The 55210-nt window shown below is 67.2% G+C and carries 55 protein-coding genes, 1 tRNA gene and 1 pseudogene; 19 read left to right on the forward strand and 38 right to left on the reverse strand.

Annotated elements, in window-relative coordinates; all coding sequences use genetic code 11:
- Positions 1–178, reverse strand: a 178-nt coding sequence (locus GD429_RS23585; protein ID WP_193727177.1) for a cytochrome b/b6 domain-containing protein, incomplete at its 3' end; no start/stop codon positions are given.
- The gene (locus GD429_RS23590) at positions 178–1245 is read right to left on the reverse strand and encodes a catalase family peroxidase (RefSeq protein ID WP_152860419.1); all 1068 of its coding nucleotides are present in this window, start codon (positions 1243–1245) and stop codon (positions 178–180) included. The genes GD429_RS23585 and GD429_RS23590, both read right to left, overlap by 1 nt.
- A gap of 157 nt (positions 1246–1402) precedes the next feature.
- On the opposite strand from GD429_RS23590, the gene GD429_RS23595 reads away from it, so the two are divergent.
- The 3 genes from GD429_RS23595 (at position 1403) to GD429_RS23605 (ending at position 3413) form a co-directional block, all read left to right on the forward strand.
- A complete protein-coding gene (locus GD429_RS23595; protein WP_034183763.1) occupies positions 1403–1924 on the forward strand; it encodes a sigma-70 family RNA polymerase sigma factor in 522 nt (173 codons plus the stop codon).
- A complete protein-coding gene (locus GD429_RS23600; RefSeq protein WP_152860421.1) occupies positions 1921–2679 on the forward strand; it encodes an anti-sigma factor family protein in 759 nt (252 codons plus the stop codon). Before GD429_RS23595 ends, GD429_RS23600 begins: the two co-directional genes overlap by 4 nt.
- 230 nt (positions 2680–2909) lie before the next feature.
- Positions 2910–3413, forward strand: a complete 504-nt coding sequence (locus GD429_RS23605; RefSeq protein ID WP_152860423.1) for a hypothetical protein — start codon at positions 2910–2912, stop codon at positions 3411–3413.
- Between the two features lie 22 nt (positions 3414–3435).
- Here GD429_RS23605 and GD429_RS23610 read toward each other — a convergent pair whose 3' ends face one another.
- The gene (locus GD429_RS23610; RefSeq protein WP_227791734.1) at positions 3436–3651 is read right to left on the reverse strand and encodes a hypothetical protein; all 216 of its coding nucleotides are present in this window, start codon (positions 3649–3651) and stop codon (positions 3436–3438) included.
- Positions 3632–3913, reverse strand: a complete 282-nt coding sequence (locus GD429_RS23615; RefSeq protein WP_152860425.1) for a hypothetical protein — start codon at positions 3911–3913, stop codon at positions 3632–3634. The genes GD429_RS23610 and GD429_RS23615 overlap by 20 nt, the downstream gene beginning before the upstream one ends.
- 566 nt (positions 3914–4479) lie before the next feature.
- On the opposite strand from GD429_RS23615, the gene GD429_RS23620 reads away from it, so the two are divergent.
- Both GD429_RS23620 and GD429_RS23625 read left to right on the forward strand, forming a co-directional pair.
- Positions 4480–4556: transfer RNA gene (locus tag GD429_RS23620), tRNA-Val, on the forward strand.
- A 307-nt stretch (positions 4557–4863) separates the two neighbouring features.
- A complete protein-coding gene (locus GD429_RS23625; RefSeq protein WP_152860427.1) occupies positions 4864–5379 on the forward strand; it encodes a DUF2628 domain-containing protein in 516 nt (171 codons plus the stop codon).
- 115 nt (positions 5380–5494) lie between these two features.
- Here the strand turns inward: GD429_RS23625 and GD429_RS23630 are convergent, their stop codons facing one another.
- Positions 5495–6376 carry a sigma-70 family RNA polymerase sigma factor gene (locus GD429_RS23630; RefSeq protein ID WP_152860429.1) on the reverse strand — a complete coding sequence of 294 codons (882 nt, stop codon included), beginning with the start codon at positions 6374–6376 and terminating at the stop codon, positions 5495–5497.
- A complete protein-coding gene (locus GD429_RS23635; RefSeq protein ID WP_111015745.1) occupies positions 6376–6852 on the reverse strand; it encodes a carboxymuconolactone decarboxylase family protein in 477 nt (158 codons plus the stop codon). The genes GD429_RS23630 and GD429_RS23635 overlap by 1 nt, the downstream gene beginning before the upstream one ends.
- Before the next feature lie 613 nt (positions 6853–7465).
- On the opposite strand from GD429_RS23635, the gene egtB reads away from it, so the two are divergent.
- The 5 genes from egtB (at position 7466) to GD429_RS23660 (ending at position 11170) form a co-directional block, all read left to right on the forward strand.
- Positions 7466–8698, forward strand: coding sequence for an ergothioneine biosynthesis protein EgtB (egtB, locus tag GD429_RS23640; RefSeq protein ID WP_152860431.1), 1233 nt, complete (start codon positions 7466–7468; stop codon positions 8696–8698).
- Positions 8682–9695 (forward strand): L-histidine N(alpha)-methyltransferase, encoded by a 1014-nt coding sequence (egtD, locus tag GD429_RS23645; protein ID WP_152860433.1) that lies wholly within the window; start codon positions 8682–8684, stop codon positions 9693–9695. The genes egtB and egtD overlap by 17 nt, the downstream gene beginning before the upstream one ends.
- Positions 9696–9979: 284 nt before the next feature.
- Entirely contained in the window at positions 9980–10285 is a 306-nt protein-coding gene (locus tag GD429_RS23650; RefSeq protein ID WP_152860435.1) for a hypothetical protein, read from the forward strand.
- Positions 10286–10335: 50 nt separating this feature from the next.
- The gene (locus GD429_RS23655) at positions 10336–10590 is read left to right on the forward strand and encodes a hypothetical protein (protein WP_152860437.1); all 255 of its coding nucleotides are present in this window, start codon (positions 10336–10338) and stop codon (positions 10588–10590) included.
- Between the two features lie 205 nt (positions 10591–10795).
- Complete coding sequence (locus GD429_RS23660; protein ID WP_152860439.1) at positions 10796–11170, forward strand: hypothetical protein; 375 nt, start codon at positions 10796–10798, stop codon at positions 11168–11170.
- Between the two features lie 381 nt (positions 11171–11551).
- Here the strand turns inward: GD429_RS23660 and GD429_RS23665 are convergent, their stop codons facing one another.
- The 17 genes from GD429_RS23665 to GD429_RS23745 all read right to left on the reverse strand — a co-directional run bounded on the left by GD429_RS23665 (position 11552) and on the right by GD429_RS23745 (position 29366).
- Positions 11552–14578 carry a type III restriction-modification system endonuclease gene (locus tag GD429_RS23665; protein WP_152860441.1) on the reverse strand — a complete coding sequence of 1009 codons (3027 nt, stop codon included), beginning with the start codon at positions 14576–14578 and terminating at the stop codon, positions 11552–11554.
- On the reverse strand, positions 14578–16596 hold the full coding sequence (locus tag GD429_RS23670; RefSeq protein ID WP_152860443.1) for a site-specific DNA-methyltransferase: 2019 nt from the start codon (positions 16594–16596) through the stop codon (positions 14578–14580). The genes GD429_RS23665 and GD429_RS23670 overlap by 1 nt, the downstream gene beginning before the upstream one ends.
- Positions 16597–16951: 355 nt before the next feature.
- Positions 16952–18082: a porin gene (locus GD429_RS23675; protein ID WP_152860445.1), complete on the reverse strand. Its 1131-nt coding sequence runs from the start codon at positions 18080–18082 to the stop codon at positions 16952–16954.
- Positions 18083–18353: 271 nt separating this feature from the next.
- A complete protein-coding gene (locus GD429_RS23680) occupies positions 18354–19031 on the reverse strand; it encodes a response regulator (protein WP_152860447.1) in 678 nt (225 codons plus the stop codon).
- Between the two features lie 12 nt (positions 19032–19043).
- Positions 19044–20411: a sensor histidine kinase gene (locus GD429_RS23685; RefSeq protein ID WP_152860581.1), complete on the reverse strand. Its 1368-nt coding sequence runs from the start codon at positions 20409–20411 to the stop codon at positions 19044–19046.
- An 88-nt stretch (positions 20412–20499) separates the two neighbouring features.
- Complete coding sequence (locus tag GD429_RS23690) at positions 20500–21357, reverse strand: ABC transporter permease (protein WP_152860449.1); 858 nt, start codon at positions 21355–21357, stop codon at positions 20500–20502.
- 38 nt (positions 21358–21395) lie between these two features.
- Positions 21396–22193 (reverse strand): ABC transporter ATP-binding protein, encoded by a 798-nt coding sequence (locus GD429_RS23695; protein ID WP_152860451.1) that lies wholly within the window; start codon positions 22191–22193, stop codon positions 21396–21398.
- Between the two features lie 108 nt (positions 22194–22301).
- Positions 22302–23306 (reverse strand): ABC transporter substrate-binding protein, encoded by a 1005-nt coding sequence (locus tag GD429_RS23700; RefSeq protein WP_152860453.1) that lies wholly within the window; start codon positions 23304–23306, stop codon positions 22302–22304.
- Positions 23307–23470: 164 nt separating this feature from the next.
- Positions 23471–24253: a flagellar biosynthetic protein FliR gene (gene fliR, locus GD429_RS23705; protein ID WP_152860454.1), complete on the reverse strand. Its 783-nt coding sequence runs from the start codon at positions 24251–24253 to the stop codon at positions 23471–23473.
- 23 nt (positions 24254–24276) lie between these two features.
- Positions 24277–24549, reverse strand: a complete 273-nt coding sequence (gene fliQ, locus GD429_RS23710) for a flagellar biosynthesis protein FliQ (protein ID WP_006401718.1) — start codon at positions 24547–24549, stop codon at positions 24277–24279.
- Between the two features lie 19 nt (positions 24550–24568).
- Complete coding sequence (fliP, locus tag GD429_RS23715) at positions 24569–25330, reverse strand: flagellar type III secretion system pore protein FliP (protein WP_152860456.1); 762 nt, start codon at positions 25328–25330, stop codon at positions 24569–24571.
- Positions 25331–25366: 36 nt separating this feature from the next.
- Positions 25367–25939, reverse strand: coding sequence for a flagellar biosynthetic protein FliO (gene fliO, locus GD429_RS23720; RefSeq protein WP_152860458.1), 573 nt, complete (start codon positions 25937–25939; stop codon positions 25367–25369).
- On the reverse strand, positions 25936–26427 hold the full coding sequence (fliN, locus tag GD429_RS23725) for a flagellar motor switch protein FliN (RefSeq protein ID WP_152860460.1): 492 nt from the start codon (positions 26425–26427) through the stop codon (positions 25936–25938). The genes fliO and fliN overlap by 4 nt, the downstream gene beginning before the upstream one ends.
- Positions 26420–27418, reverse strand: a complete 999-nt coding sequence (gene fliM, locus GD429_RS23730) for a flagellar motor switch protein FliM (protein ID WP_152860462.1) — start codon at positions 27416–27418, stop codon at positions 26420–26422. Before fliM ends, fliN begins: the two co-directional genes overlap by 8 nt.
- Positions 27419–27440: 22 nt before the next feature.
- Positions 27441–27977: a flagellar basal body-associated protein FliL gene (gene fliL, locus GD429_RS23735; RefSeq protein WP_152860464.1), complete on the reverse strand. Its 537-nt coding sequence runs from the start codon at positions 27975–27977 to the stop codon at positions 27441–27443.
- Positions 27978–28156: 179 nt separating this feature from the next.
- Positions 28157–28879, reverse strand: coding sequence for an LrgB family protein (locus tag GD429_RS23740; RefSeq protein WP_152860466.1), 723 nt, complete (start codon positions 28877–28879; stop codon positions 28157–28159).
- Positions 28880–28892: 13 nt separating this feature from the next.
- Positions 28893–29366 carry a CidA/LrgA family protein gene (locus GD429_RS23745; RefSeq protein ID WP_152860468.1) on the reverse strand — a complete coding sequence of 158 codons (474 nt, stop codon included), beginning with the start codon at positions 29364–29366 and terminating at the stop codon, positions 28893–28895.
- Between the two features lie 140 nt (positions 29367–29506).
- On the opposite strand from GD429_RS23745, the gene GD429_RS23750 reads away from it, so the two are divergent.
- On the forward strand, positions 29507–30433 hold the full coding sequence (locus GD429_RS23750; protein WP_152860470.1) for a LysR family transcriptional regulator: 927 nt from the start codon (positions 29507–29509) through the stop codon (positions 30431–30433).
- A 63-nt stretch (positions 30434–30496) separates the two neighbouring features.
- Here the strand turns inward: GD429_RS23750 and GD429_RS23755 are convergent, their stop codons facing one another.
- The 3 genes from GD429_RS23755 to GD429_RS23765 all read right to left on the reverse strand — a co-directional run bounded on the left by GD429_RS23755 (position 30497) and on the right by GD429_RS23765 (position 33087).
- Positions 30497–30745, reverse strand: coding sequence for a type II toxin-antitoxin system Phd/YefM family antitoxin (locus GD429_RS23755; RefSeq protein WP_152860472.1), 249 nt, complete (start codon positions 30743–30745; stop codon positions 30497–30499).
- A gap of 113 nt (positions 30746–30858) precedes the next feature.
- Complete coding sequence (locus tag GD429_RS23760; protein WP_152860474.1) at positions 30859–32421, reverse strand: DHA2 family efflux MFS transporter permease subunit; 1563 nt, start codon at positions 32419–32421, stop codon at positions 30859–30861.
- Between the two features lie 177 nt (positions 32422–32598).
- A complete protein-coding gene (locus GD429_RS23765) occupies positions 32599–33087 on the reverse strand; it encodes a MarR family winged helix-turn-helix transcriptional regulator (RefSeq protein WP_152860476.1) in 489 nt (162 codons plus the stop codon).
- Between the two features lie 174 nt (positions 33088–33261).
- Here GD429_RS23765 and GD429_RS23770 point away from each other — a divergent pair, with 174 nt between their 5' ends.
- The gene (locus GD429_RS23770) at positions 33262–33543 is read left to right on the forward strand and encodes a multidrug ABC transporter ATPase (protein ID WP_152860478.1); all 282 of its coding nucleotides are present in this window, start codon (positions 33262–33264) and stop codon (positions 33541–33543) included.
- Between the two features lie 265 nt (positions 33544–33808).
- Entirely contained in the window at positions 33809–35371 is a 1563-nt protein-coding gene (locus GD429_RS23775; RefSeq protein ID WP_152860480.1) for an efflux transporter outer membrane subunit, read from the forward strand.
- Between the two features lie 24 nt (positions 35372–35395).
- On the opposite strand, the gene GD429_RS23780 is transcribed toward GD429_RS23775, so the two are convergent.
- The 8 genes and pseudogenes from GD429_RS23780 to gspG all read right to left on the reverse strand — a co-directional run bounded on the left by GD429_RS23780 (position 35396) and on the right by gspG (position 41477).
- The gene (locus GD429_RS23780) at positions 35396–36184 is read right to left on the reverse strand and encodes a type II secretion system protein N (protein WP_152860482.1); all 789 of its coding nucleotides are present in this window, start codon (positions 36182–36184) and stop codon (positions 35396–35398) included.
- 31 nt (positions 36185–36215) lie between these two features.
- Positions 36216–36722 (reverse strand): type II secretion system protein GspM, encoded by a 507-nt coding sequence (gene gspM / locus GD429_RS23785; protein WP_034183975.1) that lies wholly within the window; start codon positions 36720–36722, stop codon positions 36216–36218.
- Positions 36719–38089: a type II secretion system protein GspL gene (gspL, locus tag GD429_RS23790; RefSeq protein ID WP_321574818.1), complete on the reverse strand. Its 1371-nt coding sequence runs from the start codon at positions 38087–38089 to the stop codon at positions 36719–36721. Before gspL ends, gspM begins: the two co-directional genes overlap by 4 nt.
- Before the next feature lie 26 nt (positions 38090–38115).
- Positions 38116–39240, reverse strand: a complete 1125-nt coding sequence (gene gspK / locus GD429_RS23795; protein WP_152860484.1) for a type II secretion system minor pseudopilin GspK — start codon at positions 39238–39240, stop codon at positions 38116–38118.
- A gap of 2 nt (positions 39241–39242) precedes the next feature.
- Positions 39243–39932, reverse strand: coding sequence for a type II secretion system protein J (locus GD429_RS23800; protein ID WP_152860486.1), 690 nt, complete (start codon positions 39930–39932; stop codon positions 39243–39245).
- Positions 39910–40305: pseudogene (gspI, locus tag GD429_RS23805) on the reverse strand (type II secretion system minor pseudopilin GspI); the annotation flags it as partial. The pseudogene gspI and the gene GD429_RS23800, both read right to left, overlap by 23 nt.
- A gap of 116 nt (positions 40306–40421) precedes the next feature.
- Positions 40422–40985, reverse strand: coding sequence for a GspH/FimT family pseudopilin (locus GD429_RS23810; RefSeq protein ID WP_152860490.1), 564 nt, complete (start codon positions 40983–40985; stop codon positions 40422–40424).
- Between the two features lie 39 nt (positions 40986–41024).
- On the reverse strand, positions 41025–41477 hold the full coding sequence (gene gspG, locus GD429_RS23815) for a type II secretion system major pseudopilin GspG (RefSeq protein ID WP_006751354.1): 453 nt from the start codon (positions 41475–41477) through the stop codon (positions 41025–41027).
- A 175-nt stretch (positions 41478–41652) separates the two neighbouring features.
- Here gspG and GD429_RS23820 point away from each other — a divergent pair, with 175 nt between their 5' ends.
- Entirely contained in the window at positions 41653–42063 is a 411-nt protein-coding gene (locus GD429_RS23820) for a type II secretion system protein N (protein ID WP_152860492.1), read from the forward strand.
- Between the two features lie 36 nt (positions 42064–42099).
- On the opposite strand, the gene gspF is transcribed toward GD429_RS23820, so the two are convergent.
- The 3 genes from gspF to gspD are packed head-to-tail and all read right to left on the reverse strand — an operon-like array spanning position 42100 to position 47142.
- Positions 42100–43317 carry a type II secretion system inner membrane protein GspF gene (gene gspF, locus GD429_RS23825; RefSeq protein ID WP_152860494.1) on the reverse strand — a complete coding sequence of 406 codons (1218 nt, stop codon included), beginning with the start codon at positions 43315–43317 and terminating at the stop codon, positions 42100–42102.
- Between the two features lie 4 nt (positions 43318–43321).
- Positions 43322–44812 (reverse strand): type II secretion system ATPase GspE, encoded by a 1491-nt coding sequence (gene gspE / locus GD429_RS23830; protein ID WP_321574827.1) that lies wholly within the window; start codon positions 44810–44812, stop codon positions 43322–43324.
- Between the two features lie 5 nt (positions 44813–44817).
- Positions 44818–47142 carry a type II secretion system secretin GspD gene (gene gspD / locus GD429_RS23835; protein WP_152860496.1) on the reverse strand — a complete coding sequence of 775 codons (2325 nt, stop codon included), beginning with the start codon at positions 47140–47142 and terminating at the stop codon, positions 44818–44820.
- A 366-nt stretch (positions 47143–47508) separates the two neighbouring features.
- On the opposite strand from gspD, the gene GD429_RS23840 reads away from it, so the two are divergent.
- Positions 47509–47958, forward strand: coding sequence for a lytic transglycosylase domain-containing protein (locus GD429_RS23840; RefSeq protein WP_152860498.1), 450 nt, complete (start codon positions 47509–47511; stop codon positions 47956–47958).
- A 145-nt stretch (positions 47959–48103) separates the two neighbouring features.
- Complete coding sequence (locus GD429_RS23845; protein WP_321574829.1) at positions 48104–49417, forward strand: GTP-binding protein; 1314 nt, start codon at positions 48104–48106, stop codon at positions 49415–49417.
- Between the two features lie 129 nt (positions 49418–49546).
- On the opposite strand, the gene GD429_RS23850 is transcribed toward GD429_RS23845, so the two are convergent.
- Positions 49547–49825, reverse strand: coding sequence for an HU family DNA-binding protein (locus GD429_RS23850; RefSeq protein ID WP_006401505.1), 279 nt, complete (start codon positions 49823–49825; stop codon positions 49547–49549).
- A 388-nt stretch (positions 49826–50213) separates the two neighbouring features.
- Here GD429_RS23850 and mnmC point away from each other — a divergent pair, with 388 nt between their 5' ends.
- The 3 genes from mnmC to GD429_RS23875 all read left to right on the forward strand — a co-directional run bounded on the left by mnmC (position 50214) and on the right by GD429_RS23875 (position 55186).
- Entirely contained in the window at positions 50214–52160 is a 1947-nt protein-coding gene (mnmC, locus tag GD429_RS23855; protein ID WP_152860502.1) for a bifunctional tRNA (5-methylaminomethyl-2-thiouridine)(34)-methyltransferase MnmD/FAD-dependent 5-carboxymethylaminomethyl-2-thiouridine(34) oxidoreductase MnmC, read from the forward strand.
- A gap of 681 nt (positions 52161–52841) precedes the next feature.
- A complete protein-coding gene (locus GD429_RS23870) occupies positions 52842–54056 on the forward strand; it encodes a cation:proton antiporter (protein ID WP_152860504.1) in 1215 nt (404 codons plus the stop codon).
- 14 nt (positions 54057–54070) lie between these two features.
- Positions 54071–55186 (forward strand): YbdK family carboxylate-amine ligase, encoded by a 1116-nt coding sequence (locus tag GD429_RS23875; protein WP_034183814.1) that lies wholly within the window; start codon positions 54071–54073, stop codon positions 55184–55186.
- The last annotated feature ends 24 nt before the right edge of the window (positions 55187–55210 follow it).

Genomic DNA, 55210 nt, shown 5'->3' on the forward strand with positions numbered 1-55210 from the left:
CGCAAACCAGCACCAGCACGGCGACACCCAGCGGCTTATGAATCGCCACCAGAACCGCATGCCGCTCGGAGACGGACGAAACCATCCCCACCCCGATAAACAGCATCGCGACGATCATCGCGGCCATCACCCAATGCAGCACCCTCGCCGGCAGACTAAACGTCGTAGAAATCTTCATCACCGCCCCTCCGAACTCAACTTGGCCACCCCCGCCACGCCAGCCTCTTCGCTGGTCCGCCGCAGATACGAATCCGCATAAGCCGCCGAGCGCGCCGCCAGCAACGGATCCCCCGACACCTGAATCCCCTGCGGCAGCACCGTCGGGTCGTAATTCACGTCGCGGCACGGCCCGCTGTCCTGCGCCTCCACGCGATCGAGCACGAGCGTGCCCGCATCGATCGTCGTCCGCTGCGCGGGCCAGACCTTCGTCGCGTCGTCCACCGGATCGCCGGGCTCCGCCAAGGTGACCAGCAGCTTCCACTTCTGCGCACCCGCCGCGATGCGCTGCGTCACGTCCTGCTGCAACACGTTCGGATCCGCGGCCGTCGCGACGTCCCCGGCGCCGGCCGTCTGCTCCGGCACGACGCGCCACCGCACCGCCTGCCGCTTGCCCGCCGCGTCGACGAAGTAAAACGCGTTCAGCCCGTAATAGCTCTCGGTGACGTAACTCGCGCTCGGTTTCGCACCCTTCACCCACTGCAGGAACGCGGCCGTCTCCGGATGCGCGCCGAAAAACGCCTTCGCCTTCGCCGGATCGGGCCGGGTCGCCACCGTCAGCTGATAAAACACCTGCGGCGTCGCCACCGGAAACACGGGCATCGCGTTCATCCCGGTCCGCCATTGCTCGCCGTCAGGCGCGGTGAGCTTCAGCGCGAGGCTGCGAATCGGCACGCTGCTGTCGGGCGCATACGGATTCCCGCCCGGCAGCGCGAAGCGCCCGACCACCGGCGTGCGCACCGCCTTGAAGAACGGCGCGACCGAATACGCGCTCGCGGCCCCGTTGCCCTCGAAGTAACCGGTCACGCACACGCCCTTCGCGTGATTGCGCCGGTAGCCCGGATGGATGCCGCTGTTGGTCTGCAGCGCGTCGACGAGCCGCTGCGGGGTCAGACGCGCCGGCGCGAACCACCCGCCGGCATACCCGAACGCGACGGCCACGCCGGCCACCGTGCCGCCGATCACGGCCCAGCGCCACCATCCGCGCCCGGGCTCGCGCTGCGGCGAAGAAGAGGAAGATTGCTTCATGGATGCACTCCCGATCGTCAGATCATTGTCGAACCCGCGTAGGACGCCACCCGCGCCGCTTTATTCCACGAAAAATTTTTTCCTATGCTTGATGGAATAATCGACGCGGACCGACGTCCTACGCGGCATCTCGACCCCTTCGGCAACCGGCCCGGCCATGCCCTCCACCGCCCTCGACGACGAAGCGTTGCGCGAACTCCTCCCCAGGCTGCGACGCTTCGCGCTCTGGCTGGCGCGCGACGTCCACGCGGCCGACGATCTCGTCCAGTCGACGCTCGAGCGCGCGCTGTCGCGCTGGACGAGCCGCCGCGACGACGCGTCGCTGCGCAGCTGGCTCTTCACAATCCTTTACCGGCAGTTTCTCGACGGCAAACGCAGCGCGAAGCGCTACGCGTGGCTGCTCGGCCGCATTCGGGACGACGACGAAGCGCACTGGCCGTCCGCCGAACGCGAATTCGCGGCGCGCGCGACGCTCGAAGCGTTCGGCCGCCTCTCCGACGAGCAACGCAGCCTGCTGTTGCTCGTCGCGGTCGAGGGCTTCACCTATCAGGAAGTCGCCGACCTGCTCGACGTGCCGATCGGCACCGTGATGTCGCGGCTCTCCCGCGCGCGCCAGGCGCTGCGCCAGCTCAGCGACGGCGAGCTTCCCGCTCCTTCTCTGCGATTGATGAAGAAATGAACACGCCTCCGAACGAACACGACCTTCAGGCCTATGTCGACGGCCAGCTCGACGACGATGCGCGCGCTACGGTCGAGCGTTATCTCGCGCTGCATCCGGAGCGCGCGGAACAGGTGAAGCAATGGCAGCAGGATGCGCAGCGGTTGCGGGCGGCGCTGGAGAGCGTGCGAATGCCGGCGGACAACCCGGCGCTCGATCCGGCGGCGATTCGCGCACGGCGCGCGGAACGCACGCGGATGCGGTTTGCGATGGCGGCTTCGTTCGTGTTCTGCGTCGGGCTCGGGACGTTCGGCGGGTGGCAGGCGCGCGGGTGGAACGCGGCGCCGGCTGTCGCGCCGATGAGCGATGCGGTCGAGGCCTACAAGATGATGGTGGTCGATCAAACGGCAAAGGTCGATTATCGGCCGACGGGTGCGGGCGATTTGCAGGGGTGGCTCACCCGGCGCGTGGGCGCGTCGGCGAAGCTGCCGGATTTGAGCGCGGCGGGGTTCAGGCCGGTCGGCGGACGGTTGTTCACGACGGACAGTGGAGGCACGGCTGCGATGGTGCTCTATGAGGACGGTGCCGGGCGAACGCTGAGCTTCTATCTCCGGCCAGCGGAATCGGCACATCGGTTGCTGCCGGCCGGGCAACGCGTGGACGGCGCGTTGCTGGCGCGGTATGGGTCGGCGAACGGGCTCAACTATGCGGTGGTCGGGCCGGCTGGGAGTCTCGCGGAGAAAGCGGTCGCGCAGGCGCTCGATCAGCAGACTTGAGTGGTACGATGCGCGCCCTGCCGGCGGTCGTTGGTGGCCGCCGGCGCCTTGAGGCATGCGGCTTTGCCAGCTTGAGCGTGGGCATGCTCACCACTCGAATGCACAGCGTTTCGAGTGACTTTGTTGGCCTGTTGTCCACATCGGAACCGCGCCGGCGCCCTCACCTTTAAAATCATCGGGTTTCGAGTCGTCGTGAAGCGGGATCTCCACATCGATCGAATCGCTCACCTTTGGTCGGCACAGCATTTCGGGTTGTTTTGGGCTTCGATATCCACAACCCTTCCGGTGAAACGAAGGGCCTGCGCCGGGTTCGATTGCTCTCACCGGTTGAGCGCACAGGGTTTCGAGTTCGTTGGTTCCTGGATATCCACAACGCATTCAACCTTGGGGCGTCGCCCGCGAATTCTCCACGTCATCCGATCGATTCGGGCAAAAAGCCCGCCAAACAAGGCATTCGGTGTGATCCTCCTTGTCGAAAACAAGACGCTCACCCATCCAATGCACAGAGATTCGACTGGATTGGCGTGCGGGTTGTCCACATGCCGCCTAGCGACAGCGGCAAGAACGGCGATGGACTTTCAGCGCTCGATTACGTCTTGGAAAACAACGCGATCGACAGTCATTCGAGTTCGCCGGAATCCGAGCCCAGCTTGCAATCCGAACACACGCTCACCAGCCGGGCGCACAGCGTTCCGAATCGTTTCGCGCGCCGGTTATCCACAAACGAAGGCTGAGCACGTTCGCGTCACGAGCACATCATCGGTATTGCCGCGATATGAGCATCGCATCAATGCTGTTCGATGACGTATTGCTCCGGACTGCGCCACGCAATCGAACGGTACCCACGTCGCACGACACTCGAGCGAAGCCCAGCCGCACCAGCGCCTCGACGACGGCCGCCACATCCGTCACGACAACAGCGACATCGCCGGCAATATCCATCACAAGCGTCTCATTGACGGGTGTCTTCATCGATCGCCTCGCCCAGAGTGAGCCATCTGACGATCTCCGCGAAGTCTTCGTCGGACAGTTCGCCGACATGATCGACAAACACCCCGTAGTCGAGATCGAACTTCACGTTGAATCGTTCGCCTTTGTAGCGGCAACACAAGACATCGGCTTCCGGGATCGACACGCGCCGCTCAAACACGATGTCGCCCGGGTGTTGCTGCAACCGGTGTACGACGGCATCGATATCGAGCGCGTCGAGTCGGATCAACGAAGAATCGGCCATGTGCCGTGAGCCCGTGCGCCAGGCCCTCGTATCCTGAATGCCGGCGATTCTACAGATACAGCGGCTCGCGCATCATCCGATGCGCGCCACAGCTTGCAGCTTCGTCTATCCATTCACCGCACGCAGTGCATATCCTGAGCGGATCACAGTCGGCGGACTGTGCTTATCCAAAGGTGTTAACAGGGTTCGTATACATACGTAGTGATAGTTAACAAGCCCTGTGCCTCACAGTGGATAACCTCCGTAACGCACTGAATTTTCAACACGAAGCAGGATGCATAACCATGGGCGTGTCACGTGAACAGCTCCGCGGAGCACAGAACAACTTTTCGTCGATTCACAGCCGCGACGACATATCCTCAATCGCTCCACTGTGAATCCAGAGGCTTGCAGGACGGTTATCCAGAGGGGCGTGTGGATAACCTCGCTGTGCCGACGCGTTTCGCTGTGACACCAGACATCAGGCACGCGCAGCAAGCAGCAAGACCGCACGCCCCACGATTCAAAGAATTTTCACAAAGGGGCTTGTGCTCTGCGAAAACCGTCTCTATAATTCGCGGCTTCTTAGGCTCGTAGCTCAGTTGGTTAGAGCACCACCTTGACATGGTGGGGGTCGTTGGTTCGAATCCAATCGAGCCTACCAACGAACAAAATGAAGGGGTCGGCAGCGCGAATTGCCTACAGGCAATCCGGCTCGCCAAACATACAAACGCCACGCGGCAACTTCGCGTGGCGTTTTTCTTTTTCCGGCCGAGACAACGCATGCTGCCCCGATGCGTTGCACGCGATCCACGGCATCGCATCCTCATCGGCATCCCGACCAGCAATACACACCGAGTAGAATCGTGTGCGCATCGAAGCGCGCTGCACCGCAAGCCGCCCGATTTCCGGCGCACCCAAACCGCATCAAAACAACAACGCGCGATTCGCGCGACTGAGAGCAAACGACCATGTCCGAGGTCACGACCACCGCATCGTCCGCGAGCAACGACGAAATCGCCGCTTATGTCGGCAAGAAAGCCCCGTGGTTCGAACGAAAGTGGGAGATCGCCGCATCGCGCAAGAACCGGCAGTCCTGGAACTGGGCAGCGTGCTTCCTGGGCCCGGTCTGGATGGCGTATCGATGCATGTATTGGCAGGCGGCCGCCGTGCTGGGCGTCACGCTCGGCATCACGCTGGTCGAGTTGCTGTACTTCCCGAAATACTTCGAATCGAGCACGATCGATCCGGTCACCATCGGGATTGCGGTCGCGCTCGGCTGGTGCGGGAACGGCATCTACAAGACGCACGTCGAACGCAACATCGAAAAGCTGCGCCCGAACGCGACGTCGAACCAATCGTTTCTCGCGCTGCTTGAAGCGCAAGGCGGCACGAACTGGCTTGCGGCAACCGGGTTCGCCATCGCGACGCCGCAGCTCGGTTTACTGATGGTCATGATCCACAACGTCATGGTCGCGACGCAGTAACAGCGACAACCGACGATCGGCAAAGCAGGGCGGAGAAGCAGGAAGAGATAGGCGGGAAGCGGGCGGAGGGCAACTTCGCATACGTGCACGACACGCGACGCCCCCCGCGTCACCCTCAATGCAAATGCTTCAACTTGTCAGGATTCCGCACGACATAGATCGCGACGATCTTCCCGTCCTCGATCTCGAGCGCCGTCGTCTGCAGCTCGCCATCCGATTCCAGCGTAACGAAACCCGGCAACCCGTTGATGAACCCCGCGCGCACGAGCTTCGACGCATGCGTGGCGAACAGTCCGGCCAGGTATTCGTGCACCTTCATCACGTGCTCGAAGCCGAACACCGGCTTGCCCGCGGCCGAGCGCTTGCCGCCGCCGTCCGAATGCAGGCTCACGTCCTCGGCGAGCATCGCGCCGAGCGCGCGCATGTCGCCGCTGCGTGATGCCGCGAAGAACGCCTCGGCCAGCTCGATGCCGCGCTGCTTCTCGACATGAAACCGCGGCCGCGCCTCGCGCACGTGCGTGCGGGCTCGCGCGGCGAGCTGCCGGCACGCGGCCGGGTCGCGCTGGATCGTCGTGGCGACTTCGTCGAACTCGAGGCCGAACACGTCGTGCAGCAGGAACGCCGCGCGTTCGAGCGGCGAGAGCCGTTCGAGCGCGAGCATCAGCGGCAGCGTGACGTCCTCCTGTTCATCTTCCTCGACAACCGGCTCGGGCAGCCACGGGCCGATATAGGTCTCGCGCTGGTGCCGCGCGGACTTCAACTGGTCGAGGCACATGCGCATCACCATGCGGCGCAGGAACGCCTCGGGCACGCGCACGTCGGTACGGTCGACGTCCATCCAGCGGATGAACGCCTCCTGCACCATGTCCTCGGCATCCGCGACGGAACCGAGCATGCGGTACGCGACGCGGATCAGCGTGCGGCGCAGCGGGTCGAAGCTCGCGGCCGCGTCGGCCCGTTCTTCGGCGCTGCCCTTGGCCGGATCGAGGTGCGTCATCAGGCCACCATCTTCGCGGCAGCGGCCTTCGCGTCGGCCGGCTCGATCCACAGCCCGAAGCCGACAGCGAGCCGGTTCCAGCCGTTGATCACGTTGATCATCAGCGTGAGTTTCACCTGTTCCTCCTGGCTGAAGTGGTCGTTCAGCGCCGCATAGGCCGCTTCGTGCGCGGCGTGGCCCTCGGACAGCCGCGTGAGCGCGTCGGTCCAGCCGAGCGCCGCGCGTTCGCGGTCGGTATAGCAGGGCGCTTCACGCCATGCGGAGAGCAGGTAGATGCGCTGCTCGGTCTCGCCTTGCTCACGCGCCTCGGCGGTGTGCATGTTAATGCAGTTCGCGCACGCGTTGATCTGCGATGCGCGGATCTTGACCAGCTCGATCAGCGTCGGCTCGAGGCTCCCGGCGGCGGCGACGGACACGGTCATCCAGTTCTTCATCAGCGCGGGCGCGGCGGCAAACGGATTGAGTTTCGCAGTCATGGTTCCTTCTCCTTTCGTGTGGGTTCCGGTGATATGACGAGCGAGCCCCCCGCAGGTGTGACATCGACACAAAAAATTTTTCCGGAGCGCGTATGGATACGGCTCGCGGGAGAAGGGAGGGGCGGTTTGGACGCGCACCGACGATCAGGAGCAGCCGGCGGCGCCGATCCAGTCCGATAACCGGCAACCGGGGGCGATGACCGCGCAGGTTGCGTTTCTCAGACGAATCCGCTCGTCACCGAGCCATCACGGTCGCCGCGCGGATGTCATGGGCCGTCAGTAGCCGCAACCGCCGGCATGCGCGTTGCGCGCGCCCGCACGGCCGCGTCCCGGCATGCCTCGACGGTCTGTCACGCACGCGACACGCACACGGCCAACACTTTCATTTGTCTTTCGACCGCGTTTCATCGGCATCCCGATTCGCAGCATTCACATTTCTGGACCATACTGTTCTGCACGGGCAGATGAAGTGAAGCCGCATCAGCGGCCCGGCGCGCGCGCCGGCTGTCCGACGACGCAGCAGTAGGTCGCACGTCAGCCGCGCGCATCACGCGCAAGGCTTTCCCTTTTCCGGCAACGCAACGCAGCGAATCGCGACGTGAACGGTAAACCGATGAGCCTCCATGCATCACAGCTTCAATGCCGTTTCCAGGACGTGCGCACCCATAGCGTCGCGTTGACCGCGACGCTATCCGCCGAAGACCAGGCCGTGCAGTCGATGCCCGACGCGAGCCCGACGAAATGGCACCTCGCGCATACGACCTGGTTCTTCGAAACCGTCGTGCTGATGCGCCGCGTGCCCGGCTACGCGCCGTTCAACGACGCCTTCCAGTTCCTGTTCAATTCCTATTACGAAGCGCTCGGCCCGCGCCATCCGAGGCCGCAGCGCGGGCTGCTCACGCGTCCGTCGCTCGACGAGGTGCGCGCGTACCGGCAGCACGTCGACGAGGCGATGCTGCGCGCGCTGGCCGGTGCCGATGCGGCGCTGCTCGAGGTGATCGCGCCCGAGATCGAGCTCGGCCTGCATCACGAGCAGCAGCACCAGGAGCTGATCGTCACGGACATGCTGCATGCGTTCTCGTGCAATCCGCTGAAGCCGGCATTCCGGCCGCGCAACGAGATCGACCGAATCGACGGGGGCGCGATGGCTGCGGGCGATGCCGGTGCGCAGCACTGGCTGCACCAGCCGGGCGGGCTCGTCGAGATCGGCCACGACGGCGATACGTTCTCGTTCGACAACGAACGGCCGCGCCATACGGCGCTGGTGCGGCCATACGAGATCGCGAACCGGCTCGTGACGAATGCGGAATTCGCGGCGTTCGTCGCCGACGGCGGCTACACGCGGCCCGAATTCTGGCTGTCGGACGGCTGGGCGACGGTGCAGCGGGAAGGGTGGCAAGGGCCCGCGTACTGGATGCCCGACGACGACGATGCGGCCGCCACGCGCGTCCGGCGCACGTTCGGCCTGCACGGCGTCGAACCGCTCGCGCCCGACGCACCGGTGTGTCACGTGAGCTTCTACGAAGCGGCCGCGTATGCGGAATGGGCCGGCGCGCGGCTGCCGACCGAGTTCGAATGGGAAGCCGCGTTTGCGGCGGACGGCATCAGGCAGATGCTCGGATACGTGTGGCAGTGGACGCGTTCGTCCTACGAGCCGTATCCGGGCTTTCGGCCGCTCGCGGGTGTCGCGGCCGAATACAACGGCAAGTTCATGGTCGGCCAGCAGGTCCTGCGCGGCAGCAGCATCGCGACGCCGCCCGGGCACGAACGGCCGACGTACCGCAATTTCTTTCCGCCGGCCGCGCGCTGGCAGTTCACGGGGGTGCGACTTGCGCGAGACGTCTGACCAGGCGGCCACGAGCGGTGGCCAGCAACCCGCCCGCGAATCGCGGCCGAGCGCGTTCGAGCGCGACCTGATCGACGGACTGTCGCGCACGCCGCGCAGCATTCCGCCGAAATACTTCTACGATGCGGCCGGCTCCGCGCTGTTCGACCGCATCTGCGAACTGCCCGAGTACTACCCGACACGCACCGAGCTCGGCATCCTGCGCGATCGCGCGGCGGAGATCGTGCGGCGTGTCGGCCCGCATGCGGACATCGTCGAATTCGGTGCGGGCTCGCTCGAGAAGATCCGCGTGCTGCTCGACGCGTTCGCGAGCAACTACGCGAACGCGCCGGCGCGCTACGTGCCGGTCGACATCTCGGCCGACTACCTGCACGGCGCGGCCGCGCGGCTGCGTTCGGCCTATCCGTGGCTCGACGTCGCGCCGATCGCGGCCGACTACACGAAGGCCGAGCAACTGGCCGAGTTGACCGCGACGCCACGGCGGCGCATCGGTTTCTTTCCGGGTTCGACGATCGGCAACTTCTCGCCGGAAGAGGCCGACGCGTTCCTGCGCGATGCCGCGCGGCTGCTGCGCGGTGGCGGCTTGCTGGTCGGCGCCGATCTCGTGAAGGACGAGCGCACGCTGCATCACGCGTACAACGACGCGCAGGGCGTGACCGCGCAGTTCAACCTGAACCTGCTCGCGCGCGCGAACGCCGAGCTCGGCGCGGACTTCGATCTCGATGCGTTCTCGCATTGCGCGTTCTACGACGGCGAGCGGCAGCGCATCGAGATGCATCTCGTCAGCGATATCGCGCAGACCGTGCACGTGCGCGGCCACGCGTTCCGCTTCGAAGCCGGCGAGCGCATCCACACGGAGAACTCGCACAAGTTCACGATCGACGGCTTCCATGCGATCGCGCGCCGCGCAGGATTCGAGCCCGATACCGTGTGGACCGACGCGGACAACCTGTTCAGCGTGCACTGGCTGCGCAGCGTCGACGATATCCGCGCGTAGCGCCCGCTCCGGCGAACCGCTCGCGCACGGTGCGGGCGGTTCGTACCCCGGGCACACCGGCGCGTTCCGATCGCCCGGTTTCGTGCCGAAAATCCCCCTTTACCGGCTCGATGCACCGTTGCAACGGTGCTGGAATGCCGCCTCTCCCTTGTCCCGCAAGGCTTTGCGGATGGCCGTAAACGTCCGTTACCGGTCTCGCATACCGGTTTCACCTGTGTCGGCGCCCCATGCCTAGACTCCGAACCGTATTCACATGACGCACGACACGTGCAGGGAGTCGCGAGATGAGCAAGAAACTTATTCTCGGTGCAGTTCTTGGTGTAGCGGCGCTGGCAACCTCGGGCGTCGCATCGGCCCACGTCGACCTGTCGGTCGGCATCGGCGTGCCGGGCGTCTACGCGGCCCCGGCGCCCGTCTACGTGGCTCCGCCTCCGCCGGTCATGTACGCGCCGGTCGGCTATCGCGATGACGGTTGGCGCGGCGATGGCTGGCGTGAGCGCGAATGGCGCGAACACGAGTGGCGCCGCCGTGAATGGCGCGAGCACGAGTGGCGCGATCGCGGCGGCTGGCGCGGCGGCCGCTGGGATTGAGCGGTGCGAATAAGCGGTTCGAATAATCAATACAAGAGGAGTGTGAACACATGATGCCCATTCGACACATCAGGCTGTGCGCCACTGCCGCCATCGTTGCGCTCGCAACGATCGGCAGCGCGCACGCGGCGGGCTGCATGAAGGGCGCGGTGGTCGGCGGTGTTGCCGGCCACTACGCCGGGCACCACGCCGTCGCCGGTGCGGTCGGCGGCTGTATCGTCGGCCACCACATGGCGAAGAAGCACGCGCAAGAGCAGGCCGCGCAGCATAAGGCCGCCGCGCAGGGCATGCAGCCGGCGCAGTAAGCGCAATCGTCACCGGAGCGGCGCTGCGGCGCCGCGACTGCCTGCTTCGTTGTTCCGACCACGCATGACAGGATTGCGGCGCCATCCGGTTTGATCTGACGAATGGGCGCCGCCCGCATCGTTACGATCATTTACAACGTGGTGTGGCGCGAATCGTGCGCGTTCCTAGAATGCAATCACACAAACGCGCTCCAGGGAGCACAAGATGAAACATCAACGATACCTGTCCGTACTGACCGCCGCGTTGCTCGCGCTCGGCACGGTTTCCGCGTATGCGGCTGCCGGCGGCAATGGCGGCGGCAACGGTGGCGGTCATGGCGCAGGCGGCTCCGGCGGCAACGCGGGCGGGATGTCCGCTGGCCACATGAGCGGCTCGGCGCTGAGCAACTCGAACAGCGTGCACGCGGGCGACCGCGACAAGGGCCTGGCGCGCGCGGCCGACCGCTCCGATACGATCGCCGATCGCGCCGGCACGCAGCCGGGCCACGGTCACACGCACGGGCATATGCATGGCCACACCACGCATGCGTCGACGTCCACGCATCATTCGCATCACAACGCATTCGGCCGCACGCTGTAAGCGCGGCGCGGCATGCGATGGAAGGGCGCTTCGGCGCCCTTTTTCATTGCGGCAACGCAATGCCGCTGTCGCGCAAAAACATCGTGCCGACCCGATTTGCAACCAGCCGTAACCGCGCCGCAAACGCGCAAGAATACAAATCGCTTTCACGCGGATAACCGGCGGGAAATCGACGCCGGGAGCGGGCATCGCACGGGTGCCGGCGCACAGCCCGATCCATGAAAAAACTCGCCTCATAAGCCGTTTGCGCAGCAGATCGATCTGCTCGCTCTGCGCGATCCTGCGACCCGGTCCTGGAAAAACAAAACCCCACGTTCCGAAAAACGTGGGGTTCGTCAGCAGTCTGGGGCGGCTCATCGTCACCCTTCGCCGCCCTTCATTTCAGCGCCCGGCGCTCGCCAGCGGCGCCGCGGGTTCGAACAACGCGTCCGCCTGCCTGACGCGCACGAAGCGCGCCGCGCCGTCGCCGCCCACCAGCGCACGGAAATGCGCTTCGCCGCACGCGAGCTTCGCGCGCTCGTGCTCGCTCGGCACGTTGCCGTCCGCATTCGGCGTATCGACGACGAAGTACAGCCGCTCGCCGCCGTCCTGTTCCGCGAGCACGGCCCAGTCCGGGTGATAGCTGCCGAGCGGCGTCGGCACGCGGAACCACGCCGGCAGCTTCGCGTACAGCTTCACGCCGTCGTGCGCTTCGAGCGCATCGGCGAACGCGCGTTCCGCGTCCGTCTCGCACACGACCGCTTCATGGATCGACTTCCGTGCATCGGGCCGCAGGTTGCGCAGATAGCCAGTCAGCGCCTCGCTCTCGAACGATTCGAGCGCATGCACGTGGCGCTCGCCGAGCTTGCGATACGCGATGCCCGCGACGAGCGCGAGCCGCTTGCAGCGGTTGATCGCATCGGCCGCGACCGCGATGAACTGCTGCGGATTCACGCGGAAATCGTCGAGCCGGCCGCTGTCGGCCAGGATCGTCGCGAGCGAGCGGCGCGTGAGCTGCGTGCGGTCCTGCAGTTCGGTGAGCAGGTCGGGCAGCGGCAGCTCGCCTTCGTCGATCAGCACCGTGCCGGCGCCGGCCACCTCGATCGCCTCGATGCCGGCCTTGCCGATGTCGATCTCGGCCTTGCGCCACTGCAGCCGTGCGCGCGCGATGTCCGGCGCGTCGTGCAACGCGGTCGCGCAGTCGCGCACGAGCTTCGCGTTGTCGAACTCGACGCGGTACACGGTGCGATGGCGGATACGGTCCCACAGCGCGCGGAAATCCTCGCCGAACACGACGGCCTTGCCCGACGCATCGCGCCGCAGCGCGATCGCGCGGCGCTCGTCCGCGTTGCGCACCGCGAAGCGGCCCGACAGCTTGCGCAGCGTCGCGACGATCGGCGCGCGCAGCATCTCGAACGCACCCGGCAGCACGAGCGCGCTCTGGCGCAGCGCATCCTTCAGCCGGTCGAGCACCTTGCCCTGCGCGTCGACGTAGCCCTGTTCGTGCAGATGGTTCCACAGCACGCGCGACAGCTCGATGCCGAGCGCATGCGCGGGCCCGTCGCCTTCCTGAACAGGCAGCGCCGCGAACTGGTGCTCCTCGACGATCCCGAAACGAATGCCCGTATCGGCTTCGATTTCCTTCTGCAGGTTTTCCGCGAACGACTCGTAGCGCTCGGTCGCGATCACGGTCAGCGTGTTCACGCCCGCGTCGCGCACGCGTTCGCCGTCCTGGTCGACGGCGAGGCGCAGCCCGCGGCCGAGCGTCTGGCGGCGCTCGCGTTCGGTCTGGATGTCGCGCAGCGTGCAGATCTGGAACACGTTCGGGTTGTCCCAGCCTTCCTTCAGCGCCGAGTGTGAGAAGATGAACTTCAGCGGCGTGTCGAACGACAGCAGCGCTTCCTTCTCGCGCATGATCAGGCCGTACGCGCGCTCCGCGTTCTCGCGGGCCGCGGCGCTGCTCTCGCTCGTGTCGGTCCAGCCGCCCTTGCGGTCGATCGAGAAGTAGCCGTTGTGCGCGCGCCCGACTTCGAGCGCGACGTCGACGCCGTCGAACAGCGCCCGGTAGGCCGGCACGCGCGCCGCACGCGCATATTCCTCTTCGAAGATCAGCGCGTAGTCGCCCTTCACGGGCATCCCGTTCTCGTCGTAGCGGCGATAGCGTTCGACCGAATCGACGAAGAACAGCGACAGCACCTTCACGCCGCGTTCCGCGAGGCGCAGCTCCTTGTCGAGATGCTCGCGGATCGTGCGACGGATCATCTCGCGCTGCACGGCGAGCGTGTCGATGTCGCCGAATGCCTCGCCGAGCGACAGGAACGCCTCGCCTTCCGGATGGCGCAGCTCGACGTATTCGGCGCCCTTCAGTGCATGCACCTCGCCGATCCGCAGCCCCGCGTACAGCGCGCGCTTGGTCAGGCGTTCGAGATCGTCGCCGTCGGTGGCCGACACGATCTGGCGCTTCACGCCGGCCGCCGTCGCGACGTCGAGCTCGACGCGCGCGCTGATCGCGCCGCGCCGGTTCGACACGCCGACGAGCCGCACGTACGGCTTGTTGTGCGCATCCTCGACGATCGCCGACGCGATCTCGATCTGCTTGACGAGCTTGCGCTCGTACGCGTCGACCGCGTCGAGCCGGTACACCATGTGGTGACGGTCGACGTGCGTCGCCGAATAGCGCAGCGTGCAGAGCGGCGCCATCGCGGCGAGCGCTTCGCGCCCGCGGCCTTCGAGCCCGCCGTCGACGCTCTGCGGCTCGTCGACGATCACGATCGGCCGCGTTGCGCGGATCAGGTCGATCGGCTTCTCGCCGCCGGTCTTCTCGCTGTCCTTGTAGAGGTTGTTGATTTCCTTCTTGTTGATCGCGGCCACCGTCATCACCATGACCTGGATCGCCGCGCTCGCCGCGAAGTGGCGCACCTGGCCGAGCTTCGCGGAGTCGTACAGGAAGTAGTCGTACGGCACGCCCGCGTACAGCGCGCGGAAGTGATCCTCGGTGATCGAGAGCGTCTTGTGCACGCCTTCCTTGATCGCGATCGAAGGCACGACGATCACGAATTTCGTGAAGCCGTAGCGACGGTTCAGCTCGAAGATCGTGCGCAGGTACACGTAGGTCTTGCCGGTGCCGGTCTCCATCTCGACGGTGAAGTCGCGCGAGCCGGGCAGGCCGGACGGCGGCAGCCCGCCGCGCAACTGCACGTCGGCGAGATTGCGCGCGAGCGCGTCGTCGGTCAGCGACAGCCGGTTGCCGACGCCCTGTTCCGATACCGCGAAGCCGAGCGAGCCTTGCGCTGCAGCCGTGGTGCCGGGCGCGGCGTTCGCGAGCACGCTGAAGTCGCCGCGATACGATTCCTGGCCGCGAAACAGGTCGCAGACGGCGTCGATCGCGTCGCGCTGGTAGTCGAGATCCGCTTCGAAATGCAGCCGCATCACAGGCTCCGCACGCGCTTCACGCCGTGCTGTTCGAGCAGCGCGGCGAGATTGAGCTTCGCGACGTCGTCGACGAAGCCGCTGTCGCGGAACAGGCACGTGACGTCATGCGACGCGCCGCTCGCGTCGAGCAGCGCGACGATGCCGTCGGCGAGCGGGCCCGCGTCGTCGCGCGAGATGCGCGCATCGAAGCACGCGACGATCGAGCGGCCGATCAGGTGCACGGTCTTGCCGGCTACCACGTGATGCTCGACCGGCGTGCACAGGTCGAGGCCGAGCTTCAGCGTCAGCTCGGCGAGCAGGTCGTCCTCGGTGCGGCCGGTCTTCACGTGCTCGACGGACGCGAAGAGCGCATGGTCGAAGTCGTCGCGGCGCGGATCCCACTCGATCACGTTGGTCGTGTCGAGCCGGTACACGCGGAAGCCGAGGTCGCCATAACTTTCCGGATAGTCGCGCGCGACCTGCTGCGCGGCGCGGCGCAGACGCTCCTTCGTGACTTCGGCGAGCGTCGCGGGCTTCTTCAGCTTCGCGCAGAAATCGGCCGCGCTCTGCTGCGTCTTGTCGCGGCGGTCGAGCGCTTCGGGCAGTTGCACGAGCACATAGCGGCGCGCGCCGCCGTCGGTCGCGTTCACCTGCATCACCGCGTGGCCGGTCGAGCCGGAGCCCGCGAAGCAGTCGAGCACGATGTCGTCGCCGCGCGTGCACCAGCCGATCACGGCCGCCGCGAAATCGACCGGCTTCGGCAGGTCGAACGGGATCCCGAGCGTCTTCAGCAGCGCGTCGTCGGAGCCGGCGAACGGCAGCACCGACGGCACGTTCTCGTACATGTTCTCGTCGAGGTAGTAGATCCGCTGCGGCTGCGTGCTTTCGTCCGCGCCGAATTCGATCTGGCCGCGCTCGATCAGCGCCTGCATCGTCGCGGGCGGGTTGCGCCAGCCGCGCGCCGGCATCGCGCACGGCTTGCCGGTGACCGGGTGGATCAGCGGCGTGAAATATTCTTCCGGCGCCTTCTTCTTGTTCGGCCATGCCATCGACACGAGGCGGTACACGCGGCCGTCTTCCGACAACCGGTCGTACATCACTTCGCCGCCGGACAGGTTGGTCTGCGCCTTCATCCACGCGCGGTATGCCTTCTGCGCGTCCTTCGCATTGCCGCTGCGGTACACCGCGTCATGCGCGGCATCGAGCATGCGCTGCGCATTGCGCTTCGGGCGCTTGAGCGGCGCCTGTTCGAGCAGCGTCTCGGCGTTGCGCGCGAACAGCACCAGCGATTCGTGCTGGTACGCGACGCCGCGCGCGTCGCCCTTCGGGTTGCGCTTGTCCCACACGGCGACGCCGAGCTCGTTCTCCTCGCCGAAGATCTCGCGCAGCATCAGCACCAGCGCATGCACTTCGTGCTCGTCGATGTGCACGGCGATCAGCCCTTCGTCGGACAACAGCGCGTGCGCGAGTTTCAGGCGCGGATACATCATGTTCAGCCAGTCGGTGTGGAACCGGCCGTTCGCCTCGGTGTTGGTGCTGCGCTTCGCGCCGCCCTGGGTCTGCCCGGTCATCGCCAGGTAGTGGCGGATGCTGTCGCTGAAGTCGTCCGGATAGACGAAATCGCTGCCCGTGTTGTACGGCGGGTCGATGTAGACGAGCTTCACCTTGCCCGCGTAGCTCTTGTGCAGCAGCTTCATCACGTCGAGGTTGTCGCCCTCGATCACGAGATGGCGCGTGTCGTCCCATGCGACGCTGTCGTCGGGGCAGGGGCGCAGCGTGCCCGTCGACGGCGTGAGCGCGGCCTGGCGCGCGCTGCGCTTGCCGTGCCAGTGGAAGCCGTAGCGCTCGTCGGCGTCGCCGACCGTGCGTTCGCCGATCAGCGCCTTCAGCACGTCGACGTCGACCGACGCGCCGTCGGGGCCTTCGGTCACGAGTTCGGGGAACAGCGCCTTCAGGCGCGCGACGTTGTCGGCGGTGAAATCCGTCGACATCGCCTGCGGGCTGGCCGCATCGAGTTTCTGCATCGTCTTTTCCATCGGAGCCCGGCCGCGCGCGCCAGGACGTCGGGCGTGCTCACGGCACCGGCGGCAATGGCCGCCCGGGCAAACCCGAAACGCTAGCGAGTCGGTCGGCGCAGGTCAAGCGCCGATGTGGGCCGAACGTACGTGCATCGGCCGCGATCGCCCGCCGGACGGGCCGCAAGCGGTTTCGGGCCGGTTCTCGCCCGGGCCGGCCGGCAGCCACTTCGCGGGCGTCACGCGGCACCGCGGAAAGGACGAAAAAAAGGGCACGGTCGGCGCAAAGCGCCGGCGTGCCCGCATGGAGAAATCCCGGACGGAGGGTACGGCGGGGGGGCCCGATGGGCCCCGCGCCGGATGGCCGGCCCCGAGATCAGAAACGCGTACGGACGCCCGAAGTCAGCTCGAGCTGGTTCTTCGCGCCGAACGTCGACGCGGCCGTGTAGCCGCCATGCAGCTTCATGTAGTCGCCGGCCAGGTACACCTCGGTGCGCTTGCTCAGGTGATAGAACACCGACCCGTAGATCGTCTCCTTGAAGCCGTTGGCGACGCCGTTGGTCAGGCTGAACGCGCCGAGGTTCGCGTTCGGCGTGAAGCCGTCCGCGTTGTTCGCGGCGTTCTTGATGCGCATCTGCTGGTAGCCGAGCTCGTAGTCGAGCGCGCCCTTCGGCGCGATCTTCATCGACACCGTCCACGAATCGTCGTGGCGCTGGCCGAGCGCGCCCTGGTCGCCGTTGTAGCGGAAGTAGCCGGCGTTCAGGCGCACGATGTCGAACGTGTAGTTGCCGCCGACCGAGAACGTCTGGTTCCTGAAGCCGCCGTGGTTCACGTGGTTGTAGAAGCCCGACACGTTGAACGGGCCGCCGTTGTAGCCGAGCGCGGCCTGGTACGCGGAGCCGGTCGCGAACTGCGTCGAGTTGCTGAACTGGTAGCCGGCGCTCGCGAAGATGCCGTTGCTGAACAGCTTCTTCCACGCGATGCCGTTGTTGTAGCGCGTGCCGGTCGGGCCGGCCGCGTAGAAGATCATCTGCTTGAAGTTGTTCGAGTTGGTCCAGCCGCCTTCCTCGGTCGACAGCTTCGCGGAGCCGTACGGGTCGCCGTAGATCGCCGCCGAGTCGCGCGCGATGGTGTTCTGGAAGCCGGCCGTCAGCTTGCCGAAACGTTCGTCCTCGACACCGACCCACGCGTCGCGGTCGAAGATCTGGCCTTCGTCTTCCATCTGGCCGTTCGCGACCACGAATTCGCTTTCGAGGCGGAAGATGATCTTCGTGCCGCCGCCGATGTCTTCGGCGCCTCGCAGGCCCCAGCGGCTGCCGCTGAACCACGGCTCGCCTTGGTTGCCCATGCCGATCACGTGATTGCCGTTCGCGTCGGCGTGGGTCCGGTAGGTCGGAAAGCTCAGGTCCATCAGGCCGTAGAGCTGCACGCTCGACTGCGCATGCGCCTGGGTGCCGGCGCACAGGCCAGCCGCCGCGATGGAAAGGGCAAGGGTTTTTCGTTTCAAGATCGTCTCCTCCGAGCTGCCGCATTGAAATCTGGTCGTTGGCAGTACGCAATGTATGCCGACTCTTGCCGGCCACAGCGAGAGGGCCGACGCGTAGCATCGTAGAGGGTGCAATCCTTCACGACGCTTTCCCGGACGCAAGAATCGGATCGGTGAAAACACCGAACGCGCAACAATCGCGAATCGGGCAGGCGCGCGGATGCTCGCCTGCCGGGTTTCCGGAGGCGTTTCGTGATACGAATCGATGTAAAGGGCGGAGAAAGAGCGCCCGTCAGTCGTGCGCGCTCTTCGCACGCAGGATGTAACCGAGCCCGCGCAGCGTGATGATCTCGGCCGTACTGCCCGCGAGATGCTTGCGCAGCCGGTGGATGTAGATGTCGATCGCGTCGGCGCTCGGCTCGTCGTCGAGCGCGAACACGCTGTCCATCAGCCGCGCCTTCGACACCGTCTTGTTCTGCTGCAGCATCAGCGTTTCGAGGATCGCGTGCTCGCGGCGGCGCAGCGCGAGCACGGTTTCGCCGCAGCGGAATTCGCGCGTGCCGAACGCATAGACGAGATCGCCGCACACGAGCTGCGCCGTGCCGACGCCGGCCTGCCGGCGGATCAGCGCGCGAATCCGCGCGACCAGCTCGCGCGACTCGAACGGCTTCACGACGTAATCGTCGGCGCCCGCGCCGAAGCAGTCGACCTTGTCGTCGACCGAGCCGTGCGCGGTCAGCATCAGCACCGGCACGTTGTCGTTGCGGCGCCGCAACCGCGCGAGCACTTCCTTGCCGCTGATGCCGGGCAGCCGCATGTCGAGCAGCACCGCGTCGTAGCGTTCGGTCTTCAGCACCGTGTCGGCGCGTTCGCCGTCGCCGACGCTGTCGACTGCGAAATCCTCGCCGCGCAGCAGGTTCACGATCCAGTGCGCGAGTTCGGCGTTGTCTTCGACCAGCAGGAGTTTCATGACGGCATCTCTTCAATCGTAGGCGGGCAGCCGTACGGTCACAACGATACCGCGATTGCCGGGCCCCGGCGCAAGCGACGCGCTGCCGCCGTGCGCCTGCGCGATCTCGCGGACGATCGCGAGCCCGAGGCCCGAGCCCTCGGTGTCGGACGACACGCGGTAGAAGCGCTTGAACACGTGCGGCCGCGCTTCGGCCGGAATGCCGGGGCCGTTGTCGACCACGTCGAGTACGATCGCGTCGCCGTCGCGCCGCGCGGCGACCGTCACGCAGCCGCCCGGCTGCGTGTAGCGCACCGCGTTGTCGACGAGGTTCATCACCAGCGCGGTCAGCAGGCTGTCGCTGCCCGCGACGTCGAGCCGCTCGCCGAGATCGGCGCCGAGGTCGATGTCGCGCCGCTGCGCGAGCACGATCGTTTCCTCCAGCACGCTCGACACCACGGCCGCGAGATCGACGCGATGGGTCAGGAGCGTCGACGGCGTCGCTTCCGCATGCGCGAGCAGCAGCAGCTTGTCGGTCACGTCGGCCATCTTGCGGCTGCTGCGCTGCATGCTGTCGAGCACCGACGCGAGTTCCTCATCGTCGTGGCCGCGCCGCTGCGCGTACTGGATCTGCGTGTCGAGCACCGCGATCGGCGTGCGCAACTGGTGCGCGGCGTCCGCGATGAAGCGGCGCTGCGTGGCCGTATGCGTGTTGAGCCGCGCGATGCACTGGTTGATCGCGTCGACGATCGGCCGCAGCTCGTGCTGGAGCCGCTCGGGGCGGATCGGCTCCAGCTCCATCGGCCCGCGGTCGGCGACATCGTCCTTCAGCTTCATCAGCGGGCGCAGCTCGAAGGTGAGGCCGAGGTAGACGAGCACCACCGCGAGCATCAGCATCAGCGACAGGCGCACGAGCTGCGGCCGCCAGATCGTGGCGACCATCGCGTTGCGCGAGCGCGTCGTCTTCGCGACGACGACCGTGACCGTCTCGATCTGCCCCTCGTCGTAAAGCTGGCGATCGTAGGCCACCGCGCGCAGCCGCACGCCGTCGAGCGACGTGTCGTACAGCGTCGGCTCGACGCCGTGCCGCGCGGGCACGGCGAGCGCCGGCGTGCCGGCCAGCAGGCGGTCGTGGCCGTCGATCACCTTGTAGAACACCGAATCCTGCGACGGCGATTCGAAGATCTCCAGCGCGGCCGGCGGCACATCGGCGACCGGCCGCCCGTTGCGCCATTCGACGTCCTCGCCGATCGTGCGCGCGGACGCGACGAGCGCGCTGTCCTGCACGAGCCCGGCCGTGGTCCGCGCGGTGTCGTACGACATCGCGCCGGCGATCAGCACGAACACCGCGAGCGGCAGCAGCAGCCACCACAGCAGCCGTCCGCGCAGGCTGTGCGCCATCCTGTTGCGCTCCTTCTCCGAAATGCCGAACCGCGCCGGGGTCGCCGGCGCGGTCGGGAGTGTCATGTCAGGCGTCCGGACGCCGCGTTCAGAACGCGGCGGGGCGCCACTTCAAGAGCCGCTTCTCGAGCCAGGTCAGCAGGTAGTCGGCGGCCAGCGCGACCACGGCCAGCACGATCATCGCCGCGAACACGCCGCTCGCGTTGAACGCGCCCTGGGCGGTGGAGATTAGCAGGCCGATGCCCTGCTTGGAACCCAGGAATTCGCCGACAACCGCGCCGACCAGCGCGAAGCCGAAGCTCACGTGCAGGCTCGCGAGAATCCAGCTCAGCGCGGACGGGATCACGACCGCCGTGGTGATCTGCCGGCGCGACGCGCCGAGGATCTGCGCGTTCGCGATCAGGTAGCGGTCGGCTTCGCGCACACCCTGGAACGCGTTGCCGAACACGACGAAGAACACCATCACGACGGCCAGCGCGATCTTCGACGCCATCCCGAGGCCGAGCGCGATCACGAAGATCGAGCCGAGCACCACGCGCGGAATCGAGTTCGCGATCTGGATATACAGGCCGAACACGTCGGCCATCAGCTTGTTGCGGCCGAGCACGATCCCGCAGATCACGCCGGCAACCGAACCGATTACGAAGCCGATCCCGGTTTCCTCGAGCGTGACCCATACCTGCGTGAGCAGCGGGCCCTGCGACGTGCCGTTCGCGAACCAGTCCTGGAGCTGCGCGAAGATCAGCGACGGCATCGAGAAGAAGAACGGATCGATCCATTTCAGCCGTGCGGCGAGTTCCCACCCGCCCAGCACGAGCACGAGCACGGCGATCCGCAGCGTGACGATCAGGTTGCGCCGGCGGCGCAGCCGGCGTTGCGCGGCGCGCTCGTCGTCCTCGAGCGTCGTCGCCGGTAGGGCGGTGGGGGGAAGCGTCATGTCGGTCATGCTCCTGTCCTTGCAGTTCTTGCCGTGCGGCGTATGCGTCAGCCGATCTGCACTTCTTCGCGCAGGTCGTGCCAGATGTCCTTGGAAATTTCGATGAAACGCGTGTCGTAGCGAATCTCCGACGTGACGCGCGGGCGCGGCAGGTCGATCTCGTACACGTGCTTGAGCGTCGCGGGGCGCGCGGTCAGCACGAACACGCGGTCGGCGAGCGCGATCGCCTCCTCGAGGTCGTGCGTGACGAACACGACCGAGCCCTTGTTCGCCGACCAGAGTTGCAGCAGCTCGTCCTGCATCAGCGTGCGCGTCTGCATGTCGAGCGCGGAGAACGGCTCGTCCATCAGCAGGATTTCCGGCTGGTTGATGAAGGTCTGCGCCAGTGCGACGCGCTTCCTCATCCCGCCGGAAAGCTGGTGCGGGTAGTGCTTCGCGAACTTGTCGAGGCCGACCTTGCGGATCCATTCCTCGGCCTGCGTATACGCGACGTCCTTCGAGCGGCCGCGGAACAGCGGGCCCGCCGCGACGTTGTCGATCACGTTGCGCCACGGGAACACGGCGTCGGCCTGGAACACGAAGCCGATGCGCGGGTCGATCCCGTCGACCGGGCGGCCCATCACGCGCACTTCGCCCGACACGGGCTTGAGCAGCCCGGTGATCAGGTTGAGCGTCGTCGATTTGCCGCAGCCGGTCGGCCCGACGATCGCGATGAACTCGCCGCGCGCGACGCTCATGCTGAAGTCGCGCAGTGCGACGGTAGCCTTGCCTTCCGGCGAAATGAAGCGGCACGACACATTGCGAAACTCGATCGCCGGTGTGCTCGGGGAGACTGCCTGGGTCATCGCATTCGTCCTGCGGGTGAAGAGGGCGTCGCATCGTGACGCAACGCCGGGCCGGTCAACCGGGCCGGAACGGGGAGCGCGCGGCGGCGGGATCGCCGCCGCCGCTGCTTACTTCGCGTTCACAAAATCGTTCGTGTAAGTGCGCGCCAGGTCGATGTGCTTGCCCTTCACCGACGGATTGAACGCCGACAGCACCTTCAGCACGGTCGCCGGGCCGTCGGCCGGCATTTTCGCGTCGGCGGTGAACATCGGCAGCGACGCCTTCAGCGCGCTCACGTACAGCGCCTTGTCCTTCTGGTAGTCGGCCGGCATCTTCGCCGCGATTTCCTCGGCGCTGTGCGTATGGATGAACTGCATCGTCTTAGCGAACGCGTGCGCGAGCTTGGTGGCTTCCGCCTTGTGCGAATCGGCCCATGCCGACTGCACGTACAGGCTGGCGGCCGGATAGGTGCCGCCGAGCGCCGCGCGCGTGCCGTCCAGCGTGCGCAGGTCGACCAGCACCTTCGCGTCGCCCATCTTCTCGAGCGCGGACACGGTCGGCTCGGTCGTCATCCCGGCGTCGATGCGGCCCTGCTTGATCGCGGCGATGAAGCTCGCGTCGGCGCCGACCGGCAGCATCGTGTACTGCGTCGACGGCACGCCGTGCGCGAGCGCGAGGTATTGCGTGAGGAAGCTCGTCGACGAGCCGAGGCCCGTCACGCCGAGCGTCTTGCCCTTCGCGTCGGCCATCGACTTGAAGGTCGGTGCGGCCTTGGTCGACACCATCTCGACTTCGCCCGGCACCTGGCCGAACACGGCAATCGCCTTCACGTCCTTGCCCTTGCTCTGCAGGTCGATCGTGTGGTCGTAGAAGCCGACGACGCCCTGCACGGCGCCCGCCAGCAGCTCGTTCTCGGCGTCGACGCCGGCCGGCTGCGACAGCAGCTCGACGTCGAGCCCTTCGGCCTTGAAGTAGCCGAGCTCCTGCGTGAGCCGCGCGGGCAGGTAGATCAGCTTCGCGATCCCGCCGACCATGATCGTGATCTTGCCGCCGTCGTCGGCAAAAGCGGGGGCAGCGGCAAGCGCGCAGCTCAGGCTGGCTGCAACGGCGAGGGTGCGCAGGATGGGTCGCATCGGGTCGTCTCCGTTCGTTGTATTCGTGTGGCGCGATGCTTGCTGCATCGTCACGACGAGTATAGGGAGACGAAACCTTCCGCTACCTTTCGCGGGCCGGCGATTCCTTTAGGGGTTTTCCAGCAACGGGGGGCCGGAACGGGCGGGGAACGGGGCCGGATGCGTCATCGCCAGCCGAGCAGCACACGCCCGATCGCATCCAGCCCCATGTCGAACAGGTGCGACACGAACGGCACGAGGTTCGGCACCATCAATTGCACGAGCAGCAGCCCGACCAGCATCGTGACGGGAAAGCCGACCTGGAACACGCCGATCTGCGGCGCCGCGCGGTTCAGGATGCCGAGCGCGAGGTTCGCGATCAAGAGCGCCGATACCACCGGCAGCGCGAGCAGCAGCCCCATCTCGAACACGGTCGCGCCGAACGCGGCGAGCGTGCGCCAGCCGGGCGCGTGCATCAGGTCGGCCGACACCGGCAGCGACTGGAACGACGCGGCGAGCGCGGCGAACACCTGCAGGTGGCCGTCCACCGCGAGGAATGCGAGCATCGCGACCGCGTTCAGGAAGCGCCCCATTACGGGCGTCGCGCCGCTCGTATGCGGATCGAAGAAAGTGGCGAAGCCGAGGCCCATCGACAGCCCGATGAAGTCGCCGGCCGCCTCGACGGCCGCGAACACGAGCTGCATCGTGAAGCCCATCGCGACGCCGATCAGGAACTGCGTGACGACGATCCAGATGCCCTGCGCAGAGAACACGGTGACGTCCGGCATCGCGCCGAGCGTCGGCGCGACGACCAGCGCCATGAACGCGGCGACGCCGATCTTCACGCGCACGGGCACCGCCGCGTGACCGACGACGGGCGCCGTCGCGACGAGCGCGAGCATCCGCACGAACGGCCACAGGAAGGCGGTGAGCCAGCCGTTGAGCTGCGCGTAGGTAACCGAGAACATCGCCGCCGGGCGTTAAGCGCGGCTCAGCCGGCGCCGAGCGTCGCGACGTGCAGCAGCGTCTGCCGCAGGTAGTCGAGCATCGTCGTCAGCATCCACGGGCCGGCGATCACGAGCGTCGCGGCGACCGCGAGCAGCTTCGGGATGAACGACAGCGTCGCCTCGTTGATCTGCGTCGCGGCCTGGAACAGGCTCACGACCAGGCCGACCGCGAGCGCGACCAGCAGCAGCGGGGCCGCGAGCAGCAGGCCGACCATCATCGCCTGGTGCGCGAGGGTCATCACTTGTTCGGGCGTCATCGAGAGATTCCTCCGCTGCTTACGTGAAGCTCTGCGCGAGCGAGCCGATCAGCAGTTGCCAGCCGTCGACCAGCACGAACAGCATCAGCTTGAACGGCAGCGACACGGTGGACGGCGACACCATCATCATCCCCATCGACATCAGCACGCTCGCGACGACCATGTCGATGATCAGGAACGGGATGAAGACCGTGAAGCCGATCTGGAAACCCGTCTTCAGCTCGCTCGTGACGAACGCGGGCACCAGCAGCGACAGCGGCACGTCCTCGGGGCCCTGCATCGGCGCGGCCTTCGAGATCTTCGCGAACAGCGCGAGATCGGTCTCGCGGGTCTGCTTCAGCATGAAGGTCTTGAACGGCGCGATGCCGCGCTGCACGGCCTGCTCCATCGGCATCGTGCCGTCGGAGAACGGCTTGTAGCCGTCGTTGTACGCACGGTCGAGCACCGGCGACATCACGAAGAAGGTGAGGAACATCGCGAGGCCGACGAGCACCTGGTTCGGCGGCGTCGTCGCGGTGCCGAGCGCCTGGCGCAGCAGCGACAGCACGATGATGATGCGCGTGAAGCTCGTCATCATCAGCACCATCGCCGGCAGGAACGACAGCATCGTGAGCAGCAGCATCGTCTGCACGCTCAGCGAATAGGTGGTGCCGCCGTGCGGGCCCGGGCTCGCGTTGAGCGCGGGCAGGCCGTTCGCCTGCGCGTACGCGAGCGCAGGGGCGACGCAGAGGATCAGCACGGGCGCGCAGCGCGCCGCGCGACGCAGGAATTCGTGTTTCATCGGAAGGCGGGAACGGAAAGAGGGCGCGGCGCCATGTCAGCGGTCCTTGCCGCGACCGAGCCGCTTCGCGGCTTCGCCCGCGAGCGCGTCGCGAAACCGCGAACCGAACGTGCCGGGCAGGCCGCCTTCGGACGGGGTGGCGCCGGCGGGCGCGTCGGCCGAACCCGATGCCGCGGCGGCGGTTGCCGCCGCCGGGCCGGCCGGCAGCGTATGCAGCAGCCGCACGTTGCCCGGCGCGACGCCGAGCACGAGCCAGGTGTCGCCGATCTCGACGATCGTCGCGCTTTCCTTCGCGCCGAGCCCGACGCTCGACACGACCTTCAGCGGGCCGCCGCGCCGCGCGGGCTGGAAGCCGAAGCGGCGCGCGAGCCACGCGCACGCGAACACGAGACCGATCACGACCGCGAGCCCGACGAGCGTCTGCAGCACCGCGCCGATGCCGAGCGACGGCGCGGCCGAGCCGTCCGTCACGCTCGACGCGATCGATCCGGCGTGGTTCACCGCGTTCATGTCGGCGGCGCCGGCCGGCGCGCAAACGAGCGTCGCGGCGACGGCAGCCGCCGCCGCGATCGCGATGCGTGCGCGGCGGCCGGGCTTCGCGACGTTCATCGATTGAGCTTCCGGATGCGTTCGGCCGGCGTGATGATGTCGGTGAGACGGATACCGAACTTGTCGTTGACCACCACCACCTCGCCCTGTGCGATCAGGCAGCCGTTCACGAGCACGTCCATCGGCTCGCCGGCCATGCCGTCCAGCTCGACCACCGAGCCCTGCGCGAGCTGCAGCAGGTTGCGGATCGCGATCTTCGTGCGGCCGAGCTCCACGGTCATCTTGACCGGGATGTCGAGGATCATCTCGATGTCGTTGTGCGTCGGGTTCGCCGCGGCCTTCGACAGCGGCTGGAACACGCCGGCGCCCGTCGCGCCCGCCTGCACCGGCTGATGGTTCTGCTCGGCGAGCGCGGCGGCCCAGTCGTCCAGGCCCTGTTCCTCTTCCGCAGCGGCCGGTGCCGCCTGCGCGTCGGCGGCCGATGCCGCGAGCGCCGCATCGGCGATGGCTTGCACGTCGTCCTCGGGCGTCTGGTTCAGCTCACTCATATCCACCTTCCTTCATCGTATCGCCCGCGCTGATCATCTTCTGCACGCGCAACGCATATTGACCATTGAAAATTCCGTAGCCGCACTCCATCACCGGCACGCCGTCGACCTTCGCGGTGATCGTGTCGGCGATTTCCAGCGGCAGCACGTCGCCCGCGCGCAGGTTCAGGATCTTCTCGAACGTCGACGGGATCTCGGCGAGATTCGCGCACAGCTCGACTTCGGCGGCCTGCACCTGCTGCGACAGCACGCGCACCCAGCGGCGGTCGACTTCGAGCGCCTCGCCCTGGATCGGCGAACTGAGCACGTCGCGGATCGGCTCGATCATCGAGTACGGCATGCAGATGTGCAGCGTGCCGCCCGTCGGCCCGAACTCGATCGAGAACTGCGTGACGATCACGATCTCGTTCGGCGTCGCGACGTTCGCGAACTGCGTGTGCATCTCCGAGCGCACGAATTCGAACTGCAGCGGCCGCACGCTCTTCCATGCGGTCGCGTAGTGCTCGAACACGAGGTTCAGCAGCTTGCCGATGATCCGCTGCTCGGTGGCCGTGAAATCGCGACCTTCGACGCGCGTGTGAAAGCGCCCGTCGCCGCCGAACAGGTTGTCGACGACGAAGAACACGAGGTTCGGGTCGAACACGAACAGCGACGTGCCGCGCAGCGGCTTCACGTGCACCAGGTTCAGGTTCGTCGGGATCGGCAGGTTGCGGGTGAACTCGCTGTACTTCTGCACCTTCACCTGGCTCACGGAAATTTCGGCCGTGCGCCGCATGAAGTTGAAGATGCCGATCCGCAGCAAGCGCGCGAAGCGGTCGTTGATGATCTCGAGGCCGGGCATCCGGCCGCGGACGATCCGCTCCTGCGTGGCGATGTTGTAGGGGCGGACGCCCGATGTGTCGCGCTTTTCGTCGACTGAATCGGTTTCGCCCGTGACGCCCTTGAGGAGGGCATCGACCTCCTCCTGGGACATGAACTCCTGGTGGCCCATGCGCGCTCCTTTCGCGGCCGCGTTACTGGACGACGAATTCGGTAAACAACACGTCGTCGACCTTCGCGCGCTGGTTGCCCGGTTGCGTCGGCTGCTCGATCAGGTCCCGCAGCTCGTTCGCGAGCGAACGTTTGCCGTCCGGCGTCGCGAGATCCTCGGGATGCTTGCTCGACAGCGCGAGCAGGATCCGGCTGCGGATCTCCGGCATCCGCGCGGTCAGTTGCTCCTGCGCCTTCGGGTCGGTGAGCTTCAGCGACAGGCCGACGCGCAGGTAGTGCTGCGCGCCGTCCTCCGACTGCAGGTTCACGGTCAGCGGGTCGAGCGGGAAGAACACCGGCGCGGCGAGCGGCGGCGGCGCAGCGGGCGCGCTCGCATGGCCGACGCCTTCCTTGCTCAGGAACACGTACATGCCGCCGGCTGCGGCGGCGGCCGCGCCCAGCGCGATGACGGCGATGAGCGCGATGCGCTTGAACTTGCCGGATGAAGCCGGCTTGTCGGCGGTCGGGTTTGCGGTCGTGGAGGCCATGTGAATGCGTGCGTGATGTCTCGTAGCATGCATTGTTCGGCATCCGGGCCGAGGCCGATGGGCGGAAAAGAGGGGGGAATTGCGGCTATCTCAGGCGATTGTCGGCCGGCGCGGCTCGAGGCAGGGTGGGGCAGCGGCGCAAGGCGGTCATGCCGGGCGCGGCCGGCGCGGGACGGCACGCCGGGCGGGCGTTGGCCGTCCGGCGCGGGCCGTCAGATCGGCAGCAGCGTCAGCAGCGGCGCGATCAGCACCATCGCGACGCCGGCGATCATCATCGTGAGGCTCGACACGACGCCTTCCTCGCTGCCGATCTCGCGCGCCTTCGCGGTGCCCACGCCGTGGGCGGCCGCGCCGAACAGCGCGCCGCGCGCGAGCCGCGTGCGCATCGGCACGAGCGCAAGCACGATCTCGCCGAGCAGCATCCCGCAGATGCCGGTCGCGATCACGAACAGGGCCGTGAGATCCTTCGGCGCGTGGATCTTGTCCGACACGGCGAGCGCGAACGGCGTCGACACCGAGCGCGTCATCAGCGAGCGCTGCAGCTCGGGCGACAGGTGCAGCAGCTTCGCGAGCAGCAGCGACCCGCACACGCCCGCGCCGATCCCGACAGCGACGCCGACCGACAGCGACAGCCAGTGCCGGCGGATCAGGTCGCGATATTCATAGATCGGCACCGCGAACGCGATCGTCGCCGGGCCGAGCAGCCACATCAGCCAGCGCGTGTCGCGGAAGTAGACCGAATACGGGATGCCGGTCAGCAGGACGAGCAGCACCAGCACGCCCGGCACGAACACGAGCGGCGAGAACAGCAGCGTCTTCCTGTACGCGTAGAGCCGCTTCGACACGAAATACAGCACGACCGTCAGCACGAAGCAGCCGAACGAGATCGCGGTATTCACCCGGTCGGCGGGCAGGTTCGACAGCAAGGCAGGCATGCGCGGCTCCGGCTCAGTGGGCCACGGCGCTCAGGCGCGCGCGGCGGCGTTCGGCGAACACGCGCTGCGCGGCGAGCCGGCGTTCGAGCTTCGCGGCGAGGTCGACCGCGACGGCCACCGCGACCATCACGAACGCGGTGCCCGCGAGCATGACCAGCGCGATGCGCCAGCCGTCCTCGCGGAACAGCCCGCCGTACTGGACGGCCGCGACGGCGGCCGGCACGAAGAACAGCAGCATGTCGGACAGCAGCCAGTTCGCGCCGTCCTTCACCCACGCGGGTGCGACGCGGCCCGAGAACAGCAGCACGAGGAGCACCGCGAGGCCGATCACGCCGGACGGGATCGGCAGCCCGACCGTCCGCACGGCCCAGTCGACCGCCAGCCACAGCGCACCGAGCGCGGCGGCCTGCAGCGCGATCCGGCCCGTGCGCGTCATGCTGCCCGAAGCGGCAGGGCGGGCGGCGGCAGTAGCGGTCGGCTTGGTCATGGCAGGCTCCATACAGATATTCCGTTGATGGTGTGAGTATAGGGTTTCCCCTAACCATAAATAAAATGACTTGTCTCTATCCTTTACATTCCAATTCGGAATTCGGTTTGCAATCGTTGCACCAATGTGGGGAGTTTTCGATGGAATTGCGCGCGCTGCGGTACTTCGTCGAGGTGGTCCGCCAGCAGAGTTTCACCGCGGCGGCCGACAAGCTGTTCGTGACCCAGCCGACCATCAGCAAGATGGTGAAGGCGCTCGAGGACGAGATCGGTTCGCCGCTGTTGCTGCGCGACGGCAGGCAGATGGTGCTGACCGACGCGGGGCGGATCGTGTTCCAGCGCGGCCAGGACGTGCTCGCCGCGCAGGCGCAGCTGCAGTCGGAGCTGAACGATCTCGGCACGCTCGGGCGCGGCGAGCTGACGATCGGCATCCCGCCGCTCGGCGGCTCGCTGTTCACGCCGATCATCGCCGCGTACAAGCAGCGTTATCCGAACATCGAACTGAAGCTGTTCGAGCAGGGCGCGCGGATGATCGAGGCGGCGCTGATGTCGGGCGAACTGGAGCTGGGCGGGCTGCTGGAGCCGGTCGATCCCGCCACGTTCGACGTGCTGCCGATGGTGCGCGCGCCGCTGTGGCTCGTCGCGCCGCGCGAGTCGCGCTGGGAGGATCAAGCGACCGTGCCGCTCGCCGATCTCGCGCGCGAGTCGTTCGTGTTCTATGCGGAAAGCCTCGCGCTGCACGACGCGGTGCTCGATGCGTGCCGGAAGGCCGGCTTCACGCCGTCGATCGTGAGCCGCAGCGGCCATTGGGATTTCATGGCCGCGCTCGTGCATGCGGGCGTCGGCATTGCGCTGCTGCCGGAGCCTTATTGCCGGCGGCTCGACGCGGGGCAGTTCACGTGCCGGCCGATCGTCGAGCCGGAGATCACGTGGGCGATCGCGCTGGGCTGGCTGAAGAAGGGGTATCTGTCGCACGCGGCGCGCGCGTGGCTGGAAGTGGCGCGGGCCACGCTGCCGGTCGCGCCCGTCGACGATCTGGCGTTCGGCGGGTTGCGGGCGAGGGAGTGACGACCGGACGTGGCGCGTGGTCAGACGTGCTGGACGAGGCCCGAATCAATAGGCCGAGTTACATCACGCGTCGCCGCGAAACAACTGCCTGACTGTAGCGTCGCCCATCGCGTCGAAATCGTCCGGGATACGCATCTGCCCCTTCATGAACCCGATCCGGGCCAGTGGAACGGATTCGTGCGTATCGGCAGGCACGACCTTGACGAGCGACTTGGTGCCTTTCGTGATCGCGAAGGGTTCGCCGGTATGAACGACTGCGTCAATCAGTTGCTCAAGATTCGTCTTCACGTCACGCTTGTCGTAGCTTTGCATCGCATTTCCAGGATGAGCCGACTTCAAACGTCTCGTTACCCGGCCAACTGGGCCATACAGGGAAGGTTACGCTAATCGCGACACTACCGTAGCTTCGGGCTGCCATGTCGCCATCAATGCCCCATCGCCGGCCCCGCGCCCTTCCTCGGCTTCGTGATCCACACGAGCGCCGCGAGTGCGATGAACATCACCGCCGACAGGTGGAAGAAGTCGTTGGTCGCCATCATGAAGCCCTGCTGCGTGACCAGCTGGTTGAGCTGCGCATTGGCCGTCTGCCCGACGATGCCGAGCTGCGCGAGCGCGCCCTGGTAGTCGGTCGTGTTCTGCGCATAGACGCTCACCGATTCCGACAGCCGCGCGTGGTGGTAGATCGCGTCGTTTTCCCAGAACGTCGAGCTGGCCGCGGTGCCGATCGCGCCCGACAGCGTGCGCAGGAAGTTCGACAGCCCCGACGCGCTCGCGAGCCGCTCGTCGGAGATGCTCGACAGCGTGATCGTCGTCATCGGCACGAAGAAGCACGCGACGCCGATCCCCTGCACGAGCCGCGGCAGGATCACGTGGTTGAACGGCACGTCGAGCGTAAACGTCGCGTTCCACAACGACACGCCCGCGAACACGATGAACGCGAAGCTCGCGACCATCCGCAGGTCGAGCCGGTGCATGTTGCGGCCGATCAGCGGCGACAGCACCAGCGCGAGCAGCCCGACCGGCGCGGTCGCGAGGCCGGCCTTGCCGGCCGTGTAGCCCATCACCGTCTGCAGCCACAGCGGGAAGATCACGACCGAGCCGAAGAACGCCATGAAGCCGAACGAGATGATCAGCGCGCCGAGCGCGAAGTTGCGGTCCTTGAACAGCGACAGGTCGACCACCGGCTCCTTCTCGGTCGCCTCCCACACGAGCATGAACGCGAGCGACACGACCGCGATCAGCGCGAGCGCGACGATGAACGACGAGTTGAACCAGTCGCGGTCCTTGCCGAGGTCGAGCATCATCTGCAGGCACGACACGCCGATCACGAGCAGCGCGAGGCCGACCGCGTCGATCCGCTGCTTCGACGTCTTCGTCTCGCGGCCGCGCAGCAGGAAGTATGCGCAGGTCGCCGAGAATACGCCGATCGGCAGGTTGATGTAGAAGATCCACGGCCACGTGTAGTTGTCGCTGATCCAGCCGCCCAGCAGCGGGCCGAAGATAGGCGCGACGATCACCGTCATCGCCCATAACCCGAGCGCGAGACCGCGCTTCGCGGGCGGGTAGGTGCGCATCAGGATCGTCTGCGACAGCGGCACCATCGGCCCCGACACGAGGCCTTGCAGCAGCCGGAACGCGATCAGCGTCTCGAAGTTGGTCGCGAGGCCGCACAGCGCCGACGCGACCGTGAACGCGAGCACCGACAGCGTGAACAGCCGCACCTCGCCGACCCGCCGCGCGAGCCAGCCGGTCAGCGGCACCGCGATCGCGGACGCGACCGAGTACGACGAGATCACCCACGTGCCTTCGCTCGTCGCGACGCCGAGGCTGCCCGAGATGGTCGGCACCGCGACGTTCGCGATCGACGTGTCGAGCACTTCCATGAAGGTGCCGAGCGCGAGCCCGACGGTGAGCAGCGCGAGCGCACCGCCGGTCAGCGGCGCGGGTTCGGCGGCGGGGGAGGCGGCGGATGCCGTGGTGGCGGACATCGGAATCTCCTAGACGCGGCGCGCGCGACGCGCCGGCACAACGCACGGGTGCGCGACGCAGCGCGGCCCGGCCGGGTGGAACGGATCAGGAAAGAAACGCAGCACGTGCCTTGTCATCTTCTGCCCAGACAGAGAAATAAGCGAATGCTTAACCTATACATGTAGCCTCCGCGCGCATCAGCAGTCCGGTTCGTCGGGCTTCGGGCAATCGGTCGTGCCGGGCCCGTTGGCGATGAAGCGCTGCAGCAGGCCGGTGAGCGTCGCGAGTTCGTCGGCCGAGAAACCGTCGAGCTGCGCGTTGAGCGCGGTCGCGATCAGCGACGGCAGCGCGCGGGCCGCATCGGCGCCGCGTTCGGTCAGCGTCAGCTCGATCATCCGGCGGTCCTGCTCGCTGCGCGAACGCGCGACCAGCCCCTTGCGTTCGAGCCGGTCGAGCATCCGCGTCATCGAACCGCTGTCGTACGACATCTTGCGGGACAGCTCGAACGGCGTGCTCGCATAACCGCGCGACAGCAGCAGGATCACGCCGATCTGCTGCGCGGTGAGGTCGAGCGGCTCGAGCGCGCGGTCCATCCGCTCGACGAGCGCCTGCTTCGCCTTCGACAGGTAATAGCCGAGGCTCGTTTCCAGCGCGATGTTCTCGGGATCGTAGAGGCCGCCGGTCATACGATTGCGCACGCAGCAATAGTGCGTTTCAGGTTAAAACGCGCCCAGTATCTTGAAAAATGATTGCTTAGTCAATATTATTTGAGGCAACCAGTTACGACGTGCATGTTGCACTGCCGGAGACTATGTTCTGACCGATTCGCCCGCGCTGCCGGGCACCCGAGGATGTTCGCGATGCTGTTCCTGAAAAATGCCGCCGGCGCGCTGCGCCGCAACCTGACCGATACCGCTCAACACGTGTTTTCCGGGCCGCACCGCGGCTGGAAAATCGCGCTTTACGTGACGATGCTGGTCGTGCCGGGCGGCTCGCTCGCGGCGCTCGGGTTCGCATGGTTCGATCATCGCCGGCAGCGCAACGCGAAGGGCGGCGTACGCCGCACGGGCCAGCCGGCCGCAACGGAGCCGTCATGGCGGCCCGCCGCCGAACCTGTCCCGGTGCCCGTGCGCTGCCACTGACGCCGCCTCCCGTCCTCCTGACCGTTCCGACTGATCGCCGGCCGCGCCCGCCGCGGCCGCCGTCGCGCGCCTGTCTCGCCGCAAGCGATCCGTAATGGCCGGTAAACCAGCCGGTCGCGCCGGTAACACATTCCGGCCGCCGCGCACCGTACCCTTGGGTCTGCGCAGCTTTCCCGCCGTCAGTTACCATTTGTCCGCCAGCGGCATGACGACCGCATCGCGCGACGCCGCTCGCCGGCCGTTGCGCCCAGACAGGAAAACCACGATGCCGTACGCCTCCCTCCCGCGCGCCCTTCGCCCGCTGAGCGCCGCCGTCGCCGTTGCGACGGCCGTGCTGCTCGCCGGCTGCGCCGTCGGGCCCGACTATCACCGGCCCGACACGTCGATCCCCGCCGCATTCAAGGAAGCGCCGGCCGGCTGGAAGGTCGCACAGCCCGCCGATCGCGCCGACCGCGGCCCGTGGTGGACGGTCTACAACGATCCGCAGCTCGATGCGCTGATCGGCAAGCTCAACGCGTCGAACCAGACCATCGCGCAATCGGCGGCCGCATACCGGCAGGCGCGCGCGCTCGTCACCGAGGCGCGCGCCGCGTATTTCCCGACCGTCGGGCTGACCGCGTCGGGCTCGCGCGCCCGCACGCCGCGCACGTCGAGCGCTTCGTCGAGTTTCGGCAGCGGCTCGTCCGGATCGATCGGCAACAGCTATAGCGTCGGCCTCGACGCGAGCTGGGAGCCCGACCTGTGGGGCAAGGTGAGCCGTACCGTCAGCGCGCAGCGCGCCGGCGAAGCGGCCGCGGCGGCCGATCTCGCGAACGCGCGGCTGTCGCAGCAGGCGCTGCTCGCGCAAACCTATTTCCAGCTGCGCACGTCCGATGCGCTGCAGAAGCTGCTCGACGACACCGTGAAGTCGTACGCGCAGTCGCTGAACCTCACGCAGAACCAGTACGCGCAGGGCGTCGCCGCGCGCGCGGACGTGATCCAGGCGCAGACGCAACTGCAGAGCGCGCAGGCAGCGTCGATCGACAACGGCGTCGCGCGCGCGCAGTTCGAGCACGCGATCGCGACGCTGATCGGCGAACCGGCGTCGACCTTCTCGCTGCCGCCGAACCCGCTCGCGGCCGAGCCGCCGATCACGCCGGTCGACGTGCCGTCCGCGCTGCTCGAGCGCCGGCCCGACATCGCGGCCGCCGAGCGCCGCGCGGCAGCCGCGAACGAGCAGATCGGCGTCGCGATTTCCGCGTTCTTTCCGACGCTCACGCTGTCGGCCACCGGCGGTTTCCAGAGTTCGGTGTGGTCGCAGCTGTTCACGCTGCCGGCGCGTTTCTGGACGGTCGGCCCGCAACTCGCGGCCACGCTGTTCGACGCGGGGCTGCGCGCCGCGCAGACCGACGCCGCGCGCGCGACCTACGACCAGGACGTCGCCGCGTATCGCCTCGCGGTGCTCACCGCGTTCCAGGATGTCGAGGACAACCTCGCGTCGCAGCGCATCCTCGCGCAGGAAATCGACGTGCAGCGGCAGGCCGTCGACAGCGCCGAGCACGCGCTCGCGATCGTCACGAACCAGTACAAGGCCGGCACGGTCGCGTACCTGAACGTGCTGACCGCGCAGACCACCGCGTTTACCGCGCAGCAGAAGCTCGCGACGATCGCCGGGCAGCGGATGGCGTCGTCGGTCGGGCTCGTGAAGGCGCTCGGCGGCGGCTGGGAAGCGTCGGACATGACGCGCGAGACGGGCGACATGGCTGCGCCGGCGCCTGTGCCGGCGTCCGGTGCGGCCGTGCCCGCGGCAACCGCACCGTCGGCAGCCGCGCCGCTCGCGCAGAAGTAAGAAGAGAAGAGGCCGACGCGCGCGTCAGCGCATCGCGTCGCCGAAGATCAGCGACACCTCGTTGTTCCCGATCGGGTGGCCGAGCAGGTTCAGCAGCCCCGCGAGGTTCGCCTGCTGCTCGGGCGCCGCATGCGCGGTGCCGCGGAACGATCCCTGGCCTGCGCCGAAGCTGCCGTGCCCGTCGAGAAACAGCGGGCCCTGCGTCGTCGACAGGTCGAGATCGGCACTCCCCCCCTTCGCCTGCAGCACCGCGCGGTACGAACCGAGCGGCTTCACGCGCGACACGCGCGAACTCATCGAGTCGATCGTCACCGTCAACTGGCCGAACGCGTTGTTGCCGAACAGGCGCCAGTCGCTCCAGCCGAGCCGAACGTCGCCCTGCAGGTCGAGCGTGTTGAACGGCGCGCCGAGCCCCGCGAGCAGCGACGCCGGCACGGCCATCGTGCCCGCCGACAGCACCGCGCCGCGCCACGTCGCATCGAGCGTGACGGCATCGGGCATCGCCTCGGTCTGCCGCATGCGCATCTGCACGCGCCCGGTCAACAGCGGCCAGAAGCGCGTGGTCCATTCGACCCGGCCCGGCAGCAGCGTCGCCGCGCTCTGGTCGGCGCCCGGCGCGAGCATCAGCGTGCCGGAGCCGTGCCACAGCGATCCGTCCGGATCGACGAGATTCACGTGAGCGCCGGTTGCACGCGCGAACTGCGGCGCAATCCACGCCGCCGGCGCAAGCGCGACGAGCGTCACCGCCGTCGCCAGTCCGCCCGCCAGTACCCACGGCAATGCGGTGGCGAGCCGCTTCGTCCATGGCCTCATCGGCCAACCGCCACTTGCGTCATCCACTGCGTCATTTCTGCGTCGACGGTTGCATCACTGCCGTCAGGTCGACCTGGCCGTCGTCCTTCAGCGCGGTCGCGTGCGCCTCGCCGACCTGCACCTTGAACTGCCGGCGCGCATCGTCGAGCCACTGCGTCCACGCCGGGAACGACACGTTCTTCATCTGGATCTGCACGCCGTTGCCGACGATCTGCACCTGCGCACCCTGCAGCCCGTGATCGGACAGCGACGCGGTCAGCGCGTCCTTCAGCGCCAGGCCGGTCGGTGCGACGCCCTGCGCGGCGGCCGTCAGCGACTTCGCCTCGTTCGCCTGCGCGGTCATCTGCGCGAGTTCGCGACGCATATTCGGCAGCTCGCGCTGGATCCGCGCGCGGCCTTCCTGCGCCGGCGACCACAGCACCGAATACGCGATCGCGACCGCCAGCACGGCGCCGCCCCAGCCGAGCAGCATCTTCTCGCGCTGCGAGCGCTCGCCCCAGAACTGGGTCAGCGTCTGGTTCAGTTGTTCCGTCTTCATGAGCGGCTCCGGATCGTCCATTTGCCCGTGTTGCTGTCGACTTCGCCGGACAGGCCGTTGCGCGCGAGGCGCTGCGTGAAATCGGGATCGACCTTGACCTCCGGCTTGAAGCCGACGTCGAGCCGCCGGTCGTGATAGTCGAGCGACGCGATGCCGTTCAGCGGCAGCGCGCCCATCGAGCGCGTCAACCCGCTCGCCAGCGCGAGGAAATCGTTCGGCGACAGCTCGCCGGCCGCCAGGCGCAGCTGGTCGAGCTGGCGCTGCATCTGCGCGGGCGGATCGAGCACCGTCGTCGTCTTCGGGAACGCGGACAGCAGCGTCTCGGTGATCTGCGCGGACAGCGCATCGCGCTCGCGCGACAGCTTCCACCAGTGCAGGTTCATCCCGATCACCGCGACGCCGAGCGTCGCCGCGACGAGTGCGAGCGGCACGCGCAGGCGCTTCACCGTCGCGCGGTCGAAGCGCCACGGCTGCGATTCGAATTCGAACTGGCACAGATCGAAACGCTCGGTCAGCGCGCGCCGCGCGAACGCGTCGAACGACAGCGGCGCGGCGCCCGGCAGCAGCGGGCCGTCGGTGCGGCCGACCGACGCGAGCCGCGGCTCCGCGCCCGGCTCGCCGAGTTCGTACAGTTCGACGTCGCCGCCGCCCGCGAGCGCGGCCAGCGTGGCGGCCGCGCGCGACGCGGGCGCCGCGAAGCCTTCGCCGAGCGCACCGCGCGCAACCGCGAGTTCAAGGCGCGGCGCACCGGCCACGGCCGGCAGCGCGCCGGCTTCGACGAGCGCCGGTTCGACCGCCGTCGCAAGCCCGAGCACCGCGGCGACTGTCGCCGGGCGGGCGGGCGGCTCGACGACGACCGCGGCATCGGCAGCGTGGGCCGCTTCTCCGTCGGCCGGCGCGGCCATTGCCGTTTCGACCGACGCGCGCGGCGCCGGCAGGCAGCGGGTCGCGGGCACCGCGCTCAGGTGCCGGTGGCCGGCCGCCGCGAACGCGTCGCAGATCGCGCGGAACCACGCGCGATCGACGACGGCCAGCACGCGGCGCCCGTCGGGCAGTGCGGCCGGATCGAGCGCGATGTGGCAGCCGAGCGGATCCTGGATCAACTGATCCTCGACGATGTTGGGCAGCGCCTGGCGCAGCTTCGGCCCCTTGAGCGGCGGCACCTTCGCGGCCAGCAGCAGCACGTCGCGCGCGGCGACGATCAGCACTGTCGCATTCGCGCGCGGCAGCAGCGAGAGCGCGGCGCGGCCCGCGCGCAGCACCTGGCCGGCCTTGTCGACGAGCATGAACGGCAGCTCGGGCCACTGCCATTCCTGCAACGGCACGGCAGGCTCGCGCGGCGGCAAAGAAACAATCAACGTGCTCACAAGAGCTCCTCTCCCGAATGGCGTCGTTATAGCTGGTCGCGGATACGCACGACCCGCGTCGAGTGCGTGGTCGGATCACGATACACGAGCGAGGTGCGATCGACCTCCGCGCGTTCGTGCTGGATCCGGCCATGCACGATGAAATAACTCGAATTGACGTCGACGAGGCTCGCGTCGGTCGTCATGTTCGGCGCACCGGCGCCGCGCAGCGCGAGCTGCACGTCGCCGACGTTGCGGAAAAACACGGTCTCGCGACGCGACACGAGCGCCTGCGCGGACGACACGCTCATCCCCGGTACGAGCGCCGCGATCACCTCGGCCGGCGCGGTGTTCATGTTCACGGGCGTCGTGGTCGGCAGCACGGTGACGAACGGGCGCAGCCGCGCGACCATCTCGGGTGTCACGCCTTCGACGTCGAGCAGGCTGTCGACGCTCGTCATCATCAGCGGCGCGGGCCCGCGATCGCCGCCGGACAGCCCCGGTTCGTCGGTGAAACCGCCGGTCTGCATGTCACCGCCGGGTACCGGCGCGGTCGCCGCATTGCCGCCGCCGGGCAGCGTCGGCATCTGGAAGCGCGTCGCCGAATGCAGCAGGCCCGCGCGCACCTGCAGCGCGATGCGCTTCGCGAATGCGCCGTCGTAGCCGAGCGTCGTCAGCAGGCGCTGGAAGGCCTGGAGCTGCGTGACGTTCAACTGCAGCACGCCGGGCGCCGGCGACGACACGAGGTTGCGCAGGTTGAACTTCGCCTGCGCGTCCTCGATCGAGCCGGAGATATAGGTGTCTTCGCCGCCGTTGTCGTTGGGCGCGCCGATCCGGCCGAGGAAGTCCGACAGCTTCGTCTTCGCGATCGGCACGCCCCAGATGCCGCCGAGATACGTGATGCCGGGCGCGGTGTCGCCTTCGGAGCGCAGGATCATCCGCGTCCAGTCGAGCGCACCGCGCGCGACCCACTGCGCCTGCGCGATCACGCGCTGGTTCTCGATGCGGCGGATCTGCACCTGCTGGCGCCACAGCATCCCCGAGACGAGGATCGCCGACAGCGCGACGACGAGCAGCGCGGTGATGATCGCGGCGCCACGCTGGCGGCCGCGTGCATGCGTGCGCGCGGCGGCGCGGTGGGTGGTGAGCGGACGGAGAGGGCGCGCGCGCATCGTCATTCCCCGACGAGGAACACGCGCATGACCGGCACGCGCAGCGACGTCGCGCCGATGCTGACCTGCAGCCCCGTCACAGCGCGCTGCGGCGGCGCGTTGCCGATCTGCGGCACCTTCAGCGCATCGTTGTTCTGCGCGAGCGCGTCGTCGGCGGTCTGCAGGTTGGTGGTCCAGCCCACGCGCGGCACATACAGCTTCGCGTCGATCGCGCCGACGCCGCCCATCAGCGCGACCCAGGTCCAGCCTTCGACGCTGCTGTCCTTCAGCACGCCTTGCAGCCGGTTCGCGTCGTCGATCGGCGACGACGCGTAGCGCACGACGCGCCCGCCGGCGATCCGGTAGCGGACCACCTGCAGCCGCGGCGCGGCGCCCGGCACGTCGAATTCGCGAACGATCTGCAGCGTATTGCCGGCGACGCCGATCACCGGCTGGCCGGCCTCGTCGTCGGTCGCGGCAAGCCGCGCGTCGATGCGCATCTGGTCGAACATCTGCGCGAAGACACGCTCGTCTTCCATCGCGGCCGCAACCTTGTCGCGGCCGCGCATGACCTGGTCGAGCCCGCGCCACGCGAGGATGGCGACCACCGCGAGGATCGCGATCGCGATCATCAGCTCGATCAGCGTGAAGCCCCGGGCGGGGCGCGCGGGCGGGCGCCGCATCGGCGCGTCAGAGCGGACGGCTGGTTTCATTCGCGACCACCGTCACCATCTGCGCGAGCACGCCGGAGCGCCCGGGCATGCTCACCGAAACCCGGACGCGCCGGAACACGGGGTTCGGCGTGGCGCTCACGCTCTGCGTGCAGACAAGCTGCACGTTGCCTTGCGAACAGTCGAAACTCTGCTCGCCGATCTGCGGCCACGCGTGCGTGAGCCGCAACTGCGCGAGCGCGTTGTCGGCGCTCCAGCCGGCCAGCAACCGGCGATGGAGGTCGGATGCGTTGGTCGCCATCGTGCCGACCGCGCGGATCGACGCGGCGAGCGCGACCGCGATGATCGCGAGCGCGACCAGCACCTCGATCATCGTGAAGCCGCGCGCCGAACGAAGTCCCCTTGGGGCGCGCGCGCCGAGGAAACCGGACGCAGGCCGGTTTGCGCAGGAAGTGCCCGGCCCCGCAGGAAGTCCCGTTGGGGAAGCGGGGCGCGACGAAGAAACGGGGAAGGGCAGGCGACGACGCATCGTCATTGCACCTCGTAGCGGCCGGTGCCGGTGCCGACGATCGTCGCGCTGCCGACGGCCGAATGCAGCGTCACGCGCACCGGCGTGTCGATGCTCTCGGTGCCGAACACGACGCGATTCGCGCGCGTGTCGGAGCCCGGATAGTCGATGTCGGCGCCCGTCACGCCACCGTCCCAGTCGCGCGGGCGCAGCAGGTCGTCGCGCAGCGTGCGCCAGCCGTCGGGCGAGCTCACGTCGAAACGGAAGCCGTGCGCGGTCGGTTGCCACGCGATCGGGCGCGCGCGCACCTGTGCTTCATCGCCGGCCGTCTCGAACAGCAGCGCGATGCGCTGCGCTTCCTCGCGCAGGTCGGTGCGCGGATTGCGCGTCAGCGACAGCGACGCGAGCGACACGAGCAGCCCCGCGATCACGAGCACGACCAGCATTTCGAGCAGCGTGAAGCCGCGAGCGCGCCGCGCGCGGTGCTTCATCGGCACGCCATCGGCACGTGCCGATACGGACGGCGCCGTGCCGCGATGCGCACGGCAATCGCGGCCGCAGCGGGAGGTCGTGCGAATGGCGAGCATGAAGAGCGGGAACGAAGCGTCGGGACGATCAGCGCCGGCTTATTGCCACGAACCGATGTCGGAGTCGTTGCTCTCGCCGCCTTCCTTGCCGTCGGCACCGTAGCTGAACACGTCGATCTCGCCGTGCACGCCCGGATTCAGGTACTTGTACCCGTTACCCCACGGATCGTTCGGCAGGCGCTCGAGGTAGCCGCCATCCTTCCAGTTATTCGGGATCGGATCGGTGGACGGCTTCTGGATCAGCGCGTTCAGGCCCTGTTCCTGGGTCGGATAACGGCCGTTGTCGAGGCGGTACAGCTTGAGCGCCTGCATGATCGTGCCGATGTCCTGCTTCGCGGCGATGCGGCGCGCCTCGTCCGGGCGGCTCATGATCTTCGGCACGATCAGCGCCGCCAGGATCCCGAGGATCGCGACCACCACCATGATCTCGATCAGCGTGAAACCGCGCTGACGACGCACGGCCGCGTTGCGGCGAGTGATCCACGTTTGCATGACTGACTACCTCTTTCCAAAAAATATCGTCGATTGAGTGACGCACCCGGCACATCGGACGATTACCTGACGGCAACCTTCCGGACCCGCGGGCGCGGAGCACGCATTGTAAGGCGCGCATCGCCGAGGGCTTTCACCCAACGCAAATTTCATATACATCCGTACAATAGCGCGCATGAACGCGCTCTCGATCCGGATTCTTTCCCTAGCCCTCTTCGCGGGTTTGTGCGCGACGGCCACCTACTGGGTCGTCACGCTGTCGGCCCGCGAAGCGCCGCTGCCCGCCGCCGCCGCTCGGCCGCCGATCCGCACCGAGGACGCCGCGGCGCTCTTCGGCGGTCAGCTCGACAAGAATCCCGTGCAGGACATCCACCTGTTCGGCATCCTCGCGCTCCAGCGCGGCGCAGCTGCGATCATCGGCGTCGGCGGAGAACCGCCGCGCGCGGTGTCGCTCGGTGCCGAGGTCGCGCCCGGCGCGAAACTCGCGGAAGTCCGCCCCCGCTCGATCATCGTCGACCGCAACGGCGCCCGCGCCGAAATCCAGCTCCCGGCGAACACGCCGTCCCCCGCGATCTACATGCGCTGAACGGAACGGCGACGGCCTCGCCAACTGGTCAGGCCGTCACTGCACCATGTTGTTCAGCTCGATGATCGGCAGCATCACGGCCAGCACGATCACGAGCACGATGCCGCCCATCGCCAGGATCAGCAGCGGCTCGAGCAGGCTCGTCAGGAACATCGTGCGACGTTCGAGCTCGCGCGCTTCGCCTTCGGCCGCACGATCCAGCATCGTCGTCACGTCGCCCGTCGCTTCGCCGGAACGGATCAGGTGCACGAGCACCGGCGGAAACGTCTTCACGTTGTTCAGCGCGCGCGACAGCGCGGAGCCTTCGCGCACGCGCACGATCGCGTCGTCGATGTTCGCGCGCATCGCGCGGTTCGACAGCGTCTCGCCGGCCGCCTGCAACGCGCGCAGGATCGGCACGCCGGCCGCGGTGAGGATGCCGAGCGTGCTCGCGAAGCGCACCGTGTTGTAACCGCGCACGAGCTTGCCCGCGAGCGGCGCGGTCAGCACCCAGCGGTCGAACGCGAGCCGCGGCCCGTCGCGCGACAGCGTCGCCTTCACGAACCACACGACCAGCGCGACCGCGATCATGATCGCCCACCACCAGTGCCGCACGAATTCCGACAGCGCCATCATCACGACCGTGAGGATCGGCAACTGCTGCTTCGTGCTCGCAAACACGTTGACGACCTGCGGCACCACGTAGCTCAGCAGGAACGTCACGATGCCGAACGCGATCAGCGTGACGATGCCCGGATACGTGAAGGCCAGCAGGATCTTCTGCTTCAGCGCGTTGCTCTGCTCGATGTAGTCGGCCAGGCGCGACAGCACGATGCCGAGCTTGCCCGTATGCTCGCCCGCCGCAACGAGCGCGCGGTAGATTTCCGGAAAATCGCGCGGATGCTGGCCCAGCGCATTCGCGAGCGAATGGCCGCCGAGCACCTCGGCGCGGATCGCCGCCATCAGTTCGCGGATGTAGTCGCGTTCGGCCTGCTCGGTCAGCACGCCGAGCGCCTCGTCGAGCGGCAGCCCCGCGATCAGCAGGCTCGCGAGCTGGCGCGTGAGGATCGCCTGTTCGCGCTGCGACAGCTTGCGGCCGAACGCGAGGCGCTGCGTACGCGCGCCGCGCGTCGCGCTGGCGGCCGGCTCGACGACGAGCGGCGTAAGCCCCTGCGTGCGCAACTGGCCGCGCGCGGCACGCGCGCTGTCGGCATCGATGACGCCTTTCTGCGCGTGTCCCGCCGCATCGATCGCTTCGAAACGGAATGCCGGCATCGCGCTACGCGCCTCCCGTCACGCGCAGCACTTCCTCGAGCGACGTCGCGCCGGCCGCCAGCCAGCGCTCGGCGTCGTCGCGCAGCGTGCGCATCCCTTCCGCGCGGCCGGTGGCCAGGATCTCGGCATCGGCCGCGTTGCGATGGATCAGCGAGCGGATCGAATCGTCGACCAGCAGCAGTTCGTATACGCCGCGCCGGCCCGCGTAGCCCGAATGCCCGCACTTGTCGCAGCCGACCGGATGCCACAGCGTGCGGCCATCCTCGTGCCGCTCTTCCTTGCAGACGGGGCAGAGCTGCCGCACCAGGCGCTGCGCGAGCACGCCGAGCAGCGACGATGCGAGCAGGTACGGCTCGACGCCCATGTCGGTCAGGCGCGTGACGGCCGATGCCGCATCGTTCGTGTGCAGCGTCGCGAGCACGAGGTGGCCCGTCAGCGACGCCTGCACCGCGATCTGCGCGGTTTCGAGGTCGCGGATTTCGCCGATCATGATCACGTCCGGATCCTGACGCAGGATCGAGCGCAGCGCGCGGGCAAAGGTCATCCCGATCCGCTCGTTCACCTGCGTCTGGCCGATGCCGCCGAGGTCGTATTCGATCGGGTCCTCGACGGTCATGATGTTGGTCGTCGCGGTTTCGAGCCGCGACATCGACGCGTACAGCGTCGTCGTCTTGCCCGAACCCGTCGGGCCCGTGACGAGCACGATGCCGTGCGGTCGCGCGATCAGCTTGTCGAACTGGACGAGCGTGTCGCGGCCCATCCCGAGCGCTTCGAGATTCAGGCGCTTCGCATCCTTTTCCAGCAGACGCAGCACCGCGCGCTCGCCGTGCCCGGTCGGCAGCGTCGACACGCGCACGTCGACCGGCCGGCCGCCGACGCGCAGCGTGATGCGGCCGTCCTGCGGCAGCCGTTTCTCCGCGATGTCGAGCTGCGCCATGATCTTGATCCGCGAGATCAGTGCGCCGTGCAGCGCCTTCTTCGGGCGCACGACGTCGCGCAGCGTGCCGTCGACGCGAAAACGCACGACGGACGAATTCTCGAACGGCTCGATGTGAATGTCCGACGCCTGTTCGCGCGCCGCTTGCGTGAGCAGCGCGTTGATCATCCGGATGATCGGCGCGTCGTCTTCCGACTCGAGCAGATCCTCGACTTCGGGGATGTCCTGCATCAGCCGCGACAGGTCGACTTCGCCTTCGACCTCGCCGACCACCTGCGCGGCGCTGCCGTCCTGGCGCGCGTATGCCTGGTTGATCGCCTGCGCGAGCTCGTCGGCCGGCACGCGGTGCACGGAAATCGAGCCGAAGTTGCGCGCGATCTCCGCAAGCGCGGCATCGCTCGTGCGTTCGCTGATCCACACCTCGAGCGTGTCGTCGAGCTGGTGCGCGATCAGCACCTGGCCGCTCTTCGCGAAGCCGTACGGCAACAGGCGCGCGGCGAGCGGCGACGGCGGCTGCCGTTCGCCCGGCGCGCCGTCGTGGGCGGAAGACGCGAGCACGTCGCTCACTGCGAGGCTCCCGGGGCGGTCAGCGGCTGTTGCGGCACCGCCTGCTGCGGCACGCCTTGCGGCTGCGCAGGCGTCTGCTCCGGCAACGGCTGGGCCGGGACCGGCGCCACCTGGCGTTGCATCTGCTGGCGGCGCATCTTGTCGAGATCGAACAGGTTCCCTGCCGGTGTGCCACCCTGGCTCGGGCCGAGCGGCATCGGCGGGACGATCGGGTCGTCCTTGTCGCGAATCACGTTGTTGTCCGACTTGTATGCCCCCGTCACGCCCTGGATGTAGTCGTAGCGGTTGGCCGTGACTTGCTGCGCGGTACTGCGGTCGGAGATGATCACCGGACGCAGGAACACCATCAGGTTGGTTTTCGCGCGCTGCTTCGATTCCGAACGGAACAACTGGCCGATCCACGGGATGTCGCCGAGCAGCGGCACCTTGCTGTTCGACACCTGATAGTTGTCCTGCATCAAGCCGCCGAGCACGATGATCTCGCCGTTGTCGGCCAGGATCGTCGACTGGATCGAGCGCTTCGTGAAGGTCGGGCCGGTCTGCGCACTCGTGGTGCCGGCGACGACTGCCGAATCCTCGGTATAGAGCTGCAGCTTCAGGATTCCGCCGTCGGTGATCTGCGGCTTCACGTGCAGCGTCAGGCCGACGTCGCGACGGTCGTAGGTATTGAACGCATTGCTCGTCGTGCCGCTCGTCAGGTTCGAATACGAACCGGTCGCGATCGGCACGTTCTGGCCGACGACGATCTTCGCTTCCTCGTTGTCGAGCGTGATCAGGTTCGGCGTCGACAGCACGTTCGCGTCGCTCACGCCCGCGAAATACTGCAGCAGCGCGCCGAGCCCCTGCACGCCGAACATGTTGTGCAGCCAGCCGATGTTGAGGCCCTGGGTCAGCGTCGAGAGGTTGGCCGCCAGCCCGGTGGTGGCTGCCGTGCCGCCGGTCGTCAGGTTGACGATGCTGTTGCCCAAACCTTGCGTGGGGTTCAGGTTCGTGCCGCCGAGAAACTGGCCGCTCGCCACCTGCCACTGGATGCCGAGGTTGCCTTGCGTCGTCGAATTCAGCTCGACGATCAGCGCTTCGATATAGACCTGCGCACGCCGCGCGTCGAGCTGGTCGATCACCGAGCGCAGGTTCCGGTAAACCGGATCGGACGCGGTGATGATCAGCGAGTTGGTCGCCGCATCGGCCTGGATCATCCCGCCCGGCTGGTTGTCGTCGCCCTTGTCCTTGTCGCCGCCGAGCAGGCCGGCGCTGCCGAGACCGCCGCCGCTGCCCGACGAGCTGCCGTAGCCCCCCGACGAGGACGACGAACCGCCGAGGCCGCCCGACGGCAGCGGCGGGGTGCCGGACGACCCGGTCGAGAAATTGCCGCTCGACGACGAGCCGCCGCTCTGGTTGAAGCTGTTCGCATCGTTGGACGACGCCGACGAGCCGCTGTCGCTGCCGCTCTTGCCGAGCATCCCGCGCAGCGTTTTCGCGAGCTTCACCGCATCGGCGTTGCGCAGCGGCACGACGTGCATGTTGCCGGGCACCGCGCTCGGCGCGTCGAGCTGCTGCACGAGGCGCTTCGCGGCCGCGAGGCGCGATGCGCTCGACGCGCGCAGCATCAGCGAGTTGGTGCGCGGGTCCGCCGTGACCGACACCTTCAGCGTTGCATCGCTGTTGCCGATCGCGCCCGGGTCGAGCATTTTCTGCAACTGTGCGGCGAGGTCGATCGCGTTCGCGTTGCGCAGCGGAACGACCTGCACCTGCGCGCCCGCGGCGCTGTCGACGCCCGCGATGATCTGTGCGATGCGGCGCACGTTGTCCGCATAGTCGGTCACGACGATCGTGTTGTTCGCCGGGTAGGCCGTCACCGTGTTGTTCGGCGAGATCAGCGGCCGCAGCACGGGCAGCAGGTTGTTCGCCGATTCATTGTGCAGCTCGAACACCTGCGTGATCACCTGGTCGCCGCGCGCCTGCGGCGCGTTGCCGACATAGGTCGGCACGCCCTGCAGCTTCGCGTCGGCCTCGGGCACGACCTTCAGCACGCCGTGATCCTGCACGAGCGCGAAGCCCTGCATGCGCAGCGCCGACTGCAGCGTCTTCAACGCCTGGTCTTCCGGCACCGGACGTTCGGCAACGAGGTTGAGCTGCCCCTTCACGCGGGGGTCGACGATGATGGTCTTGCCGGTTGCGGCGCCGATCGCCTTCGCGACCTGGTCGATATCCGCATTCACGAAGTTGAGCGTGACCTGAGCGTAGGCGGCCTGCGAGACGATGATGCCGGCGACGACGAGGGTCGTGGCAATGCGCCGCATAACGAAGCGATTTCTTGTCATGGATGAATGGGTCGATGCCGGCTCAGGCCGCTTCCGGCGGTAGTGCTGGGATCCAAGTCCGAAAAAGGCGACATTAGCAGTTTTTCATGTCCGAAATATCACATTGATCCGAAGACTGTCTCACATACGACATGTATCGGGCGAGCCGTATGCGATATGTAAGATTCGGTGCTATATCGGCATGCCGGCCATCGCCCCCGTTTCGAGATGAACCGACACGGAAATGCGGTATAACCCGGCTGTCGTATTTCCGCATGTCGCAACCTGACGGACTGTCGGTATGATACGTGCGACGGGTTTCTCGCCGCACGAATAACAGGCACGGGTTTTCCCGACCCTCACGCATTTTCCTTTCGTTTTCGCACCATGAACAGACGGTTCGCTTCGATTGCGTGGATCGCCGCCGGCGTGTGGTTCGCCAGCGCAAACGCTCGCGCGGATTGTTTCGACGAGGCCGCCAGATACCAGCAGGTCAATCCGCTGATCCTGCGCGCGATCGCGTGGCAGGAATCGCGCAACCGGCCCGGCGCGCTGAACAAGAACACGAACGGCTCGATCGACTACGGCCTGATGCAGATCAACTCGGTCCACCTGTCGACGCTGTCGCGCTACGGGATCGACCGCGGCACGCTGATGGAGCCGTGCAAGAACGTCTACGTCGCCGCGTGGCATCTGAAACAGAAGATGAACCGCTACGGCAACACGTGGCAGGCCGTCGGCGCTTACCATTCCGAAACGCCGTCGCTGCGCGACAAATACGCGCGGCAGATCGCCGGCATCCTGACGCAGTGGAAGCTGCTGCCGCCCGTGCAATGACATCGCGCCGCATCGCGGCCTGACGCGGTGCCGGCCGGCCGGCGCGCGTTTGATGCACAATGCGGGCTCACGCCGCAGGTTCGCCCGCCCGCGGGCCGATCGCGCCCCGGATGGGGCCGCGGCCGCTTTTTCATCTTTTCCGTTGGTGTGTACCGCAATGAACCAGCCGTTGCCCGTCACCGTGCTGTCCGGCTTCCTCGGCGCCGGCAAGACCACGCTGCTCAATCACATCCTCGCAAACCGCGCAGGCCTGAAAGTCGCCGTGATCGTCAACGATCTCGCGGCGGTCAACATCGACGCGTCGCTCGTGCGCGACGCGCAGGCGCTGTCGCTCGTCGAGGAACGCCTCGTCGAAATGTCGAACGGCTGCATCTGCTGCACGCTGCGCGACGACCTGCTCGTCGAGATCCGCAACCTCGCGTCCGAAGGCCGCTTCGACGCGATCATGATCGAATCGACCGGTATCGCGGAGCCGATGCCGATCGCCGAAACCTTCACGTTCGTCGACGACGACGGCGAGTCGCTGTCGAAGATCGCGCGGCTCGACACGCTCGTCACCGTGGTCGACGCGTACAACTTCCTGCGCGACTACGGCTCCGACGACGCACTCGCGACGCGCGGCATCGCCGCGTCGGAGGAAGACGACCGCACGCTCGTCGAGCTGCTGATCGAGCAGATCGAATTCTGCGACGTGCTGGTGATCAACAAGGCCGACCTCGTCGGCGCGGACGAACTCGCTCGCCTGCAGCACATCCTCGCGCGGCTCAATCCGCGTGCGCACCAGGTCGTGTCGACGTTCGGCGACGTGCCGCTCGACGAAGTGCTGAACACGGGCCGCTTCGATTTCGACGAGGCCGCGAATGCGCCGGGCTGGCTCGCGTCGCTCGATCACGATCACACGCATTGCGACGACCCCGACTGTCATGACGAACATCATGCGCACGTGCACGGCGAGGCCGACGAATTCGGGATCGGCAATTTTGTTTACCGCGCGCGCCGGCCGTTCCATCCGGCACGACTCTGGACGCTGCTGCACCAGGAGTGGCCGGGCGTGCTGCGCAGCAAGGGCTTCTTCTGGCTCGCGACGCGCAACGACATCGCGGGCTCGCTGTCGCAGGCGGGCGGCGTATGCCGGCATGGCCCGGCAGGTCTCTGGTGGGCCGCGCAGGATCGCGCGGAATGGCCGGACGACGACGAGCTGCTCGATGAAATCCGCGCCGAATGGCACGGCGATCTCGACGATCGCACGGTCGGCGATCGCCGCCAGGAACTCGTGCTGATCGGCATCGCGCTCGACGCCGATGCATGGCGCGAGAAACTCGACGCGTGCCTGCTGACCGATGCGGAATTCGCCGTCGGCGCGGCGGGATGGAGCGCGTTCGACGATCCATTCCCGGCGTGGGATATCGATTCGCACGACGACGACGATCACGGCGACACGCAAATCGTGCATGCCTGACAGCTCGGTAACGGCTTGTAAAAACAACCGTTAAATCTTGCAAGAGCGGTGCGGACTGTGGCGAAAACGCCGCGCGCGCCCAACAAAAAACCCGCCGAAAGGCGGGTTTTTTTTGGAACAGGCGCTGGTTTAACGCTTGTTGACGGCGTCCTTGAACGCCTTGCCAGCCGTGAACTTGACCGTCTTGGCTGCCGGGATCTTGATGGTTTCGCCGGTCTTCGGGTTGCGGCCCGTACGTGCTGCGCGCTTGCCCGAACCGAAGCTGCCGAAGCCGATCAGCTGAACCGCATCACCCTTCGACACGGCCTTCTTGATGACTTCGAGCAGCGTGTCCAGCGTTTCGCCGGTTTGAGCCTTGCTGGCGCCCGTTTGGGCGGCGACGGCGTCGATCAGTTCCTGTTTGTTCATTAAGGTTCCTTTATCAGGTTAGGTTGACACGAACAGCGCGAACGCGCCGATTATACGTGCGCGAACCGTGCCGTCGAGAGTCAGACTCCGACGACACAGCGCCGAATCCTGGCCCGCGCGACGCGCCCTCCGGCTTGCCGGCGGCCACCCCGCGGTACGGCGTTGCTATGATAGCGCAGCGCAAACCCAATAACGACAAGGGTTTCAAAGATTTTCATCGGTATTTCGCCGAATGAATCGTCGATTGCCTGTTTTTTGACCTACGCCAACCGAACAGGATACGCAGCGCGGTCCGCCCATGCGCCGCCCCGTTGGCTTTTTCCAACGGCCGGTCGGACGGCCCCGCGCAATCCCTTGCCAGGCTTGGCTGCCACGTTTTTTGTTTCGCATGCCCGACCGACTTGTTCCCGCCACGCTCGCGCTTCGCGACGACGGCACGCTCGTTTCGCCCGAGTACGGCGACCTCCATCGCAGCGCATCTGGTGTGCTTGCGCATCACGTGTGCGTCTCCGGCAACGGGCTGCCGGCGCGCTGGCAAGGCCGCCGCACGTTCACGATCGTCGCGACGGGATTCGGCGCGGGCAGCCACTTCCTCGCGACATGGGCCGCGTGGCGCGACGATCCGGCGCGCTGCGAGCGGCTGCATTTCGTCGCAGTCGAGCCGCATCCGTTCTCGCCCGACGACCTGCGCCGCGCGGTTTCGCATATCGTTGCGAACACAACCATATCGGCCGACGTCGACGCACTGGTCGACGCATGGCCGATGCTCGTGCCGGGCCTGCACCGGCTCGAATTCGACGAAGGGCGCGTGGTGCTCACGCTCGCGTTCGGCGATGCCGTCGACATGTTGACGAAGCTCGTCGCGCGCGCCGATGCGTTTTATCTTGATGGCTTCACGTCATCGAGCGATGCGGGTCTCCGCGCGACCGACGTGGCCCGCGCGCTCGCGAAAATCGCCGGCGAAGGCGCGACGTTTGCAACGCATGCGAATTCCGGCGCCGTGAAACACGCACTCGGCGAATCGGGTTTCACGTGTCGCGAAGTCGACGATTCGCTCGTCGGAGAATACGCGCCACGCTGGCGCGCGCGCCGGCACGAGCCACCGCGCGCACTGCCCGTTACAGCGCGCCGCGCGATCGTGATCGGCGCGGGCCTGGCCGGCTGCGCGGTCGTCGAACGCCTGGCCGCGCGCGGCTGGGACGTCACGCTGATCGAGCGGCACGAACGGATCGCGAGCGAAGCATCGGGCAATCCGGCCGGCGTATTCCATCCGCTGATGACACGTGACGACAACATCGCAAGCCGGCTCACGCGCAGCGGCTTCCTGCACGCGATCGCACGCTGGCGCGCACTCGAACGCGCGGGCCATGCGTTCGCGCGCAGCACGCACGGCATGATTCATCTCGCCGAATCGGCCGACGACTTCGCGCGGATGCGCGATGCGTTCGATGCGTTCGGCGCGCCGTCCGACTATGTATCGCTGCTCGATACCGATGCCGCGCGCGCGCATCTGAACCTGCCGGTCGCGCATGGCGGCCTGCTGTTTCCGCACGGCGGCGCCGTCTGGCCGGCCGGGCTGTGCGCGGCGCAATGCGCGGCGGCCGGCGAACGCGTGCGCTTGCTCGCGTCCACCGGCGTCGCGCGGCTCGAGCGGCGGGGCGACGCATGGCATGCGCTCGATGCGGCAGGCGACACGCTGGCCGAAGCGCCGGTCGTCGTGCTTGCGAACGCGGGCGACGCCGTGCGTCTCGCGGGGCTGCAGCATGTCGTGCTGCAACCGGTGCGCGGCCAGCTCACGCTGCTGCCGCCGGGCAGTACGGCGCCGCTGCCATGCCCGGCGATCGGCGACGGTTACGCGGTGCCGCTCGCCGACGGCACGCTGCTGATCGGCGCGACGTTCGAACCCGACGACGTCGATCCCGCGATGCGCACGGCCGGCCACGTCGAAAACCTCGACCGCGTGCGGCACCTGCTGCCGGGCCTGATCGGCGACGTGCCCGATCTCGACACGCTGCGCGGCCGCGTTGCATTCCGCTGGGTCGTCGGCGATCGCCTGCCGCTGATCGGACCGCTCGCGGACGAAGCGCAGGCCGTTGCGAACGCACGCGCGCTGAGCGGCGCAAAGGCGCGCGACCTGCCGCGTACACCCGGCCTCTACGGCGCATTCGGCTTTGGCTCGCGCGGCCTCGTGTGGGCCGCGCTCGGCGCCGAACTGATCGCATCGCAGCTCGAAGGCGAGCCGTGGCCGCTCGAGCGCGAACTCGCCGAAGCCGTCGATCCCGCCCGCTTCCTGATCCGCGCGCTGCGCGCACGCCGCGTCGGCTCGGCCGGCTGATTGGCTGATCGGCCACGCCAATCGTTCACAGTTTCCCGATTTCCCCGCGCAAGGTTATCCACTCGATGCTGTGGATAAGCTTGCGGAATCCGCGCGCGCTTCGTGTGTAATCACAGTGGACGTAAACTGGGTAACTCGGCACAGCTGTGAGGTGGCCCCAAAGTTGCTCATCTCAAACTTCTGTGCACGAACAGCCTGTGCAACGGGTTATGGTTTCGCCAAGGTATTGATCTGTCGACGTAAACCGAAGTTATCCACAGAACTGTGCGTCCTTTGTTAACTTCTACTACGTATATATACAGGTAAACCTTTGAAACCAAAGACCTGCGGTGCCGCACAGCGCCGCGAGTCGTATTCAATGGGTTCCAGACCGAAAAAGCTGTGGCACAATCGGTTTCCTTCGCGTTCGTTCGGCCAGGCGCCGGACGTGCTTCAATGGAACGGTCGGCACGATTTCGAATCTGAATCTTCGAGACTGCGCAGTCCGTTCACACACCAGGCCGACAATCCAGATCGGCAACCTGTGCGACTTTCCGCCGGATGGCGGAACAGGCGGACCCCATGTCCCGCCGTCGTCGACCACAACAATCACATTCGGGGCGATACCCAGCCGGCGCGCATCCATTTCTGACGCTTGACCCCGCGTCGCTGGCGGTTGCTTCCAAAGGAGAAGTCACCACGATGAAGTCGGCGTTCTCATTCCTGCCCAACTGGCCGCTCGCGCCGGATGCCGTGTTCTGGGCCGGGCTCGCGTTGTTCGCGGCCGGCCTGTGTGGCGAACTGTGCTATCGCGCATGGCGCCTGCCGCGCATCACCGGTTATGCGGTAATCGGTCTCGTCGCCGGTTCGTTCGGATTCGGCGTGATCGACGCGAGCACCGACGAAACCTCGCGGCTGCTGATCGACGTCGCGCTCGGCCTGTTGCTGTTCGAGCTCGGCAGCCGCCTCGACCTGCGCTGGATCCGGCGCAATCCGTGGCTCATCGCGTCGAGCCTCGCGGAAGCCACGCTGACGTTCGTGCTCGTGCTGTTCGTGATGCTGGCGCTCGGTGTTTCGGGGATGGTTGCGCTCGTGCTGTCGGCGATCGCGATCGCGACGTCGCCGTCGATGGTGATCCAGCTCAAGACCGAACTGCGCGCGGAAGGGCAGGTGTCGCAGCGCCTCATCACGCTCACCGCGCTCAACAGCGTGTACGCGATCGTGCTGACCAAGCTCGTCACCAGCTGGCTTCACCAGGAAGCGTACGGCAACGTTTTCGCGACGATCCTGCAACCCGTCTACCTGATCGCCGGCTCGTTCATCGTCGCGTACCTCGTCGCGCGGTCGTGCAATTTCCTGTTCCGTCACATGACGTCGACGATGCGCGACGAGCATTCGTTCGTCGCGCTGTTCGGGCTCGTGATGCTGGCGATCGCGGTGGCGCAGGCGCTGAAGCTGTCGACGCTGCTCACGCTGCTGCTCGCGGGCATCATCGTGAAGAACCTCGAAGCGCGTCCGCAGCTGTGGCCCGAGCATTTCGGCACGGCCGGCTGGCTGCTGACGGTGGTCCTGTTCGTGCTGACGCTCACGTCGTTCACGTGGGGCGACATCGCGCTCGGCGGGCTGCTCGCGATCGTGCTGATCGTCACGCGGCTCGTCGCGAAGCTCGCCGGCGTCGCCGCGTTCGCGAAGCCGAGCGGCATCGGGATGAAACAGGGCGTCGCGCTCGGCATCGCGCTGACGCCGATGTCCGCGCTGTCGTACCTGCTCGTCGACGATACCTACCAGCTCTATCCGAATTTCGACCCGCACCTGCGCGCGATCGTGATGTGCACGATCGTGGTCCTGCAGCTCATCAGCCCGTTCGTCGTCTACCGCTGCCTGTCGGCGGTCGGTGAACGCAGCGACAGCAACTGATTCCGGAACCTGCCATGGCACTCGAAACCTTCGTCAATTCCGAACCGTTCACGTTCGGCGTCGAACTGGAGATCCAGGTCGTCAACACGCACAACTACGACCTGACCAAGGCCGCATCCGACCTGATGCGCCTGATCCAGGGCGAGACCTTTCCGGGCAACATCACGCCGGAAATCACCGAGAGCATGATCGAGCTGTCGACCGGCATCTGCCATTCGCACGAGCAGGCGGTCAGCGAGCTGCATGCGATCCGCGACGTGCTCGTGAAGGCGGCCGACCAGCTCAACGTCGGGCTCGCCGGCGGCGGCACGCACGCGTTCCAGCAATGGAGCGACCGGCAGATCTACGATGCGCCGCGCTTCCAGTACATCTCTGAGCTCTACGGTTATCTGGCCAAACAGTTCACCGTGTTCGGCCAGCACGTGCATATCGGCTGTCCCGATCCGGACAGCGCGCTGTTCCTGCTGCACTCGATGTCGCGCTTCATTCCGCACTTCATCGCGCTGTCCGCGTCGTCGCCGTTCGTGCAGAACGTCGATACGGGCTTCCATTCGGCACGCCTGAATTCGGTGTTCGCGTTCCCGCTGTCGGGCCGCGCGCCGTTCGTGCTGACCTGGGACAGCTTCGAGGAGTACTTCATGAAGATGGTGAACACGGGCGTGGTCAACTCGATGAAGGACTTCTACTGGGACATCCGCCCGAAGCCCGGCTACGGGACGATCGAGGTGCGGGTGATGGATACGCCGCTGTCGGTCGACCGCGCGGCGGCGATCGCCTGCTACATCCAGACGCTCGCGCGCTACCTGCTGACCGACCGGCCGCTGAAGCTGTCGGAGGACGACTACCTCGTCTATACGTTCAACCGTTTCGAAGCGTGCCGCTTCGGACTCGAGGGTACCTGCGTGAATCCTCAGACGGGTGAACGCCGCACGATCGCCGAGGACATCCTCGACACGCTCGACCGGATCGCGCCGCATGCGGCCGCGCTCGGTTCGCGCGCGGCGCTCGACGAGATCGGCGCGCTTGCCAAGGCGCGCGTGAACGACGCATCGTGGTTGAGAACCGTTTTCAAGCAGGAAAAATCGCTGAACGAGACGGTCCGGCAGCAGTGCTTACGTTGGCGCGAATGAAAAAATGTTTTGCAGATTGCAGGC

The sequence above is a fragment of the Burkholderia sp. BE17 genome (assembly GCF_009362305.1).
In the GTDB taxonomy this organism is placed as follows: Bacteria; Pseudomonadota; Gammaproteobacteria; order Burkholderiales; family Burkholderiaceae; genus Burkholderia; species Burkholderia pyrrocinia_C.

What these genes read in the sequence shown, in the direction of transcription:
- GD429_RS23590 (WP_152860419.1), bottom strand. Translation starts at nt 1,245, where the DNA reads ATGAAGCAATCTTCCTCTTCTTCGCCGCAGCGCGAGCCCGGGCGCGGA.
- GD429_RS23595 (WP_034183763.1), top strand. Translation starts at nt 1,403, where the DNA reads ATGCCCTCCACCGCCCTCGACGACGAAGCGTTGCGCGAACTCCTCCCC.
- GD429_RS23600 (WP_152860421.1), top strand. Translation starts at nt 1,921, where the DNA reads ATGAACACGCCTCCGAACGAACACGACCTTCAGGCCTATGTCGACGGC.
- GD429_RS23610 (WP_227791734.1), bottom strand. Translation starts at nt 3,651, where the DNA reads ATGAAGACACCCGTCAATGAGACGCTTGTGATGGATATTGCCGGCGAT.
- GD429_RS23615 (WP_152860425.1), bottom strand. Translation starts at nt 3,913, where the DNA reads ATGGCCGATTCTTCGTTGATCCGACTCGACGCGCTCGATATCGATGCC.
- GD429_RS23625 (WP_152860427.1), top strand. Translation starts at nt 4,864, where the DNA reads ATGTCCGAGGTCACGACCACCGCATCGTCCGCGAGCAACGACGAAATC.
- GD429_RS23630 (WP_152860429.1), bottom strand. Translation starts at nt 6,376, where the DNA reads ATGACGCACCTCGATCCGGCCAAGGGCAGCGCCGAAGAACGGGCCGAC.
- GD429_RS23635 (WP_111015745.1), bottom strand. Translation starts at nt 6,852, where the DNA reads ATGACTGCGAAACTCAATCCGTTTGCCGCCGCGCCCGCGCTGATGAAG.
- egtB (WP_152860431.1), top strand. Translation starts at nt 7,466, where the DNA reads ATGAGCCTCCATGCATCACAGCTTCAATGCCGTTTCCAGGACGTGCGC.
- GD429_RS23650 (WP_152860435.1), top strand. Translation starts at nt 9,980, where the DNA reads ATGAGCAAGAAACTTATTCTCGGTGCAGTTCTTGGTGTAGCGGCGCTG.
- GD429_RS23655 (WP_152860437.1), top strand. Translation starts at nt 10,336, where the DNA reads ATGATGCCCATTCGACACATCAGGCTGTGCGCCACTGCCGCCATCGTT.
- GD429_RS23660 (WP_152860439.1), top strand. Translation starts at nt 10,796, where the DNA reads ATGAAACATCAACGATACCTGTCCGTACTGACCGCCGCGTTGCTCGCG.
- GD429_RS23665 (WP_152860441.1), bottom strand. Translation starts at nt 14,578, where the DNA reads ATGCGGCTGCATTTCGAAGCGGATCTCGACTACCAGCGCGACGCGATC.
- GD429_RS23670 (WP_152860443.1), bottom strand. Translation starts at nt 16,596, where the DNA reads ATGGAAAAGACGATGCAGAAACTCGATGCGGCCAGCCCGCAGGCGATG.
- GD429_RS23680 (WP_152860447.1), bottom strand. Translation starts at nt 19,031, where the DNA reads ATGAAACTCCTGCTGGTCGAAGACAACGCCGAACTCGCGCACTGGATC.
- GD429_RS23685 (WP_152860581.1), bottom strand. Translation starts at nt 20,411, where the DNA reads ATGGCGCACAGCCTGCGCGGACGGCTGCTGTGGTGGCTGCTGCTGCCG.
- GD429_RS23690 (WP_152860449.1), bottom strand. Translation starts at nt 21,357, where the DNA reads ATGACCGACATGACGCTTCCCCCCACCGCCCTACCGGCGACGACGCTC.
- GD429_RS23695 (WP_152860451.1), bottom strand. Translation starts at nt 22,193, where the DNA reads ATGACCCAGGCAGTCTCCCCGAGCACACCGGCGATCGAGTTTCGCAAT.
- GD429_RS23700 (WP_152860453.1), bottom strand. Translation starts at nt 23,306, where the DNA reads ATGCGACCCATCCTGCGCACCCTCGCCGTTGCAGCCAGCCTGAGCTGC.
- fliR (WP_152860454.1), bottom strand. Translation starts at nt 24,253, where the DNA reads ATGTTCTCGGTTACCTACGCGCAGCTCAACGGCTGGCTCACCGCCTTC.
- fliQ (WP_006401718.1), bottom strand. Translation starts at nt 24,549, where the DNA reads ATGACGCCCGAACAAGTGATGACCCTCGCGCACCAGGCGATGATGGTC.
- fliP (WP_152860456.1), bottom strand. Translation starts at nt 25,330, where the DNA reads ATGAAACACGAATTCCTGCGTCGCGCGGCGCGCTGCGCGCCCGTGCTG.
- fliO (WP_152860458.1), bottom strand. Translation starts at nt 25,939, where the DNA reads ATGAACGTCGCGAAGCCCGGCCGCCGCGCACGCATCGCGATCGCGGCG.
- fliN (WP_152860460.1), bottom strand. Translation starts at nt 26,427, where the DNA reads ATGAGTGAGCTGAACCAGACGCCCGAGGACGACGTGCAAGCCATCGCC.
- fliM (WP_152860462.1), bottom strand. Translation starts at nt 27,418, where the DNA reads ATGGGCCACCAGGAGTTCATGTCCCAGGAGGAGGTCGATGCCCTCCTC.
- fliL (WP_152860464.1), bottom strand. Translation starts at nt 27,977, where the DNA reads ATGCATGCTACGAGACATCACGCACGCATTCACATGGCCTCCACGACC.
- GD429_RS23740 (WP_152860466.1), bottom strand. Translation starts at nt 28,879, where the DNA reads ATGCCTGCCTTGCTGTCGAACCTGCCCGCCGACCGGGTGAATACCGCG.
- GD429_RS23745 (WP_152860468.1), bottom strand. Translation starts at nt 29,366, where the DNA reads ATGACCAAGCCGACCGCTACTGCCGCCGCCCGCCCTGCCGCTTCGGGC.
- GD429_RS23750 (WP_152860470.1), top strand. Translation starts at nt 29,507, where the DNA reads ATGGAATTGCGCGCGCTGCGGTACTTCGTCGAGGTGGTCCGCCAGCAG.
- GD429_RS23755 (WP_152860472.1), bottom strand. Translation starts at nt 30,745, where the DNA reads ATGCAAAGCTACGACAAGCGTGACGTGAAGACGAATCTTGAGCAACTG.
- GD429_RS23760 (WP_152860474.1), bottom strand. Translation starts at nt 32,421, where the DNA reads ATGTCCGCCACCACGGCATCCGCCGCCTCCCCCGCCGCCGAACCCGCG.
- GD429_RS23765 (WP_152860476.1), bottom strand. Translation starts at nt 33,087, where the DNA reads ATGACCGGCGGCCTCTACGATCCCGAGAACATCGCGCTGGAAACGAGC.
- GD429_RS23770 (WP_152860478.1), top strand. Translation starts at nt 33,262, where the DNA reads ATGCTGTTCCTGAAAAATGCCGCCGGCGCGCTGCGCCGCAACCTGACC.
- GD429_RS23775 (WP_152860480.1), top strand. Translation starts at nt 33,809, where the DNA reads ATGCCGTACGCCTCCCTCCCGCGCGCCCTTCGCCCGCTGAGCGCCGCC.
- GD429_RS23780 (WP_152860482.1), bottom strand. Translation starts at nt 36,184, where the DNA reads ATGAGGCCATGGACGAAGCGGCTCGCCACCGCATTGCCGTGGGTACTG.
- gspM (WP_034183975.1), bottom strand. Translation starts at nt 36,722, where the DNA reads ATGAAGACGGAACAACTGAACCAGACGCTGACCCAGTTCTGGGGCGAG.
- gspK (WP_152860484.1), bottom strand. Translation starts at nt 39,240, where the DNA reads ATGCGCGCGCGCCCTCTCCGTCCGCTCACCACCCACCGCGCCGCCGCG.
- GD429_RS23800 (WP_152860486.1), bottom strand. Translation starts at nt 39,932, where the DNA reads ATGAAACCAGCCGTCCGCTCTGACGCGCCGATGCGGCGCCCGCCCGCG.
- GD429_RS23810 (WP_152860490.1), bottom strand. Translation starts at nt 40,985, where the DNA reads ATGCTCGCCATTCGCACGACCTCCCGCTGCGGCCGCGATTGCCGTGCG.
- gspG (WP_006751354.1), bottom strand. Translation starts at nt 41,477, where the DNA reads ATGCAAACGTGGATCACTCGCCGCAACGCGGCCGTGCGTCGTCAGCGC.
- GD429_RS23820 (WP_152860492.1), top strand. Translation starts at nt 41,653, where the DNA reads ATGAACGCGCTCTCGATCCGGATTCTTTCCCTAGCCCTCTTCGCGGGT.
- gspF (WP_152860494.1), bottom strand. Translation starts at nt 43,317, where the DNA reads ATGCCGGCATTCCGTTTCGAAGCGATCGATGCGGCGGGACACGCGCAG.
- gspD (WP_152860496.1), bottom strand. Translation starts at nt 47,142, where the DNA reads ATGACAAGAAATCGCTTCGTTATGCGGCGCATTGCCACGACCCTCGTC.
- GD429_RS23840 (WP_152860498.1), top strand. Translation starts at nt 47,509, where the DNA reads ATGAACAGACGGTTCGCTTCGATTGCGTGGATCGCCGCCGGCGTGTGG.
- GD429_RS23850 (WP_006401505.1), bottom strand. Translation starts at nt 49,825, where the DNA reads ATGAACAAACAGGAACTGATCGACGCCGTCGCCGCCCAAACGGGCGCC.
- mnmC (WP_152860502.1), top strand. Translation starts at nt 50,214, where the DNA reads ATGCCCGACCGACTTGTTCCCGCCACGCTCGCGCTTCGCGACGACGGC.
- GD429_RS23870 (WP_152860504.1), top strand. Translation starts at nt 52,842, where the DNA reads ATGAAGTCGGCGTTCTCATTCCTGCCCAACTGGCCGCTCGCGCCGGAT.
- GD429_RS23875 (WP_034183814.1), top strand. Translation starts at nt 54,071, where the DNA reads ATGGCACTCGAAACCTTCGTCAATTCCGAACCGTTCACGTTCGGCGTC.